The organism is Brevibacillus sp. SYP-B805 (assembly GCF_011059135.1).
Lineage (GTDB): Bacteria > Bacillota > Bacilli > Brevibacillales > Brevibacillaceae > Brevibacillus_F.
Window position 1 is genome coordinate 1 of the sequence record NZ_JAALGD010000002.1, and the last position, 57,671, is coordinate 57,671.

Annotated in this window: 54 protein-coding genes, 1 rRNA gene and 1 pseudogene (1 of these 56 running past the window's edge); 7 read left to right on the forward strand and 49 right to left on the reverse strand. The window is 57.6% G+C overall.

Annotation, left to right across the window (positions count from 1 at the left end):
* Positions 1-313 (reverse strand): 16S ribosomal RNA (locus tag G3578_RS02740); the annotation flags it as partial.
* Positions 314-597: 284 nt separating this feature from the next.
* Between G3578_RS02740 and G3578_RS02745 the strand changes: the two genes are divergently transcribed.
* The gene (locus tag G3578_RS02745; RefSeq protein WP_165208437.1) at positions 598-1,281 is read left to right on the forward strand and encodes an endonuclease/exonuclease/phosphatase family protein; all 684 of its coding nucleotides are present in this window, start codon (positions 598-600) and stop codon (positions 1,279-1,281) included.
* Here the strand turns inward: G3578_RS02745 and G3578_RS02750 are convergent.
* From G3578_RS02750 to G3578_RS02780, 7 genes are all read right to left on the reverse strand, one after another.
* A complete protein-coding gene (locus G3578_RS02750; protein ID WP_165208439.1) occupies positions 1,241-2,719 on the reverse strand; it encodes an alkaline phosphatase family protein in 1,479 nt (492 codons plus the stop codon). The genes G3578_RS02745 and G3578_RS02750 overlap by 41 nt on opposite strands.
* A 267-nt stretch (positions 2,720-2,986) precedes the next feature.
* A complete protein-coding gene (locus G3578_RS02755; RefSeq protein ID WP_165208441.1) occupies positions 2,987-4,489 on the reverse strand; it encodes a S41 family peptidase in 1,503 nt (500 codons plus the stop codon).
* Positions 4,486-6,486: an S-layer homology domain-containing protein gene (locus G3578_RS02760; protein ID WP_165208443.1), complete on the reverse strand. Its 2,001-nt coding sequence runs from the start codon at positions 6,484-6,486 to the stop codon at positions 4,486-4,488. The genes G3578_RS02755 and G3578_RS02760 overlap by 4 nt, the downstream gene beginning before the upstream one ends.
* Before the next feature lie 37 nt (positions 6,487-6,523).
* A complete protein-coding gene (locus G3578_RS02765) occupies positions 6,524-7,021 on the reverse strand; it encodes a hypothetical protein (protein WP_165208445.1) in 498 nt (165 codons plus the stop codon).
* Positions 7,022-7,040: 19 nt separating this feature from the next.
* A complete protein-coding gene (locus G3578_RS02770; RefSeq protein WP_165208447.1) occupies positions 7,041-8,156 on the reverse strand; it encodes a Nif3-like dinuclear metal center hexameric protein in 1,116 nt (371 codons plus the stop codon).
* The gene (locus tag G3578_RS02775) at positions 8,135-8,866 is read right to left on the reverse strand and encodes a tRNA (adenine(22)-N(1))-methyltransferase (RefSeq protein ID WP_165208449.1); all 732 of its coding nucleotides are present in this window, start codon (positions 8,864-8,866) and stop codon (positions 8,135-8,137) included. Before G3578_RS02775 ends, G3578_RS02770 begins: the two co-directional genes overlap by 22 nt.
* Before the next feature lie 180 nt (positions 8,867-9,046).
* Positions 9,047-10,288 (reverse strand): MFS transporter, encoded by a 1,242-nt coding sequence (locus G3578_RS02780; protein ID WP_165208451.1) that lies wholly within the window; start codon positions 10,286-10,288, stop codon positions 9,047-9,049.
* A gap of 129 nt (positions 10,289-10,417) precedes the next feature.
* Here G3578_RS02780 and G3578_RS02785 point away from each other — a divergent pair, with 129 nt between their 5' ends.
* Positions 10,418-11,383 (forward strand): helix-turn-helix transcriptional regulator, encoded by a 966-nt coding sequence (locus G3578_RS02785; protein WP_165208453.1) that lies wholly within the window; start codon positions 10,418-10,420, stop codon positions 11,381-11,383.
* 179 nt (positions 11,384-11,562) lie between these two features.
* Here G3578_RS02785 and G3578_RS02790 read toward each other — a convergent pair whose 3' ends face one another.
* A complete protein-coding gene (locus G3578_RS02790) occupies positions 11,563-12,702 on the reverse strand; it encodes an acyl-CoA dehydrogenase (protein ID WP_165208455.1) in 1,140 nt (379 codons plus the stop codon).
* 238 nt (positions 12,703-12,940) lie between these two features.
* Between G3578_RS02790 and G3578_RS02795 the strand changes: the two are divergent.
* A pseudogene (locus G3578_RS02795) lies at positions 12,941-13,480 on the forward strand (pyridoxamine 5'-phosphate oxidase family protein); the annotation flags it as partial.
* 248 nt (positions 13,481-13,728) lie between these two features.
* Here G3578_RS02795 and G3578_RS02800 read toward each other — a convergent pair.
* From G3578_RS02800 to G3578_RS02910, 23 genes are all read right to left on the reverse strand, one after another.
* Positions 13,729-14,721, reverse strand: a complete 993-nt coding sequence (locus G3578_RS02800; protein WP_165208459.1) for a hypothetical protein — start codon at positions 14,719-14,721, stop codon at positions 13,729-13,731.
* A gap of 109 nt (positions 14,722-14,830) precedes the next feature.
* Complete coding sequence (rpoD, locus tag G3578_RS02805) at positions 14,831-15,946, reverse strand: RNA polymerase sigma factor RpoD (protein WP_165208461.1); 1,116 nt, start codon at positions 15,944-15,946, stop codon at positions 14,831-14,833.
* A gap of 35 nt (positions 15,947-15,981) precedes the next feature.
* The gene (gene dnaG / locus G3578_RS02810; RefSeq protein WP_165208463.1) at positions 15,982-17,832 is read right to left on the reverse strand and encodes a DNA primase; all 1,851 of its coding nucleotides are present in this window, start codon (positions 17,830-17,832) and stop codon (positions 15,982-15,984) included.
* 163 nt (positions 17,833-17,995) lie between these two features.
* On the reverse strand, positions 17,996-18,832 hold the full coding sequence (locus tag G3578_RS02815) for a pyruvate, water dikinase regulatory protein (RefSeq protein ID WP_165208465.1): 837 nt from the start codon (positions 18,830-18,832) through the stop codon (positions 17,996-17,998).
* Between the two features lie 11 nt (positions 18,833-18,843).
* Entirely contained in the window at positions 18,844-19,488 is a 645-nt protein-coding gene (gene ccpN, locus G3578_RS02820) for a transcriptional regulator CcpN (RefSeq protein ID WP_165208467.1), read from the reverse strand.
* A 158-nt stretch (positions 19,489-19,646) separates the two neighbouring features.
* On the reverse strand, positions 19,647-21,725 hold the full coding sequence (gene glyS / locus G3578_RS02825; protein ID WP_165208469.1) for a glycine--tRNA ligase subunit beta: 2,079 nt from the start codon (positions 21,723-21,725) through the stop codon (positions 19,647-19,649).
* Positions 21,718-22,605, reverse strand: coding sequence for a glycine--tRNA ligase subunit alpha (gene glyQ / locus G3578_RS02830; protein WP_206529466.1), 888 nt, complete (start codon positions 22,603-22,605; stop codon positions 21,718-21,720). The genes glyS and glyQ overlap by 8 nt, the downstream gene beginning before the upstream one ends.
* Before the next feature lie 421 nt (positions 22,606-23,026).
* Positions 23,027-23,782 (reverse strand): DNA repair protein RecO, encoded by a 756-nt coding sequence (gene recO / locus G3578_RS02835; protein ID WP_165208473.1) that lies wholly within the window; start codon positions 23,780-23,782, stop codon positions 23,027-23,029.
* Positions 23,773-23,928, reverse strand: a complete 156-nt coding sequence (locus G3578_RS02840; protein WP_165208475.1) for a YqzL family protein — start codon at positions 23,926-23,928, stop codon at positions 23,773-23,775. The genes recO and G3578_RS02840 overlap by 10 nt, the downstream gene beginning before the upstream one ends.
* Positions 23,929-24,022: 94 nt before the next feature.
* Positions 24,023-24,940, reverse strand: a complete 918-nt coding sequence (gene era, locus G3578_RS02845; RefSeq protein ID WP_165208477.1) for a GTPase Era — start codon at positions 24,938-24,940, stop codon at positions 24,023-24,025.
* Positions 24,933-25,334, reverse strand: coding sequence for a cytidine deaminase (locus G3578_RS02850; protein ID WP_165208479.1), 402 nt, complete (start codon positions 25,332-25,334; stop codon positions 24,933-24,935). Before G3578_RS02850 ends, era begins: the two co-directional genes overlap by 8 nt.
* A 104-nt stretch (positions 25,335-25,438) precedes the next feature.
* The gene (locus G3578_RS02855; RefSeq protein ID WP_165208481.1) at positions 25,439-25,813 is read right to left on the reverse strand and encodes a diacylglycerol kinase; all 375 of its coding nucleotides are present in this window, start codon (positions 25,811-25,813) and stop codon (positions 25,439-25,441) included.
* A gap of 10 nt (positions 25,814-25,823) precedes the next feature.
* Positions 25,824-26,303 (reverse strand): rRNA maturation RNase YbeY, encoded by a 480-nt coding sequence (gene ybeY / locus G3578_RS02860; RefSeq protein WP_165208483.1) that lies wholly within the window; start codon positions 26,301-26,303, stop codon positions 25,824-25,826.
* A gap of 15 nt (positions 26,304-26,318) precedes the next feature.
* Positions 26,319-27,293, reverse strand: coding sequence for a PhoH family protein (locus tag G3578_RS02865; protein WP_165208485.1), 975 nt, complete (start codon positions 27,291-27,293; stop codon positions 26,319-26,321).
* Positions 27,294-27,326: 33 nt separating this feature from the next.
* A complete protein-coding gene (gene yqfD, locus G3578_RS02870) occupies positions 27,327-28,538 on the reverse strand; it encodes a sporulation protein YqfD (protein WP_165208487.1) in 1,212 nt (403 codons plus the stop codon).
* A gap of 12 nt (positions 28,539-28,550) precedes the next feature.
* Positions 28,551-28,835 (reverse strand): sporulation protein YqfC, encoded by a 285-nt coding sequence (gene yqfC, locus G3578_RS02875; protein WP_165208489.1) that lies wholly within the window; start codon positions 28,833-28,835, stop codon positions 28,551-28,553.
* A gap of 541 nt (positions 28,836-29,376) precedes the next feature.
* A complete protein-coding gene (locus G3578_RS02880) occupies positions 29,377-31,020 on the reverse strand; it encodes an RCC1 domain-containing protein (protein WP_165208491.1) in 1,644 nt (547 codons plus the stop codon).
* 124 nt (positions 31,021-31,144) lie between these two features.
* Complete coding sequence (locus G3578_RS02885) at positions 31,145-31,588, reverse strand: hypothetical protein (RefSeq protein WP_165208493.1); 444 nt, start codon at positions 31,586-31,588, stop codon at positions 31,145-31,147.
* A gap of 11 nt (positions 31,589-31,599) precedes the next feature.
* Complete coding sequence (floA, locus tag G3578_RS02890) at positions 31,600-32,589, reverse strand: flotillin-like protein FloA (protein ID WP_165208495.1); 990 nt, start codon at positions 32,587-32,589, stop codon at positions 31,600-31,602.
* Between the two features lie 14 nt (positions 32,590-32,603).
* The gene (locus G3578_RS02895) at positions 32,604-33,947 is read right to left on the reverse strand and encodes an NfeD family protein (RefSeq protein ID WP_165208497.1); all 1,344 of its coding nucleotides are present in this window, start codon (positions 33,945-33,947) and stop codon (positions 32,604-32,606) included.
* Positions 33,948-34,077: 130 nt separating this feature from the next.
* A complete protein-coding gene (locus tag G3578_RS02900) occupies positions 34,078-34,524 on the reverse strand; it encodes a GatB/YqeY domain-containing protein (RefSeq protein ID WP_165208499.1) in 447 nt (148 codons plus the stop codon).
* Positions 34,525-34,544: 20 nt separating this feature from the next.
* Positions 34,545-34,718: a 30S ribosomal protein S21 gene (gene rpsU / locus G3578_RS02905; RefSeq protein ID WP_165208501.1), complete on the reverse strand. Its 174-nt coding sequence runs from the start codon at positions 34,716-34,718 to the stop codon at positions 34,545-34,547.
* Between the two features lie 106 nt (positions 34,719-34,824).
* Positions 34,825-35,148, reverse strand: a complete 324-nt coding sequence (locus G3578_RS02910) for a histidine triad nucleotide-binding protein (RefSeq protein ID WP_165208503.1) — start codon at positions 35,146-35,148, stop codon at positions 34,825-34,827.
* Between the two features lie 160 nt (positions 35,149-35,308).
* Here G3578_RS02910 and G3578_RS02915 point away from each other — a divergent pair, with 160 nt between their 5' ends.
* Complete coding sequence (locus G3578_RS02915; protein WP_165208505.1) at positions 35,309-36,682, forward strand: UDP-N-acetylmuramoyl-tripeptide--D-alanyl-D-alanine ligase; 1,374 nt, start codon at positions 35,309-35,311, stop codon at positions 36,680-36,682.
* Positions 36,683-36,800: 118 nt separating this feature from the next.
* Here G3578_RS02915 and G3578_RS02920 read toward each other — a convergent pair whose 3' ends face one another.
* From G3578_RS02920 to G3578_RS02930, 3 genes are all read right to left on the reverse strand, one after another.
* Positions 36,801-37,958 carry an aminotransferase A gene (locus tag G3578_RS02920; RefSeq protein ID WP_165208507.1) on the reverse strand — a complete coding sequence of 386 codons (1,158 nt, stop codon included), beginning with the start codon at positions 37,956-37,958 and terminating at the stop codon, positions 36,801-36,803.
* Positions 37,959-38,008: 50 nt separating this feature from the next.
* Positions 38,009-39,241, reverse strand: a complete 1,233-nt coding sequence (locus G3578_RS02925; protein WP_165208509.1) for an aminopeptidase — start codon at positions 39,239-39,241, stop codon at positions 38,009-38,011.
* Positions 39,242-39,327: 86 nt separating this feature from the next.
* Positions 39,328-40,668: a hypothetical protein gene (locus G3578_RS02930; RefSeq protein WP_165208435.1), complete on the reverse strand. Its 1,341-nt coding sequence runs from the start codon at positions 40,666-40,668 to the stop codon at positions 39,328-39,330.
* Between the two features lie 96 nt (positions 40,669-40,764).
* On the opposite strand from G3578_RS02930, the gene corA reads away from it, so the two are divergent.
* Complete coding sequence (corA, locus tag G3578_RS02935; RefSeq protein WP_241254436.1) at positions 40,765-41,721, forward strand: magnesium/cobalt transporter CorA; 957 nt, start codon at positions 40,765-40,767, stop codon at positions 41,719-41,721.
* A gap of 54 nt (positions 41,722-41,775) precedes the next feature.
* Here the strand turns inward: corA and G3578_RS02940 are convergent, their stop codons facing one another.
* A complete protein-coding gene (locus tag G3578_RS02940) occupies positions 41,776-42,894 on the reverse strand; it encodes a D-alanine--D-alanine ligase (protein WP_165208513.1) in 1,119 nt (372 codons plus the stop codon).
* Positions 42,895-43,103: 209 nt separating this feature from the next.
* On the opposite strand from G3578_RS02940, the gene G3578_RS02945 reads away from it, so the two are divergent.
* Positions 43,104-43,595, forward strand: coding sequence for a hypothetical protein (locus G3578_RS02945; protein ID WP_165208515.1), 492 nt, complete (start codon positions 43,104-43,106; stop codon positions 43,593-43,595).
* Between the two features lie 100 nt (positions 43,596-43,695).
* Here G3578_RS02945 and cshA read toward each other — a convergent pair whose 3' ends face one another.
* Together cshA and G3578_RS02955 are read right to left on the reverse strand one after the other, a co-directional pair.
* Positions 43,696-45,147 (reverse strand): degradosome RNA helicase CshA, encoded by a 1,452-nt coding sequence (gene cshA, locus G3578_RS02950; protein ID WP_277603111.1) that lies wholly within the window; start codon positions 45,145-45,147, stop codon positions 43,696-43,698.
* Between the two features lie 358 nt (positions 45,148-45,505).
* Positions 45,506-46,867, reverse strand: coding sequence for a class I SAM-dependent rRNA methyltransferase (locus tag G3578_RS02955; RefSeq protein WP_165208517.1), 1,362 nt, complete (start codon positions 46,865-46,867; stop codon positions 45,506-45,508).
* An 81-nt stretch (positions 46,868-46,948) separates the two neighbouring features.
* Between G3578_RS02955 and G3578_RS02960 the strand changes: the two genes are divergently transcribed.
* On the forward strand, positions 46,949-47,896 hold the full coding sequence (locus G3578_RS02960; protein ID WP_346773947.1) for a Na/Pi cotransporter family protein: 948 nt from the start codon (positions 46,949-46,951) through the stop codon (positions 47,894-47,896).
* A 31-nt stretch (positions 47,897-47,927) separates the two neighbouring features.
* Here G3578_RS02960 and G3578_RS02965 read toward each other — a convergent pair whose 3' ends face one another.
* From G3578_RS02965 to hrcA, 11 genes are all read right to left on the reverse strand, one after another.
* Complete coding sequence (locus G3578_RS02965) at positions 47,928-48,584, reverse strand: LrgB family protein (protein ID WP_206529448.1); 657 nt, start codon at positions 48,582-48,584, stop codon at positions 47,928-47,930.
* Complete coding sequence (locus tag G3578_RS02970) at positions 48,581-48,961, reverse strand: CidA/LrgA family protein (RefSeq protein ID WP_165208521.1); 381 nt, start codon at positions 48,959-48,961, stop codon at positions 48,581-48,583. Before G3578_RS02970 ends, G3578_RS02965 begins: the two co-directional genes overlap by 4 nt.
* A 227-nt stretch (positions 48,962-49,188) precedes the next feature.
* Positions 49,189-49,857, reverse strand: a complete 669-nt coding sequence (gene deoC, locus G3578_RS02975) for a deoxyribose-phosphate aldolase (RefSeq protein WP_165208523.1) — start codon at positions 49,855-49,857, stop codon at positions 49,189-49,191.
* A 6-nt stretch (positions 49,858-49,863) separates the two neighbouring features.
* Positions 49,864-50,292, reverse strand: coding sequence for an NUDIX hydrolase (locus G3578_RS02980; protein ID WP_165208525.1), 429 nt, complete (start codon positions 50,290-50,292; stop codon positions 49,864-49,866).
* Positions 50,289-51,647: a tRNA (N(6)-L-threonylcarbamoyladenosine(37)-C(2))-methylthiotransferase MtaB gene (gene mtaB, locus G3578_RS02985; protein ID WP_165208527.1), complete on the reverse strand. Its 1,359-nt coding sequence runs from the start codon at positions 51,645-51,647 to the stop codon at positions 50,289-50,291. The genes G3578_RS02980 and mtaB overlap by 4 nt, the downstream gene beginning before the upstream one ends.
* Before the next feature lie 32 nt (positions 51,648-51,679).
* Positions 51,680-52,429, reverse strand: a complete 750-nt coding sequence (locus G3578_RS02990; RefSeq protein WP_165208529.1) for a 16S rRNA (uracil(1498)-N(3))-methyltransferase — start codon at positions 52,427-52,429, stop codon at positions 51,680-51,682.
* A gap of 18 nt (positions 52,430-52,447) precedes the next feature.
* The gene (gene prmA, locus G3578_RS02995) at positions 52,448-53,389 is read right to left on the reverse strand and encodes a 50S ribosomal protein L11 methyltransferase (RefSeq protein WP_165208531.1); all 942 of its coding nucleotides are present in this window, start codon (positions 53,387-53,389) and stop codon (positions 52,448-52,450) included.
* A 43-nt stretch (positions 53,390-53,432) separates the two neighbouring features.
* Complete coding sequence (gene dnaJ / locus G3578_RS03000; RefSeq protein WP_165208533.1) at positions 53,433-54,563, reverse strand: molecular chaperone DnaJ; 1,131 nt, start codon at positions 54,561-54,563, stop codon at positions 53,433-53,435.
* A 122-nt stretch (positions 54,564-54,685) separates the two neighbouring features.
* On the reverse strand, positions 54,686-56,527 hold the full coding sequence (gene dnaK / locus G3578_RS03005) for a molecular chaperone DnaK (protein ID WP_165208535.1): 1,842 nt from the start codon (positions 56,525-56,527) through the stop codon (positions 54,686-54,688).
* A gap of 32 nt (positions 56,528-56,559) precedes the next feature.
* Complete coding sequence (grpE, locus tag G3578_RS03010) at positions 56,560-57,126, reverse strand: nucleotide exchange factor GrpE (protein ID WP_165208537.1); 567 nt, start codon at positions 57,124-57,126, stop codon at positions 56,560-56,562.
* A 39-nt stretch (positions 57,127-57,165) separates the two neighbouring features.
* Positions 57,166-57,671, reverse strand: partial view of a heat-inducible transcriptional repressor HrcA gene (gene hrcA / locus G3578_RS03015; RefSeq protein ID WP_165208539.1) — the 3' portion only. The gene runs 520 nt beyond the window's last position; 506 of the gene's 1,026 nt are visible here — the last part of the coding sequence; its start codon lies beyond the right edge, outside the window; it ends in the stop codon at positions 57,166-57,168.

A 57,671-nucleotide genomic window follows, 5' to 3' on the forward strand; every position in this document is an offset into this window, starting at 1 on the left:
CCAGTGTGGCCGGTCACCCTCTCAGGTCGGCTACGCATCGTCGCCTTGGTAGGCCGTTACCCCACCAACTAGCTAATGCGCCGCAGGCCCATCCGCAAGTGGTAGCTTGCGCCACCTTTCCGTATCCCCTCATGCGAGAAGACACCCTATCCGGTATTAGCATAAGTTTCCCTATGTTATCCCGGTCTTGCGGGCAGGTTGCCTACGTGTTACTCACCCGTCCGCCGCTGGGGCCCGAAGGCCCCCGCTCGACTTGCATGTATTAGGCACGCCGCCAGCGTTCGTCCTGAGCCAGGATCAAACTCTCCAATAAATCAGGAAAGAAAATGATCTGAACTTCAAGAAAGATATCGAGGCATTATTGCACGTTCTATCCGGTTTTCAAGGAGCTAAAGCTTCATTTTGCACGCCCTTTATCAGAGGCGACGTTTTATAATATAGCATAGACGAAATTGTAATGCAACAGGAAATTATCGGTGAAAACAACTTTTTTTCAGCGAGGCCGGGAGCAGCATCATAGCAGATAATCCCCATGAAAACAACAGGGAATTTTGACCATACTAAACTTGAACAAACCTTCGAAAAGGAGAGGAGAATATGCTTCGTGTTGTCAGCTACAATATCCACGGCGGCAAGGATCTGTTCTGGCGAAACCGCCTGGATGAAATGGCGGAAACCCTCTCTGCATTGGATGCCGATATCATCGGTCTGCAGGAAGTCCATCAAAACGAGCGGTTTGGCTATCAAGCCGACTATTTGGCGGAGCGGCTGCAAGCGCATTATGCCTACGCCCCCTCCGTCAAAATCGGCAGGGGCGCCTATGGAAATATGCTGCTGACACGCTTGCCGTTGATCCACAGCAGTTCGCAGCTGCTGCAATCCAAGAAAGAACCTCGCAGTCTGCTCCGGGCTGCAGTGAAATGGGAGGAAAAGCGCGTAAATGTCTGGGTAACCCACTGCAGCCTCGACCGCAAAAGTCGGTTTTCGCAATGGCGGTTCCTGGCAGACGCTATTTCCCCCCGCTGTCACGAACCGCTTATTCTGCTGGGCGATTTCAACAGCCCGGCTGTTTCCTTCGCGCCCCATCTGCGGGATTGCGCCCGTGAAACGAACCGGCACCAGCTTTCCACACTCGTTCCCTTCGCCAAACGCGTTGACTTCGTATTTGCTTCGGCGGCCTGGGAGGTAGCCGAATACAAAGTGGTCCATGTCCGTTGGTCCGATCACTATCCGGTTCTGGTTACGCTAACACCGGCGCAACGGCCAATTCCTGCAGGATAAAGGACTTCACGTCAATCAGCCGGGCGGGCCGCGGAAAGCGTTGGGCACTCCCGACAATCAGCAGGGGAATCATCGAGTCCCGCTGATGCAGCGACCCATGGCTGCCACCCCCTTGATGGGTCGGGGAGCATTCAGAAAGGAATTCGTACCCCGGCGCGGCGTTTACGACAATCACCGGAATATCCTGCGAGAAAAGCGCTCCATACAGCCGCGCCATCCCGTCAGGATACGCCTGATAGGTGACGGTATGACCATCGATGCGCAGATCGAGCACCCCTTCATCCCCCTGCACACTCCACTGCGTCCCGTATGCGTCCCGCAAAGGGCCTCCCTTGCAGTAACGGAAGGTCCGATCGCTTCCCCCCGCCCTGACAACCGCCCACTCCCCTTCCTTCCAGGCGACGAGATCGATGCGGCTGTCGCCGGATACCGCCTCCACCACCTTGGGCAGCAGTTCAGCGGACAACGGATACAGATAGCTCATTCTCTCATTGTTGCAAACCACCACATCCCAGTCGGGGGTAATGTCCGCTCCCAGCCGGTGCACGCGAAACGGGAAGAGCATCTCATCCAGCGGAATATTGGCTTCCGGTTCCTGCCCGATAACCGTTTGGCCGTGATCGCTGATCAGCATGATGACATTCCGTTCCACCGCCTGCTCCCAGGATGCAAAACTGTCCAAAAAACGGACCAGCTGTTTATCGACGTCCGCCAGGTGTTCCACCGCCAGCTCCGGCGTCTGATGCACCTTGTGATCATTATCGGGCAGATAAACCAGGGTGAAGTCCGGTTGTTTGCCGCTGCGGATCACTTCGATCAACACATCGATGGCATAGGAATCATTGATGCCGTAGCTGGAGGCAAACGCATGCGACCAGTTCCAATTGATCGGCCTGAAAATATCCGGTTGGATCAACGTTCCCAGGCTCAGGATCGTCGGGCCGGACACCTTTTCCTTCAATTGAAAGCCGGTGATCGCATCCAGCACAAACGGGATCTTCGCATCATGCTGCTTATGGCCGCGATGAGCAATCACATTGATGGAGCCGCTCACCAGCCCCTTCTCTTCCAGTTCTTCATGAATGGTTTTTACATTCCGGCTGAAATGGCGCTCGTTCAAATCAAACAGGACATTGCTGGCACATTGGCCAATCCCGATCCGGTAGACGGGCTGGAAGCCGTTCACATAATTGATGATGCGCTTGGTCTTGGGATCGTACCAAACAAGGCCGGGCACCTTATGCTGATCCGGATAAACACCGCTTAACAGCGAACAGTCCACTGATGCCGTCATGGTGGGAAATACCGTCACGCAGTCCGGGATCAGCTCACCGTGCTCCAGAAAAAATTGCAGCGCCGGCGCCTTCTTCTCCGCCACACACTTCTCCAGAACATCCGGCATCATCGAGTCGACGAGGAACAGGATAATTTTTTTCATGTCCTTTCCTCCTTCAGGTTGGGGGGATGGAAGTCCGTACACGTTAGTGTTTGTCTTTCTCCCGCTTCTATGCGTAAATTTACCCCGCCGACTTAAGCTTTGCTTCACCCAAAAAGTGACGTTAACCTTCGAAGCATAATCCGAGTACTTTTTGGGGACCCCTGATCATGCTGTGTCGGCGGGGGCCCCCGCCTTACTTCCGTCCTTTCAGCAGGCAGATAAAAACGCCCTTCCCCCTGTTCGGGAAAAGAGCGTCACAGAACCTGCCTATTGGAGCGTGTATGTCAAAATCGTTTCCGGTCCCTGCTTGCGAACAGCCAGATTTTTCACCGGCTTGCCGATGGACGAAAGGGAAGCATATCCCGTGTCACCGATGGCGCTGTCTTGCAGCAGGCTGGCAAGTACGGCACGATGCACCTGTATGCCGTGCGCATCGTTATGGAAAATCGGCTCGGCTACCGGGAAATCCACGCCGTTCACGGTCACTTCATCCCCCGATTCCCGCAGTTCAAAGCGGGTCACTCCCAATGAGCGGAGCGCCTCCAGCACCTGGGCAATCTCGTGTTTGACCGCGATGTCCGGCGCAAGCCCCACATGGTTGACCACCGTATGGCGGGGGGTGAAATATTCGTGGAGCGTGATTTTCAACGCATCTCCATTCTCCAGGGGGATCACCTGCTGGGCGCTGCCCTTGCCGTAGGTGACGGTCCCGACCAGCTTGGCGATCCCGTGATCCCGCAAGGCACCGGAGAGCAGTTCGGAAGCGGATGCCGTCCCTTGATTGACCAGAATCCGTACCGGGAATCCCACGTCCTGCCCGTTGTGGACCCATGTTTCAATTTCGACGCCGTTGCGGTCCACCATGTACATGAGCAGCCCCTCTTCCATGAAAAGGCTGGCGATATCGCGTGCGGCGCTGAGATAACCGCCGCCGTTGTCCCTCAGGTCGAGGATCAGCCCGTGTTGGGTCTGGCCCTTCTGCATGAATGACAGCAGCTGGTTGCGGAATTGGACGGCAGAGTCCGAGCCGAACGTATCCAGGCGGATGTAGCCGATGTTTCCGTCAAAGGGCATACCGGACACCTCGGGAATGGCCAGCGTGGCCCGCCGCAATTTCAGATGTTTTGTCCGATTTTCAGACGGGCGGTAGATCGTCAGCACCGCTTCGCTGCCTTCTTCACCCTTTAGCAGCGCAAAGGCTTCCTCAAAGCTTTTATTGGTTAGACTGATGCCATCCACATCAAGCAGATGATCGCCGGGCCGCAAATCGGCGGCAGCCGCAGGCGAATTGGGAATGATATCGCGGATCATCAGCCGGTTCTCCTGCATGCGCAGGCGAAACCCAAACCCGACATATTCGTTGTCGACGCTTGATTGAAAACGCCGCAGCTCTTCCTTCGTAAACAGCATGGTATGCGGATCATCCAGCGTAGCCAGCATGCCTTCGATCGCCGTGCGGTTCAAACCGGCCGCATCCAGCCCGTAGCGGGTTTGCCACTCCCGCAGCCGGTATTCCATCTCGGAGCGCGTATCATCCTCCGCTGATGGCGTGACGGTCGCCTTGGCACGCTTGCCGATCTGCTCGCTGACCCGCTTGAGAGCCCCTTGTACCAGCTGGCTCTCCGTGGGTTTGTTGATGTGGTTTTCCATCAGGCTGTCCATCACTTCTTCGATCTCGGCAAATGGAGAGCTTGCCTCTACGGCCAGCGCACCATGCACGGGCCACTGCAAAAGTATCGCCAGACAGAAGGTGTTCAGCAATTTTCTCATGGCGTCCCGACCGTCCCTTCGACCACCTCGGCAGGAATGTGAACGACGGCCTCCGGAAACGCGCCATATCGTTCCGTTCCTGAATAAGCGAGATATTTTTTCGAGGCATATATCTCTTCGTATCGCCATTGATGGGCAATCAGCGTATCCGACTCCCGATCGATGTAGTATTTGTTGATGTAGATCGGCACCGCCTTCAGCGGGCCGGCATCAAGCAGCACGTTCCGGGATTTTTTCAGGATCTCTTCACCGGGAATCCATTCCGTAATGATGTCATAAGAGCCAAAAGATTGCAGCAGATAGCGGGCTTTCAAATCCTTCACCCGTTCGTTTATCGAGCGGGACTCCACCCACTCGTGCATGTAGTCGAAGGAGTCTGTCCTGGATTTCTTCCAGGTCTGCTTGTCAAAGTCCCGTACATATTCCACATGATTGGACTCGTCCGCATAGGATTCCAGCTTGTCCATGACCAGCTTGGAAGGCGCCTGGTAATAGCCCACGGTGTGGCTGGTCTGCCGTCTTTGGTCGACGGTTTGGGTATATTTGAAGCGATAGCCGCTCAAAATCGCGTTTCCGTCCACCCGATATCCGGAAAGCTGCTGAAAATGGCGCAGCGCAAACGCCAGGTCATTCTTCACACTCTCCTGCTGCCGCAGGGTGGAAAGCTCCCGCAGCAGCCCCCGCTTCAGCACTTCCTGAGCCGAGTTCTTCCGCGGCTGGATCGCCTGCAGATACGCTTCGGCCTCATCCAGTTTCCCCTGCTGCGCCAGATAATGGACCGTATTCCGCATCGCTTCGTCACTGCGCCCCATCTCCCGGTAACGGGACAATGCCTTCTCCGTTTGGCCGCTTCTCACTTCCAGCGCCGCGAGATAGATCGCCAGGCTGTCCCATTCCTCCGTGCCTTTTCGGATGATGGATTCATAGGATTGCAGATGGTTCAGCGTCTTTTGGTATATCTCCTCATCATCCGCTTCCATCTGCAGGGCGATGTCGTACACGTTGGCGCAGAGGAGGCGGAGCCTGTCGGGAAGAATGATCTTGTTGGCAAAGTAGGCGTCGATCGCCGCAAAGGCATGTTCCATGTTTTCCTCCAGCGGGGTATCCGGATTCCAGCTCAGGTAATAATGAACCCCGATTTTGTTGGGAAATTCGGAAGATGCCAGTTTGTGCAGCGCTTCATAGGTTTGTTCGTCATCCTCACGATCCCGGATCGCCTGGACGGCATCCACATAAGCCTGTTCGTCGGGGGCCGGATGTTCCACATAAGTTGCAAAAAGCGGGAATATCTCGTCAATCTCGGGAACAACGGGATACTTCATGCCGTCCATATCCAGAATCGGCAGGAAGGCATCGGCGTCAACAGCGCTCATCACCTTGTCGGCCAGAACCGCTGCTTCCCCCCGTTTCAACGGATCAGACTCGTTCCCCTCCAGCCATGACCATGAGGTGATATCGTTCCAGACGGTTTTGTCGTCCGGTGCCAGGGTGAACACCTGAAGCAGACGGGCGGCTTCCCCGCGCGTGATCGGCCGGGAGGGGTGAAGTTCTTTCCCGGGAAACACCTGGTTGAGCGCACGGGGGCCGTACAGGGTATCGAGCACCAGCGAGGCATGCAGGATCGGTTGGTACATCCAGGTCAGCCGGTCAACGTCCGTGTATGGCAAATAGGGATCCTCAAAGGCGTCATCGCGGCCGAGATAGTACTGTTCCGACAAAAGCGTCAGCGGCTGCAGCTGCTGCTGATTGCGCAGGAACAGCCGATCCAGCATCACCAAAAATTCGGCCCTGGTCATCAACCGGTCCGGATAGAAACGCAGATCTTTGCTTGGGGCAAACAGCCCTTCCTCAACGCCCCTCACAACCGCCTTGGTCGTCCAGTGCTTGCCGATATCCACATAGGGCAGCGTCCGCTCGTCCGCAAACGCCCCGGTCGGCTGCAGCAGAACTGCAAGCAGCAGCCCTGCTGAAATGTTTCGGATTGTTCGATTACGCACAAAATTCCTCCTCTGGCGGCCGCAGCCGCTCACTCGGTTAGACGAGAATCCGGTCGCATTCGTCACAAAAAACCGGCCCTTTCCCTCTGCGCCATTCGTCCAGCTTCCGCAGGGAGAGAGGCAGGCAGCAGCCCATGCAGCACTTGTTCCTTACTTCTGCGATTGGCAGCGCCTTCGTTTCCGACAAACGGAGATACGCGCGGAGGAATTCCGGGTCCAGCCCGGCTTCCAGCTGCATGATGTCAAACTGCAGTTGCTGGATCGTCGGCTCCTGCTCCCCGTTCCTGTCCGCATACGATGCGGCTGCGTCATCGCGCTCTTTTTTGGCGAGCCACCATTCCTGCTCCAGGAGCATGCGGGCGATTTCCTCGTCCGGATTGGCGGGGACTGGCAGGCGGCGCAGCTGCTCCTCTTTTTCCGCCACTCTCCGCTCGGCGGCAGCGATCGCCTCTTCCAAGCGTTTTTGCTCTTCCCGCGCGGCACGAAGGGCTTCTTTTGCCTGATGCCACGCGAGCAACCGTTTTGCTGGCAGCATGACGATTCCTCCGGTACAATCAAACGAATTGGAAAGGATCGGTATGGACCATGGATGCGATCACTTCCGTCTCATACCCGTCGGCCTCGAGCAGGCCGCGCAGATAACGGGCCAGCCTTTCCTTCATCACTTTCTCGATATTGTGGCCGGGGTCAATCAGGCGCAGGCCGGCCGCCATCGCGTCATGCGCGACGTGGTAGTAAATATCCCCGGTAATCAGGACATCCGCCCCGCGGGAAGCGGCTTTCCCCACAAAGGAGTTGCCGTCTCCTCCCACCACCGCCACTTTCCGCACCGGGTCGTCAAGCGATCCGACCACCCGCAGGCCGGTAAGCGAGAAGCGTTCTTTCACCAGCCCGGCCAGTTCCCCCAGCGTCATCGGCTGCGGCAGCCTGCCAATCCGGCCGATGCCAAGCCCTTTTCCCGGCAGATCGAGGGGATAGATGTCATAGGCCACCTCTTCATAAGGATGGGCCGCTTTCATCGCCGCGATGACGGCGGACTGCCGGGATGCCGGCAGCACCGTCTCGATCCGCACTTCCTCCACCCGCTCGATCCGCCCCTGTTCACCGATAAACGGGCTGGTTCCTTCTCCCGGCAGAAACGTGCCGGTCCCCTGCAGTTGAAACGAACAGTGGCTGTAATTGCCGATCCAGCCGGCTCCGGCGCTGGCGACAGCCTGGAAGACTGCCTCCCGGTGGCTTACGGGAACATAAACCACCAGCTTTTTCAACGGATCGGTATGGAGGACATCCAGCACCTCGACATCGGTAAGGCCGATTTCTTCAGCCAGCCAGTCGTTGATGCCGCCCTCGGCCACATCGAGGTTGGTATGGGCGGTATAGACCGCGATATCATGCTTCAGCAGCTTTTCATACAGCTTCCCGGCCGGCAGATCGGTGCGCAGATGCTTGAGTGGCCGGAAAATAACGGCATGATGAGCCACGATCAGGTCGACCCCTTCGGCGATCGCTTCATCCACAACCTCTTCCAGCACGTCCAGCGCCACCATGACCTTTTTGACCTGCTTGTGCAGCGTGCCTACGTGCAGGCCGATTTTGTCATCCGGCATGGCGATCGATTTGGGAGCCAGCCGCTCGATGTATTGCACAATCAGTTGCCCGCTTGCAAGCATGCGATCACCTCTTCCATCCAGTCGATCTCCGTTTGGATTTCCTTGATCCGGGCCGCCGCCTCGGGACGCCCGGAGCTTTTGACCTGCGCGAGTATGCTGCGCCATTTCTCCTGCTCCCGCTGCCATTTGCGCACAAGGACCGGATCCTTCTGCTGCCAGAGACAGGGGCCGATCCTGATCAACTCTTCCAGGGTCCGGGACTGTCCCTGATACGGGACGTACGGATCGCCCGGCTCGGCTACCAGAATCTCGTAGATGATGCCGTCCTCCTCCAGAATGGATTCGCCGATCAACTGCCAGCCGTTCTCCAGCAGCCACCGGCGGACAAGCTCCTCGCCCACATTGGGCTGCAGAACCAGGCGTTTCACCCCCGGCAGCTTGCTTTTTCCCTTCTCCAGAATGGCGGTGATCAGCTGTCCGCCCATTCCCGCGATGCAGATCACATCCACCTCGCCGGGAGCGATAACCGCCAACCCGTCTCCCTTGCGGACCGAGGCGCGATCCCTGGCCTGCAGGGTATGAATCTGCCGCAAAGCCGCCTGATACGGCCCTTCGTTCAGTTCGCCCGCGATCACGAACGAAGCGAGGTTATGTACCAATAGATATGATGCCAACAGGGCATGATCGGAACCGATATCCGCCACCTTCGCCCCGGGCAGGCAGTACTCCGCTACCGTGCGCAGGCGCCGGGAAATTGTCAATGCTGTCATGTTCATTCACCTTCCGATGTGTCTATTCTAACCCATTCTCGTCCAAAAGCCCAACGGCGAAAAAAGACGAAAAATCGGGGCTGTCCCCATTGGATAGCCCCTGATGACGCAAACGCCGACATGGACGAAAACGCATCCTGTATTGGCTGGAAGGCGGCCGGGAAGAGGTTTGCCCATGCGTCAACCCGACAAGCTTTTTTTGCGAACTTCTTGCTCTGCCTTGATTTTGCTGCGATATACTTTTCCATACCAAAAAGTCGCTCCCGCTTGCATGGCTGCTGCAATCGTAAAAGGCAGCGCAAATTGCCCCTCCTCAATCATATGGCCAAAAGCGCCGGGCCACAACACCGTCCCCAGTCTCAGAACAAAGGAGACTGTCCGTGACTGCCATGTGCGTTTGCGTCGGTTCCGCCTGTCCATCATGACGATCGAACGATTGCCACGAGCGCCAAGGTTGCATGCGACGCATCCGACGTTACATACGGCTGCCAGCCAAAACCAGGGGGCCCATGGCAAAGCCAGTGCAAAAACGATGCCGATCGCCTGCATGCAGATGACGGATGTTGCGGAGCCGAACCGTTTGGCTGCGGAGACATTGGCAAGCGATACCTCTCCTGCCATGAGATAGGAGACGGCCATGACAAGACCGATCATGCCGGAAGAGGCGGCATATTTCGCGGATAACCAATAGGAGGTCATGGTGGTTGACAGCGTGACGGCGATGCCGTTTACCAGATCGACGAACCCGGTGCGCTCCTCCTGTTGGGCTGTGGTCGGCTGGATGGTGCCAGGGCTGTCCGTCAGCCTCGCATCTGGGTTGACCCTTTTCACCTTGAGGACGACGAGGATGTTGACCAGCGTGATGATCAGCATGAGGGCAAACAACGGGCGGTATTGTTGAGCGCCCGGCAGCCATCGTTCCCACAGCGGAGGAAGACTGGCAAGGATGGAGCCGATCCCCATCCCCGCATAAACGAGCAAGGAATTGACGCCAAACACGTGATGACCAAATCTTCGCGCATATGCCGCCAGCCAGCCGCGTTCAATGGGGGAAACGGGCCCGCCCGATCCGGCGTGTCCCCGGCCGAAACCCGCTGCCATGATGGCGGAACACAGCGCGATGTCGTTGCGGCTCAGCGTGATGATCAACGCGGCGGCGGCTGTTATCATTTCAAAGAGGATCATGTAATGCTTGGCGCCCAGGCGCGCGTGCAGCGGGCCCGCTAACGAAACCATCACGGTTCTGAACAGGCCGGTGCCCACCCACACCCCTCCGATTGCGCCCCCGCTCCACCCCAGATCCTTCAAATACAGGCTTACATCCACAACGGCGATCCCCTGGCAGACATGACGCATGAATGATGCAAGCTGCAGCAGCCGGACATTTTTGTGCGGTCCAAGCCATTCCCGGATTTTCTTCATCCTGTCACCTTTTTTTTGAAACGGTTTTTTGCTGTATTTCGATTACCATCACTGTACCATGCGATTGTTGACATCTTGTGTCAGTGATCGATAATGGGAGAGAGATGCGTTGGACGAGAGGGACGAGAAATGCGTGCAGATCGGCTGATTTCCATCCTCATGATCTTGCAGACGGAAGGCAGGATAACCGCCAGGGAACTCGCGCGGCGTCTGGAAGTATCTGAACGTACCATCTATCGCGATATCGATGCGCTGAGCGCCTCCGGCATTCCGATTTATGCGGATGCGGGGGTGGGCGGCGGCTTTTCGCTGCCTCCGGATTATCGAACCAAGCTGGACGGATTAACCACGCCGGAGATTCATGCGCTGTTCCTCCATCTCACCGATCAGCCCTTCCCGCAGTTGGGGATCGGCCAATCGCTCCGAACAGCCATGCTCAAATTGCTCAATGCGCTGCCCCATCAACATCGGCAGGACGTGGAGTGGATCCGGAATCGCGTCTATCTCGATACAGGCGCGTGGGGGCCCCATAAGGAACAAGCAGCGTTCATCCAGGAAGCGCAGCAAGCCATCTGGGAAGAAAAGCAGGCGGTGATGACATATACAACCCGCAGAGGCCGCGAAATGGTACAGACGATCAAGCCTTACGGTCTTGTTGCAAAAGCGGGGATCTGGTTCCTTGTCGGCGAAGCGGGAAACCGGCCGCAAGCTTTTCGCTTGTCGAGAATACGTTCGTTTCGCATCATGAAAGAGCGGTTTCGCCGCCCTGCCGCATTCGATTTGCCGTCATTTTGGCAAGAGTGGGTCGCCCGTATGGAATCGCAGCGCGTCCGTTATCCGGTGGTGCTGGAAATCGCACGGGAAGGGCTGCCGCTTCTCTCCCAAGTGATGGGGGAGGCTGTCAGGCAGCAGGCGGAACAGCAGCAAACATCCCTGCGGCCGGGGTGGATGAGGGTATCGCTGTCGTTTGAAAGTGAAGAAGTTGCCCGATGTCTCATTTTGGCGCTGGGATTGCAGGCGGAGGTGATCCAGCCGACGGAACTGCGGCAGCGTATCCGGGATCAGGCGGCAGAGGTGATGCGTCTCTATTCCTGACGAACCGGCCTGCCCATTTCCATGGCGGGCAAACGGCGGGGAAAGAATGGAAACAGCCTTCGCCCTGCTGCATGCAGGACGAAGGCTGTTTACGTGTGTCGATATAGGCTGCCATATCACGCCAAAGCCACGAACAGAAGTTTCTCTTCAGCCTGAAACAGCCCCGCTCGACCCGTTTCCTAGCAGCCGATCTCGCGAGCAATGACATTACGAAGAATCTCGGAGGTTCCTTCCCCGATCTCGAGCAGCCGGGCATCGCGGAAGAAGCGCTCCACCTGATACTCGCGCATGTAGCCGTAACCGCCGTGAATCTGGATGGCTTGATGGGTGGCCGACATGGCAATTTCCGAGGCGTAAAGCTTGGCCATGGCGGCCTCTTTGGTAAACTTGCGGCCGTTGTCTTTCAGCCAGGCCGCCTTGTACACCATATTGCGGGCAAGCTCGATCTGCATCGCCATATCGGCCAGCTTGAACTGGATGGCCTGGAACTTGGAGATCGGCTGTCCAAACGCCTGCCGCTCTTTCGCGTACTGGAGCGCCTTGTCATACGCCGCCTGCGCAATGCCGACCGCCATCGCGCCGATCCCGATCCGTCCGCCGTCCAGGGTGATCAGGAACTGCTTGAAGCCATCCCCTTGCTTGCCCAGGATATTTTCATCCGGCACGCGCACGTTTTCCAACACCAGCTCGGTTGTATTGGAGCTGTGCAGACCCAGCTTTTCATAGTTGTCGATAACCGTAAAGCCCTCTGCATCGGTCGGCACAATAAACGCGGTAATTCCCCGCGAGCCCTTCTCCTTGTCGGTGACCGCCGTCAGGGCCAGGAATTTGGCGTACGACGCATTGGTGATAAAGCATTTGGAGCCGTTGATTACCCAGCCGTCCCCCTCCTTGACCGCCGTGGTCCGGGTACCCCCCGCATCGGAGCCTGCATTCGGCTCCGTCAGACCGAACGCCCCCATGCTTTCCCCCGTACAGATGCGGGTCAGGTACATTTCTTTCTGCTCGGGCGTGCCAAACAGATGCAGCGGCGCCCCGCCGAGGGAGATATGGGCGGAATAGGTGATTCCCGTTGACGCGCATACCCGGCTTAATTCTTCCACCACGATCGCAAAGCTGATGGTATCGGCGCCGGCCCCGCCATATTCTTCCGGAAAAGGAAGGCCAAGAAGGTTCAGTTCCGCCATCTGTTTGAAAATTTCAACAGGAAAACGCTTGGTTTTATCCCGTTCGTCCGCCCCCGGTGCAACGACCTCGTCCGCAAACTCCCGGATCATCTTCTTGATCATGCGCTGTTCTTCCGTCAAATCAAAAAACATGCTGCCACACCCTTTCATGTAAGCCTTTTCATTCTTGTGCATAGCCGGTCTTACTCTTTTGACTGAGCGCTTGTTCAGATTCTGATACCACCATTATACATGATTTTTCGATTTGTTTGTCATTTTTTTCGCGCAAACTGACCCGGTTCCCGATTTGCAACCTGCCCCTTTTGGCAGTGTCCGGCTGTGTCCTAAGATAAGGAGCATATGACAGAATGATGACCAAGAGGTGATGGGTATGCATCCGGTACGCTATTGGAAACGGGACTGCACGGACCGCGAGAAGATCATGCGCTTTCTCGCCCAGGCCAGAGTCGGCTATCTCGGACTCTCCGAAGGCACGCAGCCTTATGTGATTCCCCTCAATTTTGTCTGGTGGCGGGAAGCCATCTACTTTCACGGTGCGGAAGAAGGACGGAAATGCGACATGATGGAGCAAAATCCGCACGCCTGCTTTACCGTAAGCGAAGAGTACGGCACCATCGCCGATCCCGTCCCTTCCCTGACGGATACGTCCTATATGAGCGTCATGCTGTTTGGCAGGGCGGAGAGGGTGGTCGAGCTGGACGAGGCCACAGGTGCGCTGCAGGCGCTCTTGGACAAGTATGTTCCCGGCTATTTTGACAGCCCGCTCTCCAGGCAGCATGTCGCCAGGTACCGCTCCTCCCTGCACAGCGGGGTGGCTGTCTATCGCATCCGGCCCGACCATCTCTCCGCCAAGGAAAATCCGCTTAACCAGGAAATGAGGTTTTACCCCGGCAGGCACGTCAGCATGGACGCCGGACGGGAGAAAAAAGAGGCATGGGGTGATGGGGCCAAGCGAGCTCCTTTGACGACCGACTCAGCGAAGAAACGTAAGACGCGGAGAAACAGGGGGCGTGAGTCTCACATCACCGAAACACCCAGATGTTGAGCCCCCTGCCCGCGTCGCGTTTCGGAGCGGACAAAAGCCAGCTTCTTCGCAGGTCGTCAAGAGAGCGAGCAGGAACCATTACCCATGACCTACTTTGTATACACCGAGCCTGGCTAAAGCTTGAGCCAGGCAAACCACTGGCGGCGTGTCAGGAAAAAGAAGGCCGAGCTGAGGAACACCTTCACGAACAGCAGCAGTTGAATCACGTCATGCTTGGCGCGCGCGATGTACAGCGATTGAATCTCCGCTCCGAAGAAAAGCACCATGCCGCAAATGGCGAGCGCGCCGGCAAGCTGTCGGTTGCGCTCGTGCAGGAGAAAGCCGAGGCCGATCATCAGAAGCGACAGCGGCACCCAGTACAGTTCGGCGAGCCACCAGCTGTAGCTTGCGGAGACGCGGCCGATGGTGGCAAACCCGTAGATCAGCCCAAGGCCGAGAAGTCCGCAGTACAGATAGTAGGAGAAGCGGAAAACCAATCCATTGCCGCACCACAAGAGGCACAGGACGGTTACGTAGAAAAGGAGCGCCCCTTCCCCCATCTCCAGTTTCCTGAGCATGTAGATGCCGCCAGCCGTTGATACCAGAAACGACAGCGCCAGGAACAGATGGGTAAGCCCGCTGTTTTTCTTCCGGAACCATACTGCCAACATATAGAAAAAGAGAGCGAAACCGGCAAAGATGGCAATTTGCATTAACGGGCCAAAACCGTTAAAATGAAAAGCAAGCAAGATGATGGCAGCGATTACACTCGCTCCCAGCAGCCAGGAAAGCATCATCTGCCAGGAGATGGCCTGCGGCGGCCTGCCATTGCCGTAGAAGACAGGGCCGGCGGCTCCGCTGCTTCCTGCCACTGCGTCGAACGGCATCCTGGCGTAGTCGGTTCCGGGTGACCTGCGGGTACCGTCCGTTTTGACGCCGCCCGTTTCCACAGCATGCGATTCCGCGGTCTGCTTCCCTTCGTTCTTCCGCGGGGGAACCGGATTAATCCGATGTTCCCCTGACGAATACAGATTCAATAAAAAGATGCAGTAATGTTCGGGCAGCAGATGGTTTTTCCGCCAGTTTTCGATCTCGGCAATGATGATTTTCTTGCGCAGATCATCCACGAAGAGCCACCTCCATTTGACGCACGACCTAACCGCCCCGATACGCGGGCCGTACAAACAGAAAAGCCTACGCATGCATACGTAGGCAAGCATCTATTCCCTATATCGGCTATTCGAGGAAATCTTTTAAGCGTTTGCTGCGGCTGGGGTGGCGCAATTTGCGCAGCGCTTTCGCCTCGATCTGGCGAATCCGCTCTCTTGTCACGCCGAATACTTTTCCCACTTCTTCCAGGGTGCGGGTGCGGCCGTCGTCCAGGCCGAAGCGGAGACGCAGCACGTTTTCTTCCCGATCCGTCAGGGTATCCAGCACATCTTCCAACTGTTCCTTCAACAGCTCGTAGGCAGCGGCATCGGAAGGCGCCAGCGCATCCTGATCCTCAATGAAGTCGCCCAGATGGGAATCGTCTTCTTCCCCGATCGGCGTTTCAAGCGAGACGGGCTCTTGGGCGATCTTCATGATTTCGCGCACCTTTTCCGGTGTCAGATCCATCTTTTCGGCAATCTCTTCCGGGGTGGGTTCGCGCCCCAACTCCTGCAGCAGTTGGCGCGATACGCGGATCAGCTTGTTGATGGTCTCCACCATATGGACCGGAATCCGGATCGTGCGCGCCTGGTCGGCGATGGCGCGGGTGATGGCTTGACGGATCCACCATGTCGCGTAGGTGCTGAATTTGTAACCTTTGCGGTAATCGAATTTCTCCACGGCCTTGATCAAGCCCATGTTTCCTTCCTGGATCAAGTCGAGGAACAGCATGCCGCGGCCGACATACCGTTTCGCGATGGAGACAACCAGGCGAAGGTTGGCTTCCGCAAGACGCCGTTTGGCTTCTTCGTCCCCCTGCTCGATCCGCTGTGCAAGCTTGATCTCTTCTTCAGCCGAAAGCAGCGGCACCCGTCCGATCTCTTTCAAATACATGCGGACAGGGTCGTTGATCTTGATCCCCGGCGGCACCGACAGGTCGTCGAAGTCAAATTCCTCGCCATCATCGTCTTTCATCATCAGGTCATCCACATCTTCTTCGCTTTCATTGGTGACTTCGACGCCTTGATCCCCAAGGAACTCGAAGAATTCGTCTATCTGATCCGAATCCTGCTCGAAACCGGAGAGACGCTCCATGATTTCCTTATACGTGAGAATGCCGCGTTTCTTGCCGAGTTCCACCAGCTGTTCCTTCACCTGTTCGATGGATGCGGCTTCATCTGAAGTGATGTTTTGCTTGTTCATCTACTATCCCTCCTTCCCCGGGAATGATCTGATGCCTACCCTTCCTTTAAAGCATTTTCCAATTCAAGTATCTTCATCCCTACGACGGCAGCTTGAATTTCCAGTTGCTTGCGCGTATCCTCGTCTTCCGCGGAGGCCGCCTGCAGATTCAACTTGCGCTGATCTTCCCGCAGGCGTTCCAACTCGGCACGCACCGGGTAGTTATTTACTTGTCGGATGTAGTCGCCGATCTCCTGATCCGATACGTCTTCCTTGCACTCCATCATGGCCAATCCCGAGGCTAATTGCTTACACTTTTCATCTGGTACGTAATGAATGAATTGTCCGGGGTCTTCCGTATACCCCTCCGCATAGTAGGCAAAGAGATAAGCGGCGAGCGCTCCGTATTCGTCGTTTTGGAAGCTGGCGTTGCATTCCTGCCGGACACGTTCGGCGATCTCGCGGCTGCGCATCATGTAGTACACCAGCATGCGCTCGGCGTTTTCGTGGGCGGGGGCAAGCGTCTTGGTGAGCGTAAATTTGCCATTATTTATACTATTATTCCATCCCGCCGCCACTTTATCCCTTTGCTGCTTACTTTTTTGTTCTTTATATACCCGCTTTGCCTCCAGCTTTAACGCATCCAGGGAGAGAGAAAATTCTTCGGCGATCTGCCGCTCGTACATATCCCTTTCCACCGGGCTTTTCAGCCGGGCAATAACGGCAAGCGCTTCCTGCACGTATCGGGCTTGATCGGTCTTATCTTGTAATACGTGCCTGGAGCGCAAATGTTGCAGGCGAAATGCGGTAATCGGCATCGCCTGCAGCAGGACCTGCTGGGAGAAAGCGTCTGCGCCGTTTTTCCGGATGTAATCATCAGGATCCATCCCCGGCGGGAGCGGGGCAACGCGCACGTGACAGCCGGCTTCCTCCAGCAGTTCGATCGCTTTGGCGGTGGCTTCCTGTCCGGCCGTGTCCCCATCGTAGCAAACGATCACCTGTTCCACATTTTTGCGGATCATGCGGGCATGCTGCTCGGTGATGGCTGTCCCCAGCGTGGCGATGCCCTGCTGAAAGCCTGCCTGCCAGGCGCTGATCACATCCACGTATCCTTCAAACAGGATCGCCTGCTTCCGTTTGCGGATAAAGGACCGGGCGCGGTGCAGGTTGAAGATGGTGGCGCTCTTGTTGAACAGCGGGCTCTCCGGGCTGTTCATATACTTGGGATGGGAACCATCCAGCGAACGGCCGCCGAAGCCGATAACCTCCCCCTGTGTATTCTGGATGGGAAACATGATGCGCCGGCGAAACCTGTCAAAAATTCGCCCTTTCTCGTTTTGGGCCAGGAGACCGGCCTCCACCATCAGCTCCAGCGGGAATTGCCGTTTCTTCAAAAACTGCGTAACAAAATCCCATGAGTCCGGGGCAAACCCGATCTGGAATTCCTGGATGGTGGCGGCGGAAAGGCCCCTCTTCTCCAGATAGCGTCTCGCTTCCGTTCCGTATGGGGTGGATGTCAGGACGTAATGGTATAGTTTCGCCACCAGCCGGTGGGCTTCATACATCAGCTGCCTGGCGGTCTGCTTGGGAGATTCCTGCTCTTTCTGCGGCTCCGGGATGGCGATACCGGCACGGTCGGCCAGCTTCTGCAGCGCTTCCGGAAAAGTGAGCTGCTCGATCTTCATGAGGAAGGAGAACACGTCTCCTCCGGCTCCACAGCCAAAACAATGAAAGAATTGACGCTCTGGGTTGACGTTGAAGGAGGGAGTTTTTTCGGAATGAAACGGGCAAAGCCCCAGCAATGAGCGTCCGCTCTTCCGCAGCTGGACGTATTCGCTTACCACATCAACCAAATCCACTGCCGCACGAACCCGGTTCACGATCTCGTCTGAATGGAGACCTGCCATCTCATTCCACCTTTATAGGAGAAAGTAACTGTTTTCGTGACGTTATTACATTCGTCAGGTTTCGCCAAATTCCTTCTTCCAAAACACATCCCGCCGAACTTTCTGTGCCGGAAACGATGTGGACCGAAGTACTGCACCCAAAAAAGGGTATCCTTCCAACGGCCTATTTTTTCTCCTTCATCACGGAGTTTCGCTTGATCATCTCGAGGATAATGTTGGCTGTTTCCTCCACGGCCTTATTGGACACATCGATGACCGGGCAGCCGATCCGTTTCATGATTTGTTCCGCATACGTCAGTTCTTCCTGGATCCGATCAATGGCGGCGTAATTGGCCTGGGCCGTCAAACCGAGCGCTTTGAGCCGCTCCGTCCGGATGCTGTTCAGCTGCTCACTGTTGATCGTCAGCCCGATAATGCGTTCGGGAGGAAGCTGGAACAGTTCCTCCGGCGGCTCCACTTCCGGCACCAGGGGCACATTGGCCACCTTAAGCCGCTTGTTTGCCAAATACATGGAAAGCGGGGTTTTGGATGTCCGGGAAACGCCGATCAGGACGACATCCGCCCGCAACAGACCGCGCGGATCGCGGCCGTCATCATATTTGACCGCAAACTCGATGGCATCCACGCGGCGGAAATACTCTTCATCCAGCCGGCGCACCAGGCCCGGCTTACAGGTCGGCTTCATCTGCAGGGCATCCTGCAGCGTGTTCATCAGCGGGCCCATCACGTCGATGGTCGGGATCTGGGCCTGTGCCGCCTGTTCCTGGATGTATTCCTTCAACTCGGGGATCACCAACGTAAAGACGATCATCGCCTTGGACTCCCGGGCCGAAGCGATGATCTCATCAATGGCTTCCTTATCCTCGATGTAGGGATACCTGTGCACATCGATCAGATGTCGGTCGAATTGACTGGCGGCGGCGCGAACGACCAATTCCGCCGTCTCGCCGATGGAATCGGAGACAATATAAATGAGCTGTCCTTGACGGTTATCCTGCATGGATTCTCCTCCTATACATGCGGCTCTTGCCCAAGTTCAACAAACGCCTTGGTGATGGTGGTCTTGGTGATCCGTCCCAAGAGTTCGTATTGGCGGCTGTCCCCATCGCTCGCCTTGACCACGGGAAGGGAATCGATCTGAAAGTCGATGAGCTTCTTCGCCGCGCTGTACAGGCTCTCATCCGCCGTACACGTCACGATGTTGGGCATCCGTGTCATGATGATGCTGACCGGTATATCCTCCAGCGATTTATTGCCAAGGGAAGCCCGCAGCAGATCCTTGCGCGATACCACACCGGCCAGATAGCCTTTCTGGTTGACGACGAACAGGGTGCCGACATCCTCCAGGAACAGCGTAACGACCGCATCATAAACGGAAGCTGACTCCTGCACCACAATCGGCAGCGCTTTGTAATCGTTCACGAGCAGCTTGTGCAGCCGTTCGCTGATGACCGAGCCGGCGGGCCTGCCCGCATAAAAATAGCCTACGCGCGGACGGGCGTCCAGATAGCCCGACATGGTCAAAATGGAGAGGTCGGGGCGGAGGGTGGCGCGGGTCAGGTTTAACCGTTCCGCGATCTGTTCGCCGGTAATCGGCCCTTCATCCTTTACGATCTGCAAGATGCGTTCTTGTCGTTTGGTAAGCTCGATGACCAATCACCACCGATTCTGCACTTTGGCCGCCCGGCAAACGTTCGGCAGCGCCGGGCGGGGCCAATATTTCTATCCCTAGTATTACTCTATCGCTGAACATTTTCCTTCTTTGCCGCCCCAAAAATGTAACGCCTCCATAGAGGGGAGGCGTTGTGAGATTGTCAGGCAAAGACGATCTTCGTAAAGTCTGCATAATCCTGGATGAGGCACGAGAGCCGTTTCAGGAGGGCCAAACGGTTGCGGCGGACGCGTTCGTCTTCCGCCATCACCATGACGCCGTCGAAGAAGGAGCGGATCGGTTCCCGCAGGGTGGAGAGCGCGGCCAGCACGCCTGTCAGATCGCCTTGGGCAGCCTTCCCGGATGCCTCCTTCTCCACCGACAGATAGGCTTGATACAAGGTGCGCTCCACCTCTTCCTGGAACAGCGACGCGTCGATCTCGTCCGCTTCCGCTTTTTGCGCCAGGTTGTTGACGCGGGTAAACTGCTCGACGGTCAGCTTGAAATCGTCAGACTGGAGCGCGGCCATCAACGCTTTTGCTTTGCCCGTCACATCCGGCACCACCGCCATGTCGGCTGCCAGCACCGCATCCACGATATCGTAGCGCACTTCGCTCTCCTGCAGCACGTTTTTCAGGCGGAGCGTGAAGAAATCGGCCAGATCACGCTTGATCTCATCGGCTGCCCGTTTCTTCTCCGCTGGGCTGCCGTAGGATTGCAGGGCGATCTCCCACAGCTCGGTGAGCGGCAGCTTCCAACCGCGATCCAGCAGAATGCTGACGATTCCCGCAGCCAACCGGCGCAGTCCATAAGGATCGGCGGAGCCTGTCGGCACGATGCCGATGGAGAAGCAGCCCACGATCGTGTCCAGCTTGTCCGCGATGCTGACAACCGCCCCTTCCACCGACCGTGGCAGCTGATCGCCTGCGAAGCGGGGCAGATAATGCTCGAAGATGCCGCGGGCCACCCCTTCCGGTTCCCCGGCTTTGCGGGCGTAATCTTCGCCCATGATCCCCTGCAGTTCCGGGAATTCGCCTACCATATTGGTGACGAGGTCAAATTTGGCGATCTGGGCGATGCGGGCGATCCGGCCTGTCTCGCCTGCTCCCAGCCCCAGCCGCTCCGCGATTTGCTGCGCATTGCGGCCGATGCGGCGCACCTTGTCGCCGATGGTGCCCAATTCTTCGTGGAACACGATGGTTTCGAGCCGCTTGAGGCAGTCGTCAATCTTCAGCTTTTGGTCTTCCTCATAGAAGAAGCGGGCATCGGAGAGACGGGCGCGCAGCACCTTTTCGTTCCCTTTGGCCACCACATCGAGCGAACGGGCATCCCCGTTCCGCACGGTGACGAAATGCGGCTGCAGGGCGCCTGCTTCATTCTCGACCGGGAAGTACCGCTGGTGCTCCCGCATGGAGGTGATCAGCACCTCGCGCGGAATCTGCAGGAACGCCGGATCGAACGAACCGTACAGCACGGTCGGGTACTCCACCAGATGAACCACTTCGTCCAGCAGCCCTTCATCAATCGGGATGCGCCAGCCGTGTTCCTTTTCGAGCGCATGCAGCTGGTTCAGAATCAGTTCGCGGCGCTTGGCGGGATCGACGATCACATGCTGTTCTTCCAGCTGCGCCACATACGAAGCCGGCGAATCGACGGTGAAGGTCTCCCCGAGGAATCGATGGCCCCGGGTCGTCCGGCCGCTTTTCACACCGGCGATCTCGATGTCGACGGTTTCCGTACCATAGAGGAACACCAGCCAGCGGATCGGGCGGGCCCATTTCAGCTCGTAGGCGCCCCAGCGCATGTTTTTGGGAAACGTCATGCCGACGATGATCTCCCGGATGGCCGGCAGCAGCTGAATGGTCTCCCTGCCCGCCTCGTTCTTGCGGGCGAATACGTATTCCACGCCGTTTACCTCTTTGAAGTAGAGGGCATCCGGCTCCACGCCGTTGCTTCTGGCAAAGCCGAGAGCCGCTTTTGTCCAGTTGCCCGCTTCATCCTGGGCGATTTTGCGTGCCGGCCCCTTCGCTTCCTCATTGCGGTCGGCCTGCTTTTCCGCCACCCCTGTTGCAAGCAGGGTCAAGCGGCGGGGCGTTTCGAACACCTGCAGGTTATCGTAGGCGATGCGTTCCGTTTGGAGCCATTTCTCCACCTTTTCCTTCAGCTGTTCCGCCGCCCCCGCAATGAAACGGGCCGGCATTTCTTCCGTACCGATTTCCAAGAGCAAGTCGCGTTTACTCATTGGTGGTCACTCCCTTCTTGAGCAGCGGGAAGCCCAGCCGCTCGCGTTCCGCATAGTACGTTTGGGCTACTTCGCGGGCAAGGTTGCGGACGCGCGCAATATAGCCGGTCCGCTCCGTCACGCTGATCGCGCCGCGCGCATCCAGCAGGTTGAAGGTGTGCGAACATTTCAGGACATAATCGTAGGCGGGATAAACCAGATGTTCCGCCATCAGCCGCTTCGCTTCCGTCTCGTAGGTATGGAACAATTGGAACAGCATCTCCGTATCGGAGAGCTCAAAGGTGTATTTGGAATGCTCATACTCCGGCTGCAGGAACACGTCGCCGTAGGTAAAGCCGTTCACCCACTCCAGTTCGAAGACGTTTTCCTTCTCCTGGATGTAGGAGGCCAGCCGTTCGAGGCCGTAGGTGATCTCCACGGCCACCGGCTTGCACTCCAGGCCGCCTACCTGCTGGAAGTAGGTAAACTGGGTGATCTCCATCCCGTCCAGCCACACTTCCCAGCCGAGTCCCCACGCGCCGAGGCCGGGATGCTCCCAGTTGTCCTCGACGAAACGGATGTCGTGATCCAGCGGCTCGATGCCCAGCTGACGCAGGCTGTCCAAGTAGATCTCCTGGATGTTGTCCGGGGACGGCTTCATGATCACCTGAAATTGATGGTGCTGATAGAGCCGGTTCGGGTTTTCCCCGTAGCGGCCGTCTGCCGGGCGGCGCGAAGGTTCCACATAGGCGACGTTCCACGGCTCCGGGCCGATGCTGCGCAGGAAGGTCATCGGGTTGAGCGTCCCGGCCCCTTTCTCCACGTCGTACGGCTGTACGACCAGGCAGTTTTGCTTTGCCCAAAAATTTTGCAAGGTTAAAATGATGTCTTGAAAAGTCATTTTCACGCTTCTTCCACCTCCGATCAACGTTACCCCGCCGACTGAAGCTGACGCTCCTCCCACTCGGCGATAGCTGTCGCTTTGCCAATTGGGGTCCCTCGCTTGCCGAGTGGCGTCCCTTGCTGGTGTCAGCGGGGGCCAGCAAATAAAAAACCCCCGCCGCCTACACTGTCCGACAGTGTAGGGACGAGAGGTTTTCCCGCGGTTCCACCCTACTTGACGAACGCCTAACAGCGTCCGCCCGCTTTCTTAAGCCGTGATGCTCCGGAACGCCATTCATCGGCGTGACGGCCGGGCTTCCACCCTCCCCAGCTCGCTTCATCAGTCAGAGGCCGACTACTCTTTTCCTTCACCGCATCATATGGAAAACATATTGGTATTTATCATAGCGAATCGAAAAAAAGATGTCAATGAATGCCCATCAGGAAAAGGACAATTTCTCCACCTGGTCGAGAAAAGCCCGGCTTTTCAGATGCAGATCCAGATGATGGTCGATAAAGCTGCGCAGGACATGCCGAAGCTGGCTGCGCGTCGCCTGCTTCACTTCGATCTCGCCCAAGCGCTCCAGATCAAACAGCTGAAACAGCCGGAGCAGCTTCCAGGTGCCGGGCATGACCGCGATGGCGTGCGGGTCCGCTTCCTGGCACCGGGGGCACAACAGGCCGCCCTGGGTGACGCTGATCGTGTACGGCTCCTCCTCCCGCCCGCAGTTGCAGCAGGCGTGAAGCTGCGGCCGGATGCCGGCGACGGTCAGCAGCTTGCATTCGACGATCCGTGTCAATATTTCGGCGTCTTTGCCTTCATCCATGTAGCGAAAGGTTAAGGATAGCAGCTGGAACAAGAACGGATTCGGTTCACGCTCATGGGTGGTGCGGTCGATCAGCTCGGCGATGTAGGCCGCGTACGCCGTCCGCATGATATCCTGCCGCAAATCCCGGTAGGCTTCCATGATCTCTCCCTGCGACAGATCCGGCATCCCTGTACCGGTGCCGGCCTTGCACAGAAAGAACCCATGTGTAAACAGTTGAGACACGGCAGAGAGGCGGCTCTTGGGTTTCTTGGCCCCCCGAGCCATGACGCCAACCTTGCCGTGCTCTCTTGTGAACAGCGTAATCACCTTGCTCGATTCACCGTAGTCGACGCTGCGGATCACAATCCCTTCCCATTTTACAAGCATGCGTGCGATTCACCCGGCTCCTCTTGGGCGAAATCAAACGGCTCCTCTTCGCTCGGGAGCGCGGTTTGATGGTGTTCTCGATAAAGAAGGTAAGCATGGATGTCACCGGTTGATGCAAAGTAGTTCCAAGAAAAGTCACGAAGCATGAAGCATCATCCTTTCTTGTTTCGGCTGTATCCATTTCCTTTTTAGAATCACCCAAGCCCTTTAATCTATGCCTTGGAAAAATTGACACGGCGCCTACTCCTCGTCGTAGAAACCGAAGTTGCGCAGCATCCGCTCCTGATTGCGCCAGTCCTTTTTCACCTTGATCCAAATCTCCAGGAAGACCTTGTCGCCCAACAGCCGTTCGATATCCATGCGCGCCCGTCTGCCGATCTCTTTCAGCATCTCCCCTTTTTTCCCGATCAGGATGCCTTTCTGGGAATCCCGCTCGGCATAGATGGCGGCGTAGATGTACACCGTCCTGCCGTCTTCGCCCCGCTTCATCTCTTCCACCGTCACGGCGATGGAATGAGGCACCTCTTCCCGCGTCAGATGGAGCACCTTTTCCCGGATCAGCTCCGCGATGATGAAACGCTCCGGGTGGTCGGTCACCTGGTCGGCCGGATAATACATCGGCCCTTCCTGCATTTCGTCGAAAATCGCCTGCACCAGCGCGCCGGTATTGTTCCCCTCCAGCGCGGAAATGGGGATGATCTGTTTGAAATCAAACCGCTGGCGATAATCGTCAATGATCGGCAGCAGCGCTTCGGGATGTACCTTGTCGATTTTGTTCAGCACCAGAAAGACGGGGGTTTTGACGTGCTTCAGCCGCTCGATGATAAACTCTTCCCCCGGGCCCCGCTCTTCCGTCACGTCGACCACAAACAGGATCAGGTCCACCTCGTTCAGGGTGTTGATGGCGACGTTCACCATGTAGTCGCCCAGCTTGGATTTCGGCTTGTGGATGCCGGGCGTGTCCAGGAAAATGATCTGGCCTTCTTCCGTGGTGTGAACGGCCGTGATCTTGTTGCGCGTCGTCTGCGGCTTGTTGGACATGATGGCGACCTTTTGGCCCACGATGTGGTTCAGCAGGGTCGATTTCCCCACATTGGGCCTGCCGACGATGGTGACGAAGCCCGATTTGAATGTGCGTTTGGTTGCCCGTTTATCCACGCAGCAAATCCTCCTTGGTAAATGCTCCCGGCAGCAGGGCGTCGACGGTGGTTTCCATCACGTCGCCGGCGAGGTTGGTCAAAATCACTTTGGTATCGGGGCCGCACAGTTCGGACATGACCTGACGGCACGCGCCGCAGGGAGAGACCGGCTGGGGCGTATCGGCCACCACGGCGATCGCCTTGAAGGCATGTTCCCCGTCGGACCAGGCTTTAAAAAGCGCGGTCCGTTCCGCGCAGTTGCACAGCGAATAAGCGGCGTTCTCGATGTTGCAGCCAAGGTACACCTTGCCCGTTTCCGTCAGCAGCGCCGCTCCCACCGGAAAGTTGGAGTAGGGTACATACGCGCGGTTTCTTGCTTCCAGCGCGCGTTTGATCAGTTCTTCGGTTGTCATTCTCTATCCCTCGCTTCTTCATTCTGGTGATGCGCGTTCTGTTTGCGGCGACACCAAGAAACCAGATTCGTCCTCATCCGGTTTCATTCGGTTCCCGTATACCGTTACAGTGCGAAGCATTTTGCCAACAGCGGCGGCACAAACACGTACAAACCGATGGCCGCCGCCGTGACGGCCGCGAGCAGCACCGCGCCCGCGCCCGCATCTTTCGCCGCTTTCGCCAGCGGATGATGCTCCCTTGTGACCAGATCAACCGTCCGTTCAATCGCCGTGTTCATCGTCTCCATCGCCATCACCAGGCCGATTGAAAAGAGAACCAGCAGCAGATCGCCGCGCGGCACGCGCAGCCACCAGGCGGCCAACAAGACCAGCACCGCGATGACGATGTGGATCTGCATGTTGCGCTGTGTCCGGATCGTATACAGGATGCCGTTCCAGGCATGAACCAGACTGCATCCAAAACGACGCCACTCTTTCACACCGGATCTCCTACCTCGTCAAGCCGATTGCCTGCAGCACTTCTTCCTGCCGGCCAAACATCTCTTTCTCCTCGTCGGGAGAACCATGATCATACCCTAACAGATGGAGAAAACCATGCACGGTCAGAAAGCAGAGCTCCCGCTCCAGCGAATGGCCGTACTCCTCCGCCTGCGCCCGCGCCCGGGGCAGCGAGATGACGATATCACCCAGCATGTTGGGATAGTCGTCCGCTTCCGACTCGTCCAGAAAAATATCCGGCTCCTCTTCCCCCGCTTCGTTCAGCGCAAACGAGAGCACATCGGTCGGTCGGTCCACCCCGCGGTACTCCCGGTTCAACTCGTGAATGCGGGCATCATCGACGATGGTGATGACCACCTCGCCGGATACCTCTTCCAGTTCGGCCGCTTTGTGCAAACATTGTTCCATCAGGGTCTGCAAGGCTTCGCTGACCGGCTCGACCCCTTCGTGCAAAATCTCGATCGTTAACACGTCAATGCTCCTTCTTTACTGGTAACTGTGATCCATTTCCGCTTTGCCGTATGCATCGATGATCTTTTGAACCAGGCTGTGGCGAACCACATCCGATTCCTGAAAACGGATAAAGGCGATCTCCCGAATGGAAGACAGAATGCGTTCCGCCTCGCGCAGACCCGATTTCTTCCCTTTGGGCAGGTCGATCTGCGTGATATCCCCCGTCACCACCATCTTGGAGCCAAAGCCAAGGCGGGTGAGGAACATCTTCATCTGTTCCGCAGTGGTGTTTTGCGCTTCGTCCAGGATGACGAACGAATCTTCCAGGGTGCGGCCGCGCATGTATGCCAGCGGAGCCACTTCAATCAGCCCGCGCTCCATCATTTTGCTTACCTGTTCATTGCCCAGCATGTCGTAAAGGGCGTCGTACAGCGGACGCAGGTAGGGATCCACTTTTTCCTGCAGATCGCCGGGCAGGAAGCCAAGGCTTTCCCCCGCTTCGACGGCAGGCCGCGTCAGCACGATCCGTTTCACCCTGCCGTTTTTCAGCGCATTGACCGCCATGACCACCGCCAGATACGTCTTGCCCGTCCCGGCGGGTCCGATCCCGAACACGATGTCGAAGCGTTTGATCGCAGAGAGATAATGGCGCTGTCCCAGCGTTTTGGCCCGAATCAGCTTTCCTTTTTGGGTGCGGGCCACTTCTTCGTCATACAGGTCGAGAAGCGCGTCGACCTCCCCCTTGTCGGCAAGCTGCATGGCGTAGGCGATATCCCGCTCCGACAGGTCGATGCCGCGCCTGATCAACTGCAGCAACACTTCAAACAAGGCGGTAAGCTTATCCACTTCCTCCTTGTCGCCGCTGATCACCATTTCGCCGCCTCTGGTGATGATCTTCGCCGTCGTCTTTTCCTCGATCTGCTTCAGATACGCATCATGGGGACCGAACAGCAGCAATGCCTCGGATGCGTCCGCAAACTGGATCTTTACCTCTTCTTGTACGTGCAAAAGGTCTCCAACTCCTTGCCACGGTGATGGGAATCAATTTCCGGAAGGATGAGGCACCGGCGGCCGCGCCACGATCGGCTGTTCCGCCGCGATATCCTCAATGACGGAGTAATGAATACTCAAGTAAACTTTACCATTCTCCGTCTTGACGTGCAAAACTTTTTCGTCTTGGATGATCGCGCCTTTGCCGGCACGGGAGAGCACGTCCATCCGGGCAAAACGCTTGGCTGTCTCCACGGCCTCGTCCCTGCCGATCTCTTTCTTCTCTACCGCCATCTCCTGCTGGATCACCTTTTTCCAGACGATCGGCAGCGCGTACTGCGCGTAGCCTGCCTGGTAGCGCTCCTCCGTGGTCCTGGATTGGGCATACGACTGTGCCTCAAACGGCCACAGGCGGACGGCGTAGCTGCCGAGGACCAGATAGTATAACTCCTGCTGCTGTCCGGTCAGGTGATATTGGGTACGGGTCGTCGGGACGGAGACATTGCTTACATACCAGACTTCCCCTTCCACCTTGCCGCGTGCCGCCACCAGGGCCTGTCTCGTTTCGTTGCCTAAGACGCCGGAGATCAGGACTTGTCCCTTGTCCACAAATTGGTTGACGCGGACCATGCTTTTCCCGGCTTCCGCGACGATGCTGTGGACGACCGCTCTTTTCTTGGCAATCAGGTTGCGCGGCCCAAGGGGCTTCTCCGGCTCCTGCGTCTGCCTTTCCACCACCTGAATGATCGCCTTCGTCCCGTTCAGCTCTACTCCGATCCATGAGGCTTGCGGAAGAAGATTCAACAATTCACGCTGCAGCACTTTTGTTTCTTTTAGTTTGGCCTTCCATGCCCCTTCTTTAATCCCTACCTTTTCCGCCGCCTGCTGTACCTGATAGGCGGGGATCTGTTGAGCCCCCCTGATCTCGACCCTCCAAACAAACGTCGACATCATGTACAAGCCGACCAGAAAGAGAACGGCGCCCAGCGTAAAGCCCGCCCGCATGCGCAGCCGAATCAGCCAGAAAGGCAGCCCTTCCCGCCGCTCCACATGGCTGCGACAGCCTGTCTGACGCAGCAGCGGACGAAGGCGAAAGTAATCCCTGATCCAGATGTCGCACTTGCCGATATCTGGGGCGATCCGGCGGATGTTCCAGAGCTGTATCCCTTCCCGAACCGCCAGATTGAGCAGGCGTTCAAAACGTTTTCCCCGAATGGTAATGGTAATGTGTCCCTTCAGCCATTCTTTCATCAGGTTGCGCATGGCTCTTCCTCCTTACGGTTTCTGCAGGAACTTCACGCCTCCGATCTTGCCTTCCAAGAGGACCTCTTCCGGCAAAATGGCCCGGATAACCAGCTGCTCCCCGTTGACGAGGAGCTGGCCGTTGGTTAACAGCAAACGGAGCTCTTGATCCGTAAAATGAAGAACTCCGCGGTGATTTTCTATGTACATTTGCAGATGGCCGATCATGGTGATGCGCGGGACTTCCAGAACCACGTCTTGCGGCAAATCCAATATGCCCACCGCCAGATGGCGTAAACGGCGGCTCCATCGCTTCATGGTCAAGCCCCCCTTGTTGGGCCAGCCCGTTCCGGATCTCAGGAAGGCGGCTTTCTCTTATAACCCTATGCGTGAAGGAGGGAAAATCATGCGAATAAAATTACCCCGCCGACTTGAGCTAACGCTGTTGTCGGCGGGGGCCCCCAACCCTTCCACTTCGCTTTAGCGCTTTAATGAGTTTAAAATTTCCGATATACAAAAAGACTCCGCTCCCCCCAATTACTGGGGAGCAGAGTCCTGCTGCAGCTTCCGCTTCGCTTTTTCGCGCTGAAGCAGCATTTTCCATTTTTCTTCCACACGCTTTATTTTGCGAGTGGTACACCCGCACGCTCTGGCAGTCGTCTTTAACGAATTCTTTTGAAAAACGCGCAGGGTTATCACCTTTTGGCGGAATTTCCCCAAGCGTGCAAAGACGGCGCTTTGTATCTCTTTCGTCTCGCTCTTTCCCATTCGATCACCCGATATGCAAACGTTTCTGGTAATTTCTTCTATTTTAATCTTAGAATAAACGGGCAGAGGAGACAAGCCCCGCCTTCCGCTGTCAGTCGGCCTGTTGCTCCGGCTCCGTGACCGTAACGGGAATTTCGACCGATCTGTTTTTGTAGCTGATCCGGATCACCGTCTTTCCTGGAGCGATTGCCGTGATCTCTCCCGTCTCCACCGCGGCCACCGAACGTCTGCTGCTGGACCAGCGAGCCATGGCGGTCACATCCTTGGTGCTTTGATCGCTGTAGAGGGCTTTCACGGTGACCCATGTCTTTTGCCCGGGCGCAAGCGCCAGCTTTTTGCTGGAAGGGAGCAGTTGTTTGATCGGAAGGGCTGAGACTTTCGCCTTGATCGCCGCCCGCTTTCCCCGGTACTCGACGCTTACCTCTGCCGTCCCCTCGCCCAGGGCCGTCACCTTGCCGTCCGTTACCTGCAGCACGTCCGGATTGCTGGACGTCCATCGGGCTGTTTCGGTCACATCCAGCCTGCCGTTCCTGTAATAGGCGGTCGCTTCCAGCTGCTGGCTCTCTCCCACTCGTAAGGACAGGCTGGTTGGGGAGAGTTTCAGTTTTTGGATGATCATTTCCCCTGAGGGTTGGCTGAGCAGCAGATTGGGAATTTTGGCCGGCGATTCCCGATCTTTAGTGGTACCGTCCCCCAACTGACCGTAATCATTCTCTCCCCAGCTCCAGACCGTCCCGTTGCTCTTGACCGCCACCACATGATCCCATCCGGCTGCTACCGAGCGTACATCCGTCAGTTCCTTGACCTGGCTCAGACGATCTCGGTAAAAATCAAGCACCCATACCGTGCGATCCTTCTTCAGGATCACCGCCTCCCTGAAGTTGACCGACAAGGCGGACACGTTATTCACTTCTTTCAGCTGCCTTGGTTTTTCCGAGTGAGCATCCCACCGCCACAGTGTACCGTTCCTGCGCACCGCAAATGCATCGTCGCCATGGACAACAATGCCCACAACCTGATCAAGCTCCGGGATTTCGTGGGGCGGAATCGTCACGATCCAATCGGACTGCCTGCTGTTTGCGGCAGGTGGAGGTGCCTCTTCCGCTCCCCTCCATGCCCACACATGACCGTCTCTCGTCAAGGCGAGCGTATATTGTCCACCTGCCGCAACCGCAGCGATATCGCTCAGCTTCTCAAGGCGGACAGGAGTCAGCCTGTCTTCTTGCGTCCCGTCGCCGAGCTGCCCGAACGTATTGCGTCCCCACACCCAAACAGAGCCGTCTTTCGTTACGGCAACGGAATGTTCCTCACCGGCTGCTGCAGCGATAACATCGGTGAGGTTCCTTACTCTCACAGGAGCGTTACGGTTTTCTCTCGTTCCATCGCCCAACTGCCCGTATGCATTTTCTCCCCATGCCCAAACATCGCCGTTCTCATCAACTGCCAGTGTGTGATGACCATTCGCCGAAACCGATACGATATGCTCCAGCTCTTTGACACGCTGCGGGGACCAGGTTTCTTCCCGGTCAACATCGCCCACCCCCAGCTGCCCTTCGTCGTTTCGCCCCCACGTCCAAACGGTTCCTTCGTGGTCCAAAGCAACCGTATGATCAAATCCCGTCTCAACCATGGGTGAAGCTTCGAAGGCTGGCGGTGCCGCCCCGGCGGTTGCGGAGCCCGCCAGGCACAGAGCGAGCAGGAGCATGCATATCCGCTTCATCCGAAGATCAAACATGGCATTTCCTCCCTTACCCCAATTTCTCCCATAAGCGTAGAAAAAGCGGAAAGGAAGTACAAGGGCAAACCATTGACAAAAATCGACAAAAAAGAGACGAGCCGTAGACTCGTCTCCATGTCTGTCAGATCCGGCGGCGGGGCAGGGTGGGAGGGAGATAGGGCATTTTGGCTCTGGGCGGCGAAAAGATCAGCGCCCACTTCATGCCTTCCCGGGGAGTATGAATGCCCTCCCCTTTCTCCACGGACGTTCTATCGGATGCGGCGGCGGTAGGAGGGGCAAGCGACACCGCCACCAACATTTCTTCCTGCGGAGTTGCATCACGCTCCTCCACCGCGCTTGCGTCTGCGGGGGTGTCAGGAGGAGCCAGCCGCTCCCCTTCCTCCCGCTGTCCGACATGCGGCCGCGGAAATCCGCCGCCGTGGACGGGGGTCAGCACAGGGCGCTGCCCCTTCGCGCGCTTCTCCCCCTCCCTGCGGGTCCGAAATGCCTGGTAGGCCAGGTAAGCGAGTAGGGCAGGCCAAAACTTCCCGATCAGATGGAAGAGAAACTCCAACAGATCATCCATCCCGCTCTCTCCTACTTCTTCTCGTCATCCGAGGTCTTGGTCTGGCCGAACGATTGCCGCATCGCGGTATCCGCCACGATGTTCTGCAGGTTGTAATAATCCATGACCCCAAGCTTGCCGCTGCGCAGGGCTTCCGCCATCGCCAGGGGCACTTCCGCTTCCGCTTCCACCACTTTGGCCCTCATCTCCTGCACGCGCGCCTTCATCTCCTGTTCCAGCGCGACCGCCATGGCCCGGCGCTCTTCCGCTTTGGCCTGCGCGATCCGCTTGTCGGCTTCCGCCTGATCGGTCTGCAGTTGGGCCCCGATGTTTTTCCCCACATCCACATCGGCGATGTCGATGGAGAGGATTTCAAAGGCCGTTCCCGCATCAAGCCCTTTGTTCAACACCGTTTGCGAAATCCGGTCGGGGTTTTCCAGCACATCCTTGTGCCGATCGGAAGAGCCGATCGTGCTGACGATCCCTTCTCCGACACGGGCGATGATCGTCTCTTCCCCGGCCCCCCCGACCAGCCTGTCGATATTGGCACGCACGGTTACCTTCGCCTTGGCGCGCAGCTCGATGCCGTCCTTGGCCATGGCAGCGACGACGGGCGTTTCGATGACTTTTGGATTGACGCTCATCTGCACCGCCTCCAAAACGTCCCGACCGGCGAGATCAATCGCCGCTGCCCGTTCGAACCCGAGCGGGATGTCTGCACGTTGAGCCGCGACCAATGCATCGACGACGCGATCCACGTTCCCTCCGGCAAGGTAGTGGCTCTCCAGCTGGTTCGTGTCGAGCGCAAGCCCTGCCTTGCGCGCCTTGATCAGCGGATTGACGATCCGGGACGGAATCACCCGGCGCAGCCGCATCGCGATCAGGGTAATGATCCCGATGCGCACACCGGAAGCCAGGGCGGAAATCCAAAGCATGACGGGAACGAATGTAAAAAATACAGACAATACGACGATGGCCAAAAAAGCCAGAAATATCAACGGCAGCAATCCGTCAATCGGCATTCATCTTCTCTCCTTTATCGGTCAGATTCCTGTTCCTGCACCACGACGCGGGTGCCCTCCACATATGCGACCACGATGGCCGATCCGGCCGGGATAAATCCTCCGGCAGAGACAGCATCGATGCGCTTGCCTTCGATCTTCACCACCCCGGCCGGGCGCATCGGTGTCAGCGCGATCCCCGCCTTGCCCGCAAGCCCGCGCCGATCCTCATGGGCCACGTAACCAGCCTCGTTTTGCTGGGTATACCGCAGCGTCAGCTTCTGCCAGATCCCTTTGAGGCCGAAGTATTTGACGAGCACAAACGTCACGATGCCCGTCACCAGCACCGCAATCCCCAGGGAAGCCAGCCCCTGCCGGGTATCATAGGCAGCCAGCACCAATCCGCTGATGAGGCTGACAAAGCCGATGCCGCCCACGATGCCGCCCGGGAGAAACAGCTCCAGAAAGACCATCACGATGCCAAGCAGGAAGAGCGCGATATGAATCCAGTTGGCAAAGCCCGCCACATAATGGCCGAAGAAATAGAGGGCAAACGACGCGATGCCGATCGCTCCCGCAACACCGAACCCGGGATGGAAAATTTCCACCGCGATGCCGACAAGCCCGATGATGAAGAGAACGCTCATCACGTATGGGCTGGTGACGAAACGGGCGATTTTTTCCCCGACAGTCGGCTGGATTTCGCTTACCTGCGCCTGCTCCAACCCCAGGGCGTGCTCCAGCTCCGTCCGGTCAGCCACGAGCAGGTCGGCGTATCCCACCTGCTTGGCCAGATCGGCATCCAGGGAGAGCACCGTCCCCTTCTTCTTCAAAGGGGGAAGGTCCATGTCGATCTCCACCATGGCGCGCGCGATATCGGTATTCCGGTTGTTCAGCTTGGCCGCGGCAACCATTTGATCCGACCAAGCGGAAATCATTTTGATGGAGGCCGCATTGCCGACCCGGTCGACCGGAGTGGCCGCCCCCATGCTGCTGCCGGGCGTCATGGCGATTTTATCCGCATTCAGCGCGATATAGGTACCCGCGGAGAACGCTTTGTTGTCGATGAAGGCAACCACATCCATCGGCGCCTGCCGCACCAGTTGGCCGATGTTGCCCGCAGCCTCCACCTCTCCTCCCGGCGTGTCAATATCCAGGATCACCAGATCGGCTCCCTGCGCTTCCGCTTCGGCAAACGCCCGCGTCAAAAAGCTCTCCAAGCCCCGCTCAATCTCTTGATCGACCGGAATCCAGACCGCTTTCTGGTAGGCGGCCGCAGCCGCTTGCGGGTTCGCACCGATCATCACCAGCAGCAGGAGACTGGCCGCGCACAGCTGCTTCAGCAGCGCGGACAGGGACGATGCTTTTCCACGTGCCATTCTGTTTCCCTCCCTTCTGTCATCATCTCATCAACGCTATCATGGTATACGAGGGGAGGGGAAAAGCGTTTCGTTTTTCCGCCAAAAAATAGTGAAAACCCGGCCGCGACATCGACCGGGTTGTATGGTTTTATGATGGCAATTCTTCCGAAACGATTCGTTGCACGAGAGAGCCGTCCGCTTTCCCTTTCACCTTCGGCATGATCGCCCCCATCACCTTGCCCATCTCTTTTCTGGAGACGGCACCGGTGGCGGCAATGGCATCCCGCACGATCTGGCGAACCTCGTCTTCACTCAATTGGGCAGGGAGATATGCGTTCAATACCTCGATCTCTTCGCGCGTTTTGCTGGCCAGGTCTTCCCGGCCGGCTTTTTCAAACTCGTGGAGGGATTCACGGCGTTGTTTCAGTTCACGGGTCAAGATGGTAAGCTCTTCGTCTTCGGACAAAGCCCCACCTTTTTTGATCTCCTCGTTGGCAATCGCAGCTTTCACCATGCGGATAACAGAGAGCTTCAGCGTAGCCTTGTCCTTCATCGCCTGCTTCATATCTTGATTCAACCGCTCTATTACACTCATGATGGGCCCCCCGAATCCGATTAATACTTGCGTTTGCGAGCCGCTTCGGATTTTTTCTTACGTCTTACACTAGGCTTTTCAAAGTGGCGGCGCTTGCGTAACTCAGCAAGTACTCCTGCTTTGGCGCTTTCACGCTTAAAGCGGCGAAGTGCACTTTCCAACGATTCGTTTTTCTTGACGCGAACTTCTGCCATCTGACTTCCCTCCCTCCGCTAAAAACCGTGAGACAACTGTTCGTGCACAGACTGTCAAACTACATTATAGGACAGAAGGACGGGGAAGGTCAACCTCACGAGAAAATTATTCCTGGAAACCGGCAAGGAAGTGGTAATGGATATGGAAAACTTCTTGTCCGCCCTCTTTGCCGCAGTTGTTCACCAGGCGGAATCCTTTCAGCCCGAGCTTCTGCGCCAGCTTCTGGGCCACCACATGGATGTGGCCGATGAGCGGCAGATCTTCTTCCGTAACATCCATCAGGGTGGGAATCGGCTTGCGCGGGATAATCAGCAGGTGAATCGGCGCTTTGGGCGCGATGTCGTGAATGACGATCACCTGCTCGTCCTCGTATTCGAAACGGCCCGGAATCTCCCCTTCCATGATGCGGGTAAATACACTTTTTTCCATTGAAAAGCCTCCCATCGTCTCTAGTTTGGCTGCTTCCTTCATATACTCTACAGGATATCATTTCCACTATAACGGACGAAAGCAGCCCTTGGCAAGGCTTGCGCGGATGCTGCCGCGCATGATAGCATGGCTTCGACATGGAAGGAAGGGGATACGCGGTATGAATCCGATTACACTGCAACAAGCCGCCAAAATGGCGGAAGGAATGCTGATCGGCGGCGAACCGTCGCGTACCATACATCACGTTCATTTTGACACGCGGCAGCTGGAAGACGGCGGGCTGTTTGTCGCCATCCGCGGGGCGCGGGACGGGCACGAATTTGTGGCGCAGGCAGCGGCCCAAGGGGCGAAGGGGGCCATCATTGCCGATCCGTCCCTTCTGCCGGCCGATCTGCCCGCCGACTTTGGCATCATCCTGGTCAATGATACGCTGCGCGCCTTTCAAAAACTGGCCGCCGCCTATCGCAGTCAGTTCGCCATCCCTTATATCGCGGTGACCGGCAGCAACGGCAAAACGACCACCAAGGACATCATCGCCCATCTGCTTGCGCACAAGCTCTCCATCTACAAAACGTACAAGAACTTGAACAATCACCTGGGCGTGCCGTATTCGCTCCTTCAGGTGGAAGAGGGGCATCAGGCCGCGGTGCTGGAACTGGGCATGAACCATCCGGGCGAAATCGAGCGCCTCGCTTCCCTGGTGAAGCCGCGCATCAGCGTGATCACCTTCATCGGCGAACAGCACATCGAATTTTTCGGGTCGCGGGAAAAAATCGCGCTGGCGAAAGCGGAGCTGCTTCCCCACACCGATCCCGAGGGAATGGTGCTCCTGAACGGCGACAACGAATACCTGCGCCGGATCGCCCACCTGTATGACGGGAAGATTCTCTACTACTCGGTTACAGGCCCTGCCGACATCTGGGCGGACAAGATACGCATGGATGAACGCGGGCTGCATTACGAGGTGCATTTCCGGGACGGCGAACACGCTTCCCTGTTTCTTCCCCTCTACGGGAGACACAACGTGTTGAATTCCCTCCCGGCCATTGCCATCGCCCGCCACTTTGGCCTGTCGCTTGCGGACATCAAGGAAGCCCTGGCGACCGTGCGCCTCTCCGCGATGCGCTTCGAGGTGCTGCATGCCCGCTCAGGCGCCGTGCTGGTCAACGATGCGTACAACGCCAGTCCCGATTCCATGCAGGCTTCCATTACGACATTCGCGGAACTTTTCCCGGAGCGGAAAAAGGTGCTCGTGCTAGGCGACATGTTCGAACTGGGGCCGGACAGCCCGCAGATGCATGCCGGGGTGGGAGCGTTCGCGAACCGATATCGGGACGCCTTCTCCCTCCTGATCGCCATCGGCGACAACGCCCGTCATCTCTATGAGGCCTACCAGGGGGAAAAACGTTATTTTGCCACGAAAGAGGAAGCCGTCGGCACGCTTTCCCGGTTCGATACGGCCGACCATGCCATCCTGTTCAAAGCTTCCCGCGGCATGGAGCTGTGGACGCTGCTGGAAAGCTTCCCCTCTTGACAGATTGGTTCCCCCTCATAAACGGACAACAGGAATGCCTTCGAAGGCATTCCTGTTTTAGTGTGTAGACAAAGTCCACATGTCATGGATGATGGTTCCTGCTCGCTGCTGCAACTTTCTATCCAATGCGGCGGACAAACCGCTCCAGCCGGTTCATCCCCTCTTCCAACTGCGCCATGGAGTAGGCGTAGGAGATCCGGATGTATCCTTCCCCGAACGCCGAAAAAGCATCCCCCGGGACGACCGCCAGCTTTTCGGTCTCCAGCAGTTTGGTCGCGAAGTCGAAGGAGCCCATGCCAAACTTCCGCACAGAGGGGAAGATGTAAAATGCGCCCTGGGGTTTGGTCACTTCCAGGCCCATGGCCGCCAGCCGGTCATAAACATAGTCTCTGCGCTTCCCATACGCCTCTTTCATCGGCTCCGCATCGTCCGCTCCGCTGGTCAGGGCTTCCAGCGCCGCATACTGGCTGATCGAGCTTGCGCATGAGACGTTATATTGATGGACCTTCACCATCTGTTCCGTCAGATAGGCCGGGGCGAAGGTAAAGCCGATCCGCCAGCCGGTCATCGAATGGGACTTGGACAAGCCGTTGATCACGATGGTTTTCTCCCGCATGCCCGGAAATGATGCGATGGAGCAGTGGGGCTGTCCATAGATCAGTTCGCTGTAAATCTCATCCGAAATGACGAAGATCTCCCTGTCTTTCAACAATTCAGCAATCTCGCCCAGTTCCTCTGCCGCCATCACGCAGCCGGTCGGGTTGGAAGGATACGGCAGGATGACGCAGCGGGTCTTGTCCGTTAGGCAGTCCTGCAACAGCTGCGCGCTCAGCTTGAAGCCATTCCCCCTCGTATCCGCATAGACCGGCACGGCGCCGCACAGCCGGATCAAGGGCTCGTATCCGGGGTAAACCGGCCCCGGCAGAATCACCTCGCAGCCTTCCTCCAGAATGGTGCGCATGGCGATGTCCAACGCCTGGCTGGCCCCGATGGTCACAATGATTTCATTTGCCGGATCGTAGGTCAGCCTGTACTTGTTCTTCATGTAACCGCTGGCCGCCTGGCGCAGTTCGGGCAGTCCCGCGTTGGGCGTGTAGACGGTTCGGTTGTTCCCGATAGCGGTGACGGCCGCTTCCTTGATATGCTCCGGGGTTTCAAAATCGGGCTGCCCGATGGTTAACGAGATCGCGTCCGGAACCTGGGCAACCATGTTGGCAAACCTGCGGATGCCGGAGATTTGGATCTCTCTTACCCGTTGATTGATCAGATGACGCACGGTGGGTACCTACTTTCTCTTCTTCGTTTTCCCCTTGATCATACCATATTTCAGATCGCCCAGTTACCCTTGCGGAAAATCGGCTCGCGCATCCCCTCCGCCGTCTCGCCGTCAATCTCCATGTCGGCGGAACCGATCATGAAGTCGGAGTGGGCGCTGCTGATATTCGCTCCGCAGCGGGCCAGTTCCTCGCCCGTCATCCGTGTCCCGCCCTCCAGGCAGACCGGATAGGCATTGCCGATCGCCAAGTGGCAGGAAGCGTTCTCGTCATACAGGGTGTCGTAAAAGAGGATGTTCATTTCGGAGATCGGAGAGTGGTGGGGAACAAGGGCGATTTCTCCCAGATAGTGTGCCCCCTCGTCGGTTTCAATCAGGTTTTTCAACGCTTCCCGTCCCGTTTCGGCCGAAAAGTCGACGATGCGCCCGTTTTCGAAGCGCAGCGTAAAACGGTCGATCAGGCTGCCGCCGTAATTGAGCGGCTTCGTGCTCGTCACCACGCCGTTTACCCCATCCTTCTTCGGCATCGTGAACACCTCTTCGGTCGGAAGGTTGGGGACAAAGACCGTACCGTTTTCCCCTCGCCAGGGTCCGCCATTCCAGACATGCAGTTCGGGGAGATCGACGGCCAGCTCCGTTCCCGGCGCCTTGAAATGGAGGCGTCTGTATCTTTTGCGGTTCAGGTAATCCCGTTTCCGGACAAGCTGGGCAAGATGGTCCTGCCACGCCTGTACGGGATCGTCGCTGTCGATGCGGTTCGCCCGAAAGACCGCCTGCCACAGTTTCTCCATCCGGGCGTTTTCGTCCAGTTCAGGAAAAACGCGGGCGGCCCAATCGGGCGACGGGACTGCGACGATCGCCCAGCATACCCTGCCGGTTCGGGTGTATTGGCGCAAAGAACCCAGCACGCCGGCATCGGCCTTCATCTGCAGCGCCGCTCTTTGCGGGTCCGCCCCCTTCAGCAGATCGGCATTGCGCGAAACAACGGTCAGAAACGCGGCGCCTTCCCTGGCATATTGCTCCAGCATCTCCGCCTTCCACGCGGGAAACTGGGCAAGCGATTCCTGCGGAGCATGCAGGACGCGCAGCCGGCGGACCTGATCATCCTCCCAGTCCACATAAACCTGCCTGGCCCCGGCTTCATAGGCCGCCTTTACGGCCGTTCTCACGAATTCCGCCGTGGTGATGGGCGCCCGGATCACCAGCGTTTGTCCGGCCTGCAGGTTGACCCCCACTTTCAACGCAAGCTGCGCATATTTTTCCAAAGAATGAACAAAGTCGCTCATGGCAGACCCCTCTCTCCCTTGTGTTAACCTTCTCCTGGAGAAAGTTCGGCACGGTCTGCCGGGATTCCTGTCAAAAATTTTTTATCCTATTTCACATGATCCAGCACATTTTGGATGACGACCAAGGAATCCTGCCGGGGGAAAAGATGATATTCATTTTTGACCGCTTGATAGACGGCATTCAACGCTTTCGCCCCGCGCGTCTTGCGATAGCTTGCGATCACCTGCGCGAAACGGGGATTGTGAATCAGATCGGTGCTCCAATTCCAGATGCGCGGTTTCATCACGTCCAGCCGTTTCTTTTGCAGTTCCAGCTGGATTCTGGCGTTGGTATCCGCGATCATCCTGGCTTTCGTCTGTTCCAGCTGCTGTTTAAAGGACGGGTTGTTCAACAGGGTGGGCCGGCGTGCCACATATTGGCTGTACGGCTGCCCGTTCACATAGAGAAAACATTCGGCACAAATCACATCATTCGCCCCGCCGGTCTGATAGTACTGCCATTTGCCATCCACCCATTTGGACGGCAGCAGCCGCTGGACGTACATAAAGAGCAGCCGATAAGGATACTCGCCGACCACGTCATTGGGTCCAGGTGTCATTTGCAGGCGCACATCCGGATAGACGTTGCCGCGCGGGTCGACATCAAAGCCGGGCAGCCCCACTTCGATGGCCCAACGAACCGCAATATCCTGCGTATCCAGCGGCGCTACGCTTCCCTTGTACGGCCGCACCTCATGCAACGCACGATACAGCACATTGGCCACAAACGTTTTGGTGGCCGGTTCCATGATACGCTCGCCCGCCACTTCTTCGGGCAGCACGAAGCCCGCGTCAATCAGCGCCTGGACGCGGGCCCGCATCTCGATTTCGCCGCGCTGCCGATGGAGATTGCCTGCTTCCTGAGCGTAAGGCGCGTACTTGTCCTGCAGCTCCTTCAACCGCTTCTCCCATTCTTCCGGAGGCAGCGTTGCCCGCCCCTCGCTCAACCTGGCGATTTCCCGATCGTACCCGTCTCTCTTTGCTACCGTTTCGGCAATTCGCTTGTTCATCTCATCCGGCCGGTAGCCTTCCGGATAGACAGGGGGAAGCCCGCCGATTGTATCGAACAGTTGAAACAGGAAGCCGATTTTCAACGTTTCCCATTTATCCACGGTCGCCATGATTTTCTCCGGGGTGTATCCGCCGTTCGTATCATCAAAATAGGTGCCGAGCGTGTACGCGTGCACTTTCTTCACGGGGTCCGGGAAATCATCGCGGATGGTCGTGAAGGTGACCAGTTGACTCACATTTGGGGGAAGTTTATATGTAAATAGATAAGGACTTGCCTGGGCATGGGCGTTGGGGATGGGCATTGCGGGAATGATCGCCATGAAACCGAGACTCCCCACCATCAGGCTCAGGATCAGGATTTTTCGCAGCATCATCATCACCTTTATCACCTTTTCGTTTCTTTCTCATTCTTTGACGACAGATCCGGTGAAACGTTTCTCCATGGTTTTCATGACCGTAAAGGAGGTTTGCGCTTGATACACACGCTGGCCGCAACCCAAGAAGGCACCCTGCTGTTTGATCTGCCCATCGACCGGCTCAATGACCCCGACATTGCCTGGTACTGGGTGGATTTTGACCAACCTGCCGAACAGGAGACCAACCTGCTGGCTGATTTTTTCCGCTTTCACCCGCTCGCCATCGAGGATTGTCTCCACTTCCTGCAGCGACCCAAGCTGGACCATTATGACGGCTACACCTTCTTCGTCGTCCATGCGCTCAATCAGATGACAATGGAGGCCGAGGAGGTCGACCTGTTTGTCGGTTCCCGCTTTGTGGTCAGCTTCCACAAGACACCGTCGGCGGAAATCGAGCTGATCCGAAGCCGGATACGTGCGTCCGAAAACCATGTTCCCAAGGGGCCGCTTGCCATCGCCTATACCATCATGGACAAGCTGGTCGACAACTATTTTCCGACCATGTACAAGCTGGAAGACGAGCTGGGGGAAATCGAGGAGAACACGCAGGGAAAAACGATCCGCCAGCTGATGGACCAACTGTTTCGCATCCGCGGAGAGCTGCTGCATCTGCGCCGCACCATCGTGCCGATGCGGGATCTACTCTACCGGATCATCAACTCCGAGTCACTCTCCCAATCCCGGGAACAGCGCGCCTACTTTACCGACATTTACGATCACCTGCTCAAGCTGACGGAAATGCTCGAATCCAACCGGGAGATGACGGCCGACATGCGGGACAGCTATCTCTCGCTCAACTCCAACCGGATGAACAGCATCATGATGACCCTGACCGTCATCACCACCATCTTCATGCCGCTTACCTTTATCGCCGGCATTTACGGGATGAACTTTTCGTACATGCCGGAGTTGAACTGGCGTTATGGCTACTTTGCCGTGCTGGGGGTCATGGCGGTTGTCGGTTTCAGCATGTACGCCTGGTTCCGGAAAAAAGGATGGTTTGACAACCGGTAGTTCCATAAAGAAAACGCCCTTGCACCAGGCAAAGGCGTTTGAGCACTGCATCCTTTAATCCAGCTCCTCGGCTGCGATGATATTTTGCTGTTTGTCCGCATGCCGTTCGATGGCAAGCTGCACGAGACGGTCGATCAATTCGGCATAGCCGATCCCCGCCGCCTGGAAGAGCATCGGGTACATGCTGTACGGCGTAAATCCCGGCATGGTATTGATCTCGTTGATGTAGAGCCGGTCGTTCTCTTCATTCCAGAAGAAATCCACGCGAGACAATCCGGAGCCGTCGATCGCCTGAAAAGCCTTGACCGCCATCTCCCGGATGCCCTCCGCGACGTGCGCCGGGATTTGGGCCGGGATTTGCAGCTCCGTGCCTGCCCCTTTGTACTTGGCTTCATAATCGTAAAATTCCTTGGCGGCGATCACTTCACCCACCACGGAGGTGATCACCTGTTCATTGCCGAGGACGCCGATCTCCAGCTCTCGCGCCTTGACGTACTGCTCCACGATGATCCGGCGGTCAAACCTGGCCGCCAGCTGAAGGGCATTCACCAGCTCTTCCGGCGTCTTGGCCTTGGAAATGCCGACGCTGGACCCCATGTTGGCCGGTTTGACAAAGCACGGATATCCCAGTTCGCGTTCAATCTGGTCGACGATGCCCTGCAGGTCGCTTTGCAGCCGGGAGCGCAGCACACCCACATAGTTCACCTGCGGCAATCCGGCCTGCGCAAACACATTTTTCATCATCCACTTGTCCATTCCCACGGCGGACGCAAGCACCCCCGCCCCCACATACGGGATGTCAGCCAATTCCAACAGCCCCTGAAGCGTACCGTCTTCTCCATTTGGCCCGTGAATGACCGGAAAGATCACATCCACCTCTCTGCCCAATGCCAACACGGGAGCAGCTTTTCCGCCACCCGCCTGCTGCAGGGCCCCTTCCGCCATACCTGTACCGGCTGCAGATTCCGCCAGCCGCAGCATCTCGACATGGGTGATCTGTCCTGCTGCCGGTTTCCCTTTGACCCATGTGCCGTCCAGCTGCACATGAACGGGCGTAATCTCATACTTCTCGGGATCTACCGCGTTGATGATGGACAGGGCGGTTCTAAGCGACACCTCATGCTCCGACGATTTGCCCCCGTAGATGATCCCGAGCCGGATTTTGTTCCCCATTGTGAATACTCCTTTCTCCTCTGCCTATCCCGCATGCAGAATCCTTCCCTATGTTATGCACACATGCGGCGATGTGCGCTCTCTCTTGGCAGCGATCATTTTCTCAGCATACACAATGCGCATGCGGAACACAAGGGTTTCTGGACTCACCTTTCGTTTGTGGGTATCATATTGTATGGCAAGTTTTTTCGAAATGGGAGGTATCTACCATGAGAGATTATTTGCTGTACTGTACGTATTGTTCTGCGTACACGCTGCTGCACAGCTACGACAAAGAGTCAGGTACCTTTCTCGGAGAATACTCGCTGCTGCATAATGAATACACGCGCAACAGCGTCATTCTGCACAAGTTCCTCCTCGCCCATCTCGGACACACGCTTCGCACCATCCCTTCCAAAACGGACGAATACATGAACATCATCTGTACAGCCACCCATTTCCTCGAAAACGACATCGACAAATACGTCGAAGAGAGTCTGGAACAGGTCCGCTTCCATGAGATGGACCGCCGCAGCGAACGGGAGATCGGCAGGGTGCAGCTTCACATCGTCGAGCATCTGCTGCAGCGCGAGCTGGAAAGCTTGACAAACACCAAAGCGGCAACCCCGGCGGAAGGCCAGGTCCTGCTCGGCAAGGAGCTGGGCATCAAACGGGCGATTGAAGTGCTGAAAGAAGTCCGTTCCGATCGACAATTTGCCTAAGGAAAACACCCCCGTGGAACTCCACGGGGGTTCGTGTGCAGACAAGGTTTGTCCTGTCAGGAGCTCGCGTAGGCCCCATCTCTCCATGCTTCAAACTTTTTCATAGCTTCACCGTTCTTCCTGGGGGTTTGGAGCCGCCGAGCCGCCTGCCTGCTTCCTTCTCACGCGGACGGAACCCGCGTCTCTCCCCGCTCCCTCCGAACTTCCTTTCAGGCGGCTTGGAGCGTTTCGTCCGCAGCGGCTTTTCCGGTGTCAGCTCGACCGGCACGTCGCTGGTTTCACGGGTCAACAACTTGAGAGCAGCCGCTACCAGTCTGTTCGCATCGTGCTCGTCCAGCAAGTCATTGGCCAGCGCCACATAGGGGTCCAGCTTCTCCGCTTCCAGGGTATGGACAATCTTTTCCACCGCACCCCGCATCTGGCCGCTGATGGCCTCCGCGATGGTCGGGACAGGACGTTTCTTGATCTTCGCCTGATTGATCCGTTCGATAAAATGAAGGTGCTCGGTTTCCCGCGGGGTGACGAAGGTGGTGGCCACTCCTGTGCGCCCTGCCCGGCCCGTACGTCCCACCCGGTGCACATAGCTTTCCGGATCCTGCGGAATATCGAAGTTATAGACATGCGTGACATTGGAGACGTCAAGCCCGCGCGCCGCGACATCGGTCGCGACCAGTATCTCGATCTGCCCTTCGCGAAACTTGCGCATCACGGCATCACGCTGATGTTGTGACAGATCCCCGTGCAATCCTTCCGCCAGATATCCACGCTTCTGCAAGGCGGCGGCCAGTTCGTCCACCCTTCTCTTCGTCCGGCCGAAGATGATGGCAAGATCCGGCCCTTCGATATCAATCAGCCGACAGAGCGTATCAAACTTTTGCAGCTCCGCCACTTCGCAGTAAAATTGCGCAATCGTCGGCTTCTGCACCACTTTGGGCGTGACGGCGATGTGTTCGGGATGTTTCAGGAATTGATCGGCCAGCTTGCGGATAGGGGCCGGCATGGTGGCGGAAAAAAGCATGGTTTGGCGATCGGCCGGTACGGCGGTCAAGATCTTCTGGATCTCCTCCAAAAAGCCCATATTGAGCATTTCGTCGGCTTCATCCAGGACGACGGTATGCACCTCTTGCAACCGGATGGTGCGCCGTTCCAGATGGTCGATCAGGCGGCCCGGCGTCGCAATGATCACATGCGGCCGATTTTTCAAGGCGCGGATCTGCCGGCCGATATCCTGCCCCCCATAGATGGGCAGATGTCTGACTCCCTTGTGAACCCCGAATTTGGAAAGCTCCTCCGCCACCTGTATCGCAAGCTCCCGCGTCGGGGCCAGCACCAATCCTTGAATGGCGGGGGAATCGACGTCGATCTTCTCGATCAGCGGGATGGAGAACGCCGCTGTTTTCCCTGTTCCCGTCTGCGCCTGGCCGATCAGGTCTGCGCCCGACAAGGCGAGCGGTATCACCTTTTCCTGAATCGGCGTGGCTTCTTCAAAGCCCATCTCCGAGATGGCGCGTGTTACCGAATGATGCAGGTGAAACTCATAAAATGTGGTCAATAGAATGCTCCTTCCTCTTATCAACAAATGCCTTGGGTGCCGCGAATGCGTTCCCGATTATTTTTCCTCTTTGGCAACTCCGCCATACAGATGAAAGGAAAAACGTTCCATCTGTGACGCTTCATTGTATCAAACTTTCCTGCAAAAAGAAACAAAAATAAAACCGACCTGTCCGTCGTTTTCACGGGCGAATGACGCACCGCCTTTACAGTGCTTCAAAAAAAGCGGCATGCTGCCGGTTGGCAACATGCCGCTTGATACGATATCGGAAGTTTACGTTCTATAAAGCATGAAGCGATGTGAGATAAGCTGAGGGCCCCGCCCGGCGCAGCGATCGCTTAGGCCGGGCGGGGTATTCTTATTTCCTGTCGCGCACCTCGAAGATGGCAAACTTCAGGTAATGGCCCTCGTCGGCGCCGCTGATCTCCGGGTGGTCCTTGCCCGCGCCGCGCCATTCGATCAGGCGCAGGATCTTTTTGGCATCGAACGCTGCGTCCTGGATGGTGGAAAGGAACAGCTCCGGTGACATGTGGTACGAGCAGGAGGCCGTCACCAGATAGCCGCCCGGGCGCACCAGCTTCATCCCGTGGAGGTTGATGTCCTTGTATCCGCGGATCGCGCCCTTCACTGCGGCCCGCGACTTGGCGAAGGCGGGAGGGTCGAGAATCACCACATCCCAAGAGAGGCCCGCCTCCACGCTCTCGCGCAGATAATCGAACGCGTTGGCGACGACGAACTGGACGCGATGCAGATAGCCGTTCAACGTGATGTTCCGCTTGGCCGTCTCGATCGCATGCTCCGAGATATCGAGCGCCGTCACCTTTTTCGCCCCATGCTTGCAGGCGTTCAGGGTGAAGGAACCGGTATGGGTAAAGCATTCCAGCACTTCGGCCCCGTCCCAGAACGGGTTTTTGACGATTTTGCCGCGCTTGTCCACCGGTTTCAGCACCGGTTCCCCCTGCTCGTCCAGGAGGGGCTCCACGCCGGCCCGCCTGCTTCCGGTCTTGTCGTACAGCGGTTCGCCGTCGCTCCCGATCGGCTGCAGGGTGATGCCGTGCCTTTCTCCCCAGCCGGTCATCAGGGGCGCGATGGCCGCCCGGTTTTCCCGCTGATCGTAGAAGAAGCCGGTCTTCTGCCCTTCCACGATGTCCACCACGTATTTCAGCCCGTTCTCCTCGATCATCACTTCGCGGGGACACTCGCCATAGAGCACCTCTTTCCGCTGCTCCAGGCCTTCCAGCTCGCGCACGGGAACATCGCCCCGCAGGTAGATCCCCTTGGGCTGAAAAACTTCCACCAAGGCCTGCGTGATCAGGTCGCGCCGCCGCTCCATGCCAAGCGACAGGATCTGTACCACCAGCACGTCATTGTACCGGTCCACGATGAGGCCGGGCAGGAAATCCGCTTCGCCGTACACCAGGCGGCAGGCCAGCGGATTGTCGACAAATCGCCTGCGGAATTCCCCGGCTTGCCGAAAACGGCGGACGAAGAAGGCGAGATCGATCTCCTCCTTCGGGTCGTAGGTCATGATCCGCACGATGATCTGAGAGGACGGATTAATATACCCCTTGGCGAGAAAATGGCCTTGATGGTTGGTTACCTCTACGATATCGCCTGGCTGGTACTCCCCCTGGATCTCCAGTACTTCCGACTGAAACACCCACGGATGGCCCGCTTCCAGCCGGCGTTTCCGATTCTTGTGCAGCAACACTTTTGCCATGAAGCCTGTGAACCCTCCTTGTCATGCTTGTCTGTGTACAGGCATAGCTATAGTAGTAGAACGCGCCAGGAGGACGGTCTCGTGCGATATCTTTCCGTATTGATCCCCTTTACGCTCGGTCTTGGTTATTTTTTGCTGGGTATGTATGCCATGCGAACCGGCTTTCACCTTCTCGCCGGCAAAAAAATGGAAGCCGTGCTGGCCCGCTTCACCCAAACCCCCACGCGCAGCTTCATGACCGGCCTTCTGGCCACCTTTGCCCTGCAGAGCTCCAGCGCCGTCACCGTGGTCACGATCGGGCTGACCCATGCCGGGCTGATCGGGTTTGCCCAGACGGTGGGCATCATTCTGGGAACCAATGTGGGGACCACCATCACCACGGAGCTGCTCGCCCTGCGTCTCGAATCGCTGGCCGTCCCAATGCTGCTGGTCGGCGCCGCCTTCTGGCTGCAGCCAAAGCGGGTGATCCGCTGCATCGGGCTCGTGATGGGCGGTTTCGGGCTGATTTTTCTCGGCATCGATACGATGCAGGTGATGGCCAAGCCCCTGGAGCAGTCGGAAACCTTCCGCAACCTGTTTCTGGAAAGCAGCCATTCGGTCTGGATCGGCCTGTTGACCGGCACGGTCTTCACCGCGCTCATCCACAGCAGTTCGGCGACAACCGCGATCACCATGGGGCTGATGACACACCAGATCATGACGATGGAAACCGCGCTCGCCGTCGTGCTGGGGGCCAATATCGGCACCTGCTTCACCGCCCTGATCGCCAGCATCGGCACCAACGCCGCCTCGCGCCAGGTCGCCTGGTGCCACACGCTGTTCAATCTGGCGGGCGCGCTGCTGTTTATGCCGTTCCTTTCCAGTCTTGCCAATGCCGCCGCCTTTTTAACAGCGACCCCTTCCCTGCAGATCGCCCATGCCCAAACCATCTTCAATCTCGTCTGTTCGCTGCTTGCTTTGCCGTTTGCCGCGCAGATCGCCCGCGTGATCCAATGGCTTGTCCCGGATCGGGCTTCCACCCGGCCCTAGGGCGGTCAGCCGCCTGCCTGGGGCAACCGGCTTAAAACGGCAGCAGCAGCAGGGAGGTTACGAGGCCCGCCAGGATCATGGCCAGGCTGGAGGCCGCGGTCTGCGCCGCCGCTTCAGGCGGCAGGCTGGCTGTCCCGATGGCGTGGGAGCTGGTGCCCACGGCGATGCCGATCGCCCAGTCATCCCGAATGCCTGCCAGTTTGAACAGGGTACGCGCCATCACCGCCCCGATGAGTCCGGTCACGACGGAAAACAAGGCGGCCAAAGCGGGAACGCCGCCGACGGTCAGGGTGAGTTCCACCGCGAACGGGGTCGTCACCGACTTGGTCAGCATGCTGCGGGCAAGCGTGTCGTCTCCGCCTGCCACCTGCATGACCAGCCAGCCGGACAGAAGCGAAACCGTACACCCTACCGTCACCCCGAGCAGGACCCCCTTCCACAGGTATGCCAGGGCGCGGATGTGCTTGACCAGCGGGACAGCGAGGGCTACGGTGGCGGGGCCCAGCCAGAAGGTGATCCACTCTCCCCCCATCTTGTACGTCTGCCAGTCGCCGCTCATCCCCCACCAGGCCAGCCAGACGGCAGGGGTGGCGATCAGCAGGGGATGGAGGGAAGGAAATGCGCGCTGCAGCCTTCTCGCCCCCAGGTAGCCCAATACCGTAACAGCGATCGCCAAGAACTGCATCATGATACTTCCTCCTTCCCGATCCCCTGCAGCAGCTGCTGGCGTCTCCTGCGGGAAACGACCCGTTGGACGGTCCACCCTGTCCCCAGCATGGCAAGCGGCGGCCCGATCAGCAGCGCCAGGAGAAGAGGGCCCTGATTCCGGGACAGCAGGGGAATAAAGTCCGTCACACCTATGAGAATGGGTACAAAAAACAACAGCATGTGCCGGAGAAGAAACGCGCTGGCTTTCTCCACGGTCTCCGGCTTGATGATCCCGGACAGCAGAAAAGCGGCCAAAAGCAGCATCCCGAGCATATTGCCGGGGAGCGGGACGTGCCCCCACTTGGAGGCAGCCGTCCCCACGCCATAAAAGAGCAGCAGGATCAACCATCCTCGCATTTTCTTTCTCTCCCCCCATTCCTTCTCCTCATTGTACGGAACAGGCCGGCAGCCTGGCAATAAAAAACCCCGCCGACTTAAGCGAACGCTCCACCCACTCGGCGATAGCTATCGCTGCGCCGAGTGGGGCCCTATCTGTGCCGAGTGGGGTCCCTTGCTGGTGTCGGCGGGGGCCCCAAACCTACCAAAGAAAAAAAGCCTGACCACGCTCGGTCAGACTTTTCTCCTCAATACCCGCTTCCCTGCGCCGTGGCACCGGAGACGATGGCGATTCCGGCGCTTGCTCCGATGCGCGTGGCGCCAGCTTCGATCATGGCCAATGCCGTGGCGCGGTCGCGCACCCCGCCGGATGCCTTGACCCCGATGTCAGGTCCAACCGTCTTTCTCATGAGCGCCACATCTTCCACCGTCGCCCCGCCCGGCCCAAAGCCGGTGGATGTTTTCACATAATGGGCCCCCGCTTCCACGCAGAGCTTGCACGCGGTCACTTTCTCTTCATCGGTCAGCAGGCCCGTTTCCAGGATCACCTTGACCAGCACGCCGCCTGCCGCGTTCACCACGGCCGCAATGTCGCGCTTCACCGTCTCCAGATCGCCTGACTTCAGCGCTCCCACATTCAGGACCATATCGATTTCCGACGCCCCGTTTGCGATCGCGTCACGGGTTTCCGCCGCCTTGACCTCCGGCGTGTTGGCCCCGAGCGGGAAACCGATTACGGTACATACTTTCACATCGGAACCTGCCAGACGATCGGCAGCCCGTTTCACCCAAAACGGGTTGACGCAAACGGAAGCAAAGTCATACTGTTTCGCCTCGTCACACAGCTTGTCAATCATGGCCGCCGTGGCTTCCGGCTTCAACAGGGTATGGTCGATATATTTGTTCAGGTTGTTCATGAAAACTTACACCTCGGTCCCGAAAAGTTTCAGCGCCTTGCGAAGAACGCTCTCGTTGTTTTTGTAGCCGTTTTGCAGCTGCAGCTGCCATGCTTCCTGCGGGGTGCACCAGCGCACCGCTTGAATCTCCGTCTCCTGCACGGTGATCTCGGAGGTATAGGCTTCGATCAGGAAGTAATGCACTTCCTTATCCACTTTTTCGCCGCTTGCCGGATGGATGTAGTCATAATGAACCGTCTCCAGATGTTCAATCAGCCTGCCGCGAATCCCGGTCTCCTCCGCGATCTCCCGCAAGGCGGTCTCCTCGATTGTCTCACCAGGCTCCTGCTTTCCTTTTGCCAGCGTAACCTTGCCATAGCGGTCCACGATCATGAGGAAGAAGAGATCATCCTTCCCCTGCCGGTAGACCACACCGCCTGCCGAAATCTCCTTCATATCGCCCGTTCCTCAAGCTGCGGCAGGCGGACGTCATCGAGAACCCGCACAAACGTCCCCTGGCAGTATTCGGAGCCCGGTTTGTCCAGACGCACCTTGCACACCTTGCCGATCATCTCTTCCGTCCCCGGGAAGACCAGATTCAGATAGTTGTCGGAATAACCCATCAGGAGCCCGCTCGATGGGTCTTCCTTGTACGGCCGCTCCGGAATCACTTCCAGCACGTCCCCGACAAACTGCGAAGCATACGCGACCGTCAGCTCCTGATTCAGCTCCAGCAGCTTGGCGACGCGCTCCCGCTTCACTTCTTCCTCCACCTGATCGGGCATGCGGGCCGCAGGCGTGCCGGTGCGCATCGAATACGGGAACACGTGCAGTTCGGCAAATCCCACCTTTTTGATAAAGTGGTAACCGTTCATGAACTGCTCATCCGTTTCACCCGGGAAACCGACGATCACGTCCGTCGTGATGGCGACGCCGGGAAGCGCCTCGCGCACCCTCACCATCTTTTCGTAAAATTCGGCGGTGGTGTACTTGCGGCGCATCCGTTTCAGCACGTCGTCATCCCCCGCCTGCAGCGGCACGTGCAGATGGCGGCACAGCTTGTCGGAGTGGTTGATCACGTCGATCACTTCCTCCGTGATCTGGCTCGCTTCGATGGAGCTGATGCGGATCCGCTTCAACCCTTCCACCTGATGCAGGTCGACCAGCAGCTTGGCCAGATTGTAATCCTCCAGGTCTTCCCCGTAACCGCCGGTATGAATGCCGGTCAGGACGATTTCCAGATACCCCGCGTCGACCAGCTTCCGCGCCTGCTCGATCACGCTCTCCGGCTTGCGCGAACGCATCAGGCCGCGCGCCCATGGAATGATGCAGAAGGTGCAGAAGTTGTTGCAGCCCTCCTGAATCTTCAGGGAGGCACGGGTGCGGTCCGTAAACGCCGGCACGTCCAGCTCCTCGAATTCGCGGGCCTTCATGATGTTGCCGACCGCGTTGATCGGCTTGCGTTCCGCCTTGATCTGCTCCACGTATTCCAGGAGCTTCTCCCGCCCCTGCGTCCCCACAATAATGTCAACGCCGGGAATGGCGGCAATCTCGTTGGGAGAGGTTTGCGCATAGCAGCCGGTAACGGCCACGATCGCGTCGGGATTGCGGCGGATGGCGCGGCGGATCACCTGCCGGCTCTTCTTGTCCCCGGTATTGGTAACGGTGCATGTATTGATCACGTAAACGTCGGCGGTATCTGTCTCAAAGTCGACGCGCTGGTACCCGCTCGACTTGAACAGCTGCCAGATCGCTTCCGTTTCATAGCTGTTCACTTTACAGCCCAGCGTGTGGAATGCAACGGTAGCCATTGCGATTCCTCCTTTCTCTTGGATGGAGAGATCTATGCGTAAGACCCGATGTGCTCAAAGTGGTAGGAAATGGCGGACAGCACATACTGGCTCGCCGTCTCCGTGCGCAGGATGCGCGGTCCCAAACCGACGGGCGCAATCCCCGCGGCTTCCGCCATCGCCACCTCGTCAGCCGTAAAGCCGCCTTCCGGCCCGATCAGCACCAGCAGCGAATCTCCGGCTGCAAGCGAGGAGAAGACGGCGTGCAGGTTGGCCCTTTCCTCTTTTTCATACGCGATGACGGCCCGGGAATAGCGGCCTGCCTGCGCCACGATCTCCTTGAAGGAGAGGGGAGCCCGCACCTCGGGCAAACGGGAGCGGTGGGATTGTTCCGCCGCTTCCTTGACGATCTTGCCCCAGCGCTCGAGCTTCTTTTCTTCCTTCCTGGCATCCAGCTTCACGATCGTCCGCCCGGAGGAAAAGGGCTGGAAGGCAAAGGCGCCCAGTTCTGTGCCTTTTTGCAGGATCCACTCCATCTTGTCCCCTTTGGGCAGCCCCTGGCCGATCGTCACCCGGACGGGCAGTTCGCTGCGCTCTTCCAGATGGCGAACGATGGCGGCTTTCACCTGCTTGGCCGAAAGCTGGGAAAGACGGGCCAGCGCAACCCGTCCTTGTCCGTCGCAGACGATAATCTCCTGCCCCGTTTCCGCGCGCATCACGTTGACGATATGATGCACGTCGTCACCGGTGATCGTCACTTCCTGCTCGCCAAAAAGGGATGGCGCCACAAAATATCTCTGCATCTATCCAACCTCACTATTTTACCTTTTTTTCGCGACGATGGCTACCCAATCATCGATGGATACCGTCTCCATCACGTCCAGGCGGGATTTGTCCAGGGCCGCCACCACATCTGCCTCCCTGGCACGGATGATGCCCGAGGCGATGAACAATCCGCCGGGAGTGAGGACCCGATGGACATCGTCGGTGAAACGGAGGATGATTTCGGCCAGGATATTGGCTACCACCACGTTTGCGGGCCCTGCAATGCCGTTCAGCAAATCATTCTGGATCACGGTGACGTGCTCGTGCACCTGGTTGAGTTCGGCATTGGCCTGCGCCGAGCGAACCGCCACTTCGTCCAGGTCCATGGCCAGCACCCGCGACGCCCCCAGCTTCACGGCGGCGACGCTCAGGATCGCGGTGCCGGTTCCCACATCGTAGACGGTATCGCCCGGCTGCAGATATTTCTCCAGCGCGCGCAGGCAGAGGATGGTGGTCGGATGGGTTCCGGTGCCAAACGCCATGCCCGGGTCCATCTCGATGACGATCTCGTCATCCCGCTTCGGCGTATATTCCTCCCACACCGGTTTGATGGTGATCCGGTCGGAAACGGCAACCGGCTTGTAATATTTCTTCCAGGCGTGCGCCCATTCATCTTCATGCACATCGTTCACCGAAATGGTTCCTTTGCCTACATCGAGGCCGAAGCTCTCCAATTCCGCCAGCCGTTCCCTGATCGACTCCAGCGTGTCGCCCAGCTTGCTGGAATCTACCGGCAGGTATGCTTTCACGAACACCCCTTCGGCAGGGAAATCATCCGGAGATAATTGGTAAATTTCACCAAACGGTGTGTCCCACTCGCGGTGCAGCACCTCGGGGTCTTCGATCACCACGCCGTTCGCCCCGATCTCGTACAGGATATTGGATACCGCGTCGACAGACTCCGCCGTTGTGTGAATGCATATTTCCGTCCAATTCATCCGCTCAACTCCCCGTCCTCCTAGGCTTCCTTCGTGATTGACGCTACTCGCCACGGAACGCCCGCTTCATTTTTTCAAAAAACGATTCATCTTCTGCCGGAATCCCCATGGGCACATCCCCTGAGAGTCCCGCGAATTCACGCAGCAGCTCTTTCTGTCGCTCGGTCAGCTTGGTTGGGGTCACCACACGCACCTTGACATGCTGATCGCCTCTGCCGCTTCCCCTCAGGTAAGGCACCCCTTTGCCCCGCAGGCGGAAAAAGGTTTCCGTCTGTGTGCCGGCCGGAATCTTCAGCTTCACCCGTCCGTCCACGGTCGGCACCTCGATCTCGTCCCCCAAGGCCGCTTGGGCAAACGTGATCGGCACTTCGCAGTAGATGTCGTTGCCTTCCCGTTCGAAGAATTCATGCGCTTTGACGCGCAGGATCACATACAGATCGCCGGGAGGCCCGCCGTTGATACCGGGTTCCCCTTCGCCCGCCACGCGCAGCTGCGCGCCGTCGTCCACCCCCGCCGGGATGTTCAGATGAATCTTGCGGCGCACTTTCACGCGGCCGGTTCCCCGGCAGGACGGGCATTTCTCCTTGATCACCTTGCCCTTCCCATCGCAGGTTTGGCAGATGCGGCGGTTGACGATCCGGCCGAACGGGGTGTTGGCCACCACTTCCTGCTGGCCGGTTCCCTGGCAGGTTTTGCAGGTTTCCACGCCGGATCCCGGTTTGGCTCCCGAGCCGTGGCAAGTATTGCACTCCGCCTCTTTGGGAATCTCGATGTCCGCTTCCTTGCCAAACACGGCTTCCAGAAAGCTGACCTGCAGGCTGAACTGCAGATCGGCCCCTTTGCGCGGCGCATTGGGATTGCGTCTGCTGCTGCCGCCGCCAAAGAACATGTCGAAGATATCCCCGAAGCCGCCCATGCCCGAGGTGTCGAACCCGCCGAAGCCGCCGAATCCCTGATTCGGGTCTTGATGGCCAAAGCGGTCATACTGGGCCTTGCGCTGGGGATCGGACAGCACGTCGTACGCTTCTTTTACTTCCTTAAATTTTTCCTCCGCGTCCGGCTCTTTATTTACATCGGGATGGTACTTGCGGGCCAAGGTGCGGTACGCCTTCTTGATCTCTTCCGGGCTTGCATCCTTGCCGACACCCAGCACCTCATAATAGTCCCGTTTCATGTCGTCAATCACTCCCGTATCGCTGACAAATCATGTCTTATCATAACACGCGGTCAACTCGAAAAAAAGCCAAAGTCACTGAACCTGACTTTGACTTTTCTTCGAACGATCGCTATGCACGATTATTTCTTATCGTCTACAACCTCATAATCGGCGTCGACGACATTCTCTTTCTTCGCTTCGCCCGCACCCGCATTGCCGCCTTGAGCCGCTTGCGCCGCCTGTGCAGCTTGTGCCGCCTGCTCATACAGCTTGACGGAGATTTGCTGGACGACTTGTGCCAGCTCGTCCTTGGCGCTCTTGATCTCGTCGATTTTGCCGCCCGCAAGAGCCTGTTTCACTTTCTCCTTGGCAGCGTTGGCCTTGTCGATCTCCGCCTGGTCGATCTTGCCTTCCACTTCTTTCAAGGTTTTCTCGGTTGTAAACACCAGCTGATCGGCTTCGTTGCGGATTTCCGCTTCTTCCTTGCGCTTCCGGTCAGCTTCCGCGTTCAGCTCGGCTTCTTTCACCATGCGCTCGATTTCCTCTTGGGACAAGCCGGAATTGGAGGTGATGGTGATGCGCTGCTCCTTGCCGGTGCCCAGATCTTTGGCCCGCACGTTGACGATCCCGTTGGCGTCGATATCGAAGGTGACCTCGATCTGCGGAATGCCGCGCGGTGCCGGCGGGATATCGCTCAGGATAAAGCGGCCCAGCGTCTTGTTGTCCGCAGCCATCGGACGCTCCCCTTGCAGCACGTGGATTTCCACGGAGGTTTGGTTGTCCGCTGCAGTGGAGAACACCTGGGACTTGCTGGTCGGAATCGTGGTGTTGCGCTCGATCAGCTTGGTGAACACACCGCCCAGGGTTTCGATCCCCAGGGAAAGCGGAGTCACGTCCAGAAGCACAACGTCTTTCACGTCACCGGTCAATACACCCGCCTGTACGGCTGCGCCCAGCGCCACCACTTCATCCGGGTTGACGCCTTTGTGCGGCTCCTTGCCGATAAACTTCTTGATCGCTTCCTGTACCGCCGGAATCCGGGTGGAGCCGCCGACGAGAATGACGCGGTCGATATCGTTCGGCGTCAGGCCGGCATCCTGCAGCGCTTGACGGGTCGGTCCCATCGTCCGCTCCACCAGATGGGCGGACAGCTCTTCGAATTTGGCGCGGGTCAGGTTAACCTCCAGGTGCTTCGGTCCCGTCGCATCCGCCGTGATGAACGGCAGGGAGATGGTGGTGGTCAGCACGCCGGAGAGGTCTTTCTTCGCTTTCTCCGCAGCGTCTTTCAGGCGCTGCAGCGCCATGCGGTCCTTGGACAGGTCGATGCCGTGCTCTTTCTTGAACTCGTTCACGAGATAATCGATAATCACTTGGTCGAAGTCGTCGCCGCCCAACCGGTTGTCACCGGCGGTCGCCTTTACTTCGAAGAACCCGTCGGACAGCTCGAGGATGGAAACGTCAAAGGTACCGCCGCCCAGGTCGTATACAAGGACGGTTTGGTCTTCCGACTTGTCAATCCCGTAGGCCAGGGCTGCCGCTGTAGGCTCGTTGACGATGCGCAGCACTTCGAGACCGGCGATTTTGCCCGCATCCTTGGTCGCCTGCCGCTGTGCGTCGTTGAAGTACGCCGGTACGGTAATCACCGCCTGGGTGACCGGTTGGCCCAGGTACGCTTCAGCGTCCGCTTTCAGCTTCTGCAGAATCATGGCCGAGATTTCCTGCGGCGTATACTGCTTGCCTTCCAGGGTCACTTTGTGATCCGTCCCCATCCAACGCTTGATGGAGATCACGGTGTTATCAGGGTTGGTGATGGCCTGGCGCTTTGCGGCTTCCCCGACAATGCGCTCGCCGTTTTTAAATGCGACAACGGATGGGGTGGTGCGGTTTCCTTCCGCATTGGCGATGACGACAGGCTCGCCTCCCTCCATCACGGCTACACAAGAGTTGGTTGTACCCAGGTCAATTCCAATCACGCGACTCATACTATGGTTTCCTCCTTCGTTCGCTCTCTTCTTTACGCATTTACTTTTACCATCGCCGGCCGAACGACGCGGTCTTTAAACATGTATCCCTTCTGCAGTTCTTCCACGACGACCCCGGATTCGAAAGCAGGATCCTCCACCTGCATGACCGCCTGATGGTGATGGGGGTCGAACGGTTTGCCTGCCGCTTCGATCGGCGTCAGGCCTTCTCTTTCAAATACCTGCACCATCTGACGGTACACCATGCTTACGCCCTGCAGCAGCGAATCGACGGTCAGCGACTCCTTGTCGGCCGCCAGCGCCCGTTCGAAGTTATCGAGCGCGGGCAGCAGCTCGGCGATCACTTTAAGCGAGGCATACTGCGTCAAATCGTCCATCTCTTTGCGCAGCCGCTTGCGCATGTTTTCCATGTCGGCCATCGCGCGGAGATACCGGTTGTGATGCTCCTCGGCGGCCGCCTTCCAGCGCTCCACCTCGGCTGCCAGATCCGGCGTTTCCTCGGCTGCGTCCGCTTCCTGCGGCTGCTGCTCTTCCGCCGTCTCCGCCTGTTCCTGGTCCACTTCCTGTTCCAGTTCTACATTTGCTTTCTCTTCACTCAACGCCTTAACCCTCCTGCCTAGCACGCAGGACTTCCTGCGTCACTCAAATTGTTTGGTCAGCATCTGCGACAGCCCGCGTGCCAGATAATCCAAGACCGAGATCACCTTGCCGTACTCCATGCGCGTCGGGCCCAGAATCCCCACGACCCCGACAGGTTTGCCGCCCAGATAGTAGGACGTGGTGACGATGCTGCACTCCTTCATGGCATCCATGTCGTTTTCCTGGCCGATGCGCACCTGAATCCCTTCACCGGGAACATCAAGGAGACGAATCAATTGATCGTTCTGCTCCAGCAGTTCCAGAATGTCTTTTACCTTTTCCACATCCCGGAATTCCGGCTGATTCATGATCTTCGTGGCGCCGCGCAGGAAAACCCGCTCGCCCTCTTCCGGATTGAGCGAACGTTCCAGCATGTGCAGCATCTCTTCATACTGCTCCACATGGCGGCGCATCTCGCCCGCGATCTCCTGGTAAAGCCGCTGGCGAAGCTGCCAAAGCGGCACATCAATCAGCTTGCTGTTCAGGATATTGACCAGTTTCTCAA

Coding starts and splice junctions, on each gene's coding strand:
- G3578_RS02755 (WP_165208441.1), bottom strand. CDS start 4,489: ATGAGAAAATTGCTGAACACCTTCTGTCTGGCGATACTTTTGCAGTGG.
- dnaG (WP_165208463.1), bottom strand. CDS start 17,832: ATGGCAGGTCTCCATTCAGACGAGATCGTGAACCGGGTTCGTGCGGCA.
- deoC (WP_165208523.1), bottom strand. CDS start 49,857: ATGAACAACCTGAACAAATATATCGACCATACCCTGTTGAAGCCGGAA.
- G3578_RS02785 (WP_165208453.1), top strand. CDS start 10,418: ATGCGTGCAGATCGGCTGATTTCCATCCTCATGATCTTGCAGACGGAA.
- G3578_RS02880 (WP_165208491.1), bottom strand. CDS start 31,020: ATGTTTGATCTTCGGATGAAGCGGATATGCATGCTCCTGCTCGCTCTG.
- G3578_RS02780 (WP_165208451.1), bottom strand. CDS start 10,288: ATGAAGAAAATCCGGGAATGGCTTGGACCGCACAAAAATGTCCGGCTG.
- G3578_RS02930 (WP_165208435.1), bottom strand. CDS start 40,668: ATGATGATGCTGCGAAAAATCCTGATCCTGAGCCTGATGGTGGGGAGT.
- G3578_RS02980 (WP_165208525.1), bottom strand. CDS start 50,292: ATGAAGGAGATTTCGGCAGGCGGTGTGGTCTACCGGCAGGGGAAGGAT.
- G3578_RS02990 (WP_165208529.1), bottom strand. CDS start 52,429: ATGCAGAGATATTTTGTGGCGCCATCCCTTTTTGGCGAGCAGGAAGTG.
- G3578_RS02955 (WP_165208517.1), bottom strand. CDS start 46,867: ATGGCAAAAGTGTTGCTGCACAAGAATCGGAAACGCCGGCTGGAAGCG.
- prmA (WP_165208531.1), bottom strand. CDS start 53,389: ATGAATTGGACGGAAATATGCATTCACACAACGGCGGAGTCTGTCGAC.
- G3578_RS02900 (WP_165208499.1), bottom strand. CDS start 34,524: ATGAGTGTAATAGAGCGGTTGAATCAAGATATGAAGCAGGCGATGAAG.
- G3578_RS02965 (WP_206529448.1), bottom strand. CDS start 48,584: ATGATGCAGTTCTTGGCGATCGCTGTTACGGTATTGGGCTACCTGGGG.
- G3578_RS02775 (WP_165208449.1), bottom strand. CDS start 8,866: ATGACAGCATTGACAATTTCCCGGCGCCTGCGCACGGTAGCGGAGTAC.
- yqfC (WP_165208489.1), bottom strand. CDS start 28,835: ATGAAGCGATGGAGCCGCCGTTTACGCCATCTGGCGGTGGGCATATTG.
- G3578_RS02970 (WP_165208521.1), bottom strand. CDS start 48,961: ATGCGAGGATGGTTGATCCTGCTGCTCTTTTATGGCGTGGGGACGGCT.
- recO (WP_165208473.1), bottom strand. CDS start 23,782: ATGCTTGTAAAATGGGAAGGGATTGTGATCCGCAGCGTCGACTACGGT.
- dnaJ (WP_165208533.1), bottom strand. CDS start 54,563: ATGAAACGGGACTATTATGAGGTGCTGGGTGTCGGCAAGGATGCAAGC.
- G3578_RS02840 (WP_165208475.1), bottom strand. CDS start 23,928: ATGCTTCGTGACTTTTCTTGGAACTACTTTGCATCAACCGGTGACATC.
- G3578_RS02790 (WP_165208455.1), bottom strand. CDS start 12,702: ATGTTTTTTGATTTGACGGAAGAACAGCGCATGATCAAGAAGATGATC.
- rpsU (WP_165208501.1), bottom strand. CDS start 34,718: ATGGCAGAAGTTCGCGTCAAGAAAAACGAATCGTTGGAAAGTGCACTT.
- glyS (WP_165208469.1), bottom strand. CDS start 21,725: ATGAGTAAACGCGACTTGCTCTTGGAAATCGGTACGGAAGAAATGCCG.
- dnaK (WP_165208535.1), bottom strand. CDS start 56,527: ATGAGTCGCGTGATTGGAATTGACCTGGGTACAACCAACTCTTGTGTA.
- G3578_RS02885 (WP_165208493.1), bottom strand. CDS start 31,588: ATGGATGATCTGTTGGAGTTTCTCTTCCATCTGATCGGGAAGTTTTGG.
- yqfD (WP_165208487.1), bottom strand. CDS start 28,538: ATGCGCAACCTGATGAAAGAATGGCTGAAGGGACACATTACCATTACC.
- G3578_RS02765 (WP_165208445.1), bottom strand. CDS start 7,021: ATGCTGCCAGCAAAACGGTTGCTCGCGTGGCATCAGGCAAAAGAAGCC.
- floA (WP_165208495.1), bottom strand. CDS start 32,589: ATGCCGATTGACGGATTGCTGCCGTTGATATTTCTGGCTTTTTTGGCC.
- G3578_RS02895 (WP_165208497.1), bottom strand. CDS start 33,947: ATGGCACGTGGAAAAGCATCGTCCCTGTCCGCGCTGCTGAAGCAGCTG.
- G3578_RS02940 (WP_165208513.1), bottom strand. CDS start 42,894: ATGGGGAACAAAATCCGGCTCGGGATCATCTACGGGGGCAAATCGTCG.
- G3578_RS02750 (WP_165208439.1), bottom strand. CDS start 2,719: ATGAAAAAAATTATCCTGTTCCTCGTCGACTCGATGATGCCGGATGTT.
- G3578_RS02745 (WP_165208437.1), top strand. CDS start 598: ATGCTTCGTGTTGTCAGCTACAATATCCACGGCGGCAAGGATCTGTTC.
- rpoD (WP_165208461.1), bottom strand. CDS start 15,946: ATGAACAAGCAAAACATCACTTCAGATGAAGCCGCATCCATCGAACAG.
- G3578_RS02850 (WP_165208479.1), bottom strand. CDS start 25,334: ATGACAACCGAAGAACTGATCAAACGCGCGCTGGAAGCAAGAAACCGC.
- G3578_RS02915 (WP_165208505.1), top strand. CDS start 35,309: ATGAATCCGATTACACTGCAACAAGCCGCCAAAATGGCGGAAGGAATG.
- G3578_RS02910 (WP_165208503.1), bottom strand. CDS start 35,148: ATGGAAAAAAGTGTATTTACCCGCATCATGGAAGGGGAGATTCCGGGC.
- G3578_RS02815 (WP_165208465.1), bottom strand. CDS start 18,832: ATGCAGGATAACCGTCAAGGACAGCTCATTTATATTGTCTCCGATTCC.
- glyQ (WP_206529466.1), bottom strand. CDS start 22,605: ATGACTTTTCAAGACATCATTTTAACCTTGCAAAATTTTTGGGCAAAG.
- G3578_RS02770 (WP_165208447.1), bottom strand. CDS start 8,156: ATGCTTGCAAGCGGGCAACTGATTGTGCAATACATCGAGCGGCTGGCT.
- G3578_RS02945 (WP_165208515.1), top strand. CDS start 43,104: ATGAGAGATTATTTGCTGTACTGTACGTATTGTTCTGCGTACACGCTG.
- mtaB (WP_165208527.1), bottom strand. CDS start 51,647: ATGGCTACCGTTGCATTCCACACGCTGGGCTGTAAAGTGAACAGCTAT.
- G3578_RS02925 (WP_165208509.1), bottom strand. CDS start 39,241: ATGAGCGACTTTGTTCATTCTTTGGAAAAATATGCGCAGCTTGCGTTG.